At 66.9% G+C, this 56,841-nt stretch carries 50 protein-coding genes and 1 other annotated feature (2 of these 51 running past the window's edge); of the genes, 27 read left to right on the forward strand and 23 right to left on the reverse strand.

What is annotated here, in order from left to right:
* Positions 1-435: the 5' end (the start) of a 2-isopropylmalate synthase gene (locus tag RVY76_RS00235; protein WP_317374986.1), read on the reverse strand. 1,149 nt of this gene lie to the left of the window's left edge; the window shows 435 of its 1,584 coding nt (coding positions 1-435); the start codon lies at positions 433-435; its stop codon lies off the left edge, out of view.
* A 229-nt stretch (positions 436-664) separates the two neighbouring features.
* Here RVY76_RS00235 and RVY76_RS00240 point away from each other — a divergent pair, with 229 nt between their 5' ends.
* From RVY76_RS00240 to RVY76_RS00250, 3 genes are read left to right on the forward strand one after another with little or no spacing between them, the layout of a single operon-like run.
* On the forward strand, positions 665-1,378 hold the full coding sequence (locus RVY76_RS00240; protein ID WP_317374987.1) for an SDR family oxidoreductase: 714 nt from the start codon (positions 665-667) through the stop codon (positions 1,376-1,378).
* A gap of 4 nt (positions 1,379-1,382) precedes the next feature.
* Positions 1,383-2,045: an SDR family NAD(P)-dependent oxidoreductase gene (locus RVY76_RS00245; RefSeq protein ID WP_317374988.1), complete on the forward strand. Its 663-nt coding sequence runs from the start codon at positions 1,383-1,385 to the stop codon at positions 2,043-2,045.
* A complete protein-coding gene (locus RVY76_RS00250; protein ID WP_317374989.1) occupies positions 2,039-3,565 on the forward strand; it encodes a cryptochrome/photolyase family protein in 1,527 nt (508 codons plus the stop codon). The genes RVY76_RS00245 and RVY76_RS00250 overlap by 7 nt, the downstream gene beginning before the upstream one ends.
* A 3-nt stretch (positions 3,566-3,568) precedes the next feature.
* Here the strand turns inward: RVY76_RS00250 and RVY76_RS00255 are convergent, their stop codons facing one another.
* The 4 genes from RVY76_RS00255 to RVY76_RS00270 all read right to left on the reverse strand — a co-directional run bounded on the left by RVY76_RS00255 (position 3,569) and on the right by RVY76_RS00270 (position 7,517).
* Positions 3,569-4,564 carry an LLM class flavin-dependent oxidoreductase gene (locus tag RVY76_RS00255; RefSeq protein WP_317374991.1) on the reverse strand — a complete coding sequence of 332 codons (996 nt, stop codon included), beginning with the start codon at positions 4,562-4,564 and terminating at the stop codon, positions 3,569-3,571.
* A gap of 220 nt (positions 4,565-4,784) precedes the next feature.
* Positions 4,785-6,248, reverse strand: a complete 1,464-nt coding sequence (locus tag RVY76_RS00260) for a 2-isopropylmalate synthase (RefSeq protein WP_317374993.1) — start codon at positions 6,246-6,248, stop codon at positions 4,785-4,787.
* Positions 6,249-6,443: 195 nt separating this feature from the next.
* Complete coding sequence (locus RVY76_RS00265; RefSeq protein WP_317374994.1) at positions 6,444-7,187, reverse strand: Bax inhibitor-1/YccA family protein; 744 nt, start codon at positions 7,185-7,187, stop codon at positions 6,444-6,446.
* Positions 7,188-7,253: 66 nt separating this feature from the next.
* On the reverse strand, positions 7,254-7,517 hold the full coding sequence (locus tag RVY76_RS00270; protein ID WP_317374995.1) for a DUF1127 domain-containing protein: 264 nt from the start codon (positions 7,515-7,517) through the stop codon (positions 7,254-7,256).
* 114 nt (positions 7,518-7,631) lie between these two features.
* On the opposite strand from RVY76_RS00270, the gene RVY76_RS00275 reads away from it, so the two are divergent.
* On the forward strand, positions 7,632-8,513 hold the full coding sequence (locus tag RVY76_RS00275; RefSeq protein ID WP_317374996.1) for a LysR family transcriptional regulator: 882 nt from the start codon (positions 7,632-7,634) through the stop codon (positions 8,511-8,513).
* A gap of 3 nt (positions 8,514-8,516) precedes the next feature.
* Here RVY76_RS00275 and RVY76_RS00280 read toward each other — a convergent pair whose 3' ends face one another.
* Complete coding sequence (locus tag RVY76_RS00280; RefSeq protein ID WP_317376683.1) at positions 8,517-9,479, reverse strand: NADPH:quinone oxidoreductase family protein; 963 nt, start codon at positions 9,477-9,479, stop codon at positions 8,517-8,519.
* A gap of 172 nt (positions 9,480-9,651) precedes the next feature.
* On the opposite strand from RVY76_RS00280, the gene RVY76_RS00285 reads away from it, so the two are divergent.
* The 7 genes from RVY76_RS00285 (at position 9,652) to modC (ending at position 15,454) form a co-directional block, all read left to right on the forward strand.
* Positions 9,652-10,026, forward strand: coding sequence for a helix-turn-helix transcriptional regulator (locus RVY76_RS00285; protein ID WP_317374997.1), 375 nt, complete (start codon positions 9,652-9,654; stop codon positions 10,024-10,026).
* Between the two features lie 63 nt (positions 10,027-10,089).
* Positions 10,090-10,890: an inositol monophosphatase family protein gene (locus RVY76_RS00290; protein WP_317374999.1), complete on the forward strand. Its 801-nt coding sequence runs from the start codon at positions 10,090-10,092 to the stop codon at positions 10,888-10,890.
* The gene (locus RVY76_RS00295; RefSeq protein WP_317375001.1) at positions 10,887-12,230 is read left to right on the forward strand and encodes an 8-oxoguanine deaminase; all 1,344 of its coding nucleotides are present in this window, start codon (positions 10,887-10,889) and stop codon (positions 12,228-12,230) included. The genes RVY76_RS00290 and RVY76_RS00295 overlap by 4 nt, the downstream gene beginning before the upstream one ends.
* A gap of 83 nt (positions 12,231-12,313) precedes the next feature.
* The gene (locus RVY76_RS00300) at positions 12,314-12,781 is read left to right on the forward strand and encodes a CAP domain-containing protein (protein ID WP_317375003.1); all 468 of its coding nucleotides are present in this window, start codon (positions 12,314-12,316) and stop codon (positions 12,779-12,781) included.
* A 108-nt stretch (positions 12,782-12,889) separates the two neighbouring features.
* The gene (gene modA / locus RVY76_RS00305; RefSeq protein ID WP_317375004.1) at positions 12,890-13,663 is read left to right on the forward strand and encodes a molybdate ABC transporter substrate-binding protein; all 774 of its coding nucleotides are present in this window, start codon (positions 12,890-12,892) and stop codon (positions 13,661-13,663) included.
* Positions 13,664-13,667: 4 nt separating this feature from the next.
* Positions 13,668-14,363, forward strand: a complete 696-nt coding sequence (gene modB / locus RVY76_RS00310; protein WP_317375006.1) for a molybdate ABC transporter permease subunit — start codon at positions 13,668-13,670, stop codon at positions 14,361-14,363.
* Positions 14,363-15,454 carry a molybdenum ABC transporter ATP-binding protein gene (modC, locus tag RVY76_RS00315; protein ID WP_317375008.1) on the forward strand — a complete coding sequence of 364 codons (1,092 nt, stop codon included), beginning with the start codon at positions 14,363-14,365 and terminating at the stop codon, positions 15,452-15,454. Before modB ends, modC begins: the two co-directional genes overlap by 1 nt.
* A 6-nt stretch (positions 15,455-15,460) precedes the next feature.
* On the opposite strand, the gene RVY76_RS00320 is transcribed toward modC, so the two are convergent.
* The 10 genes from RVY76_RS00320 to RVY76_RS00365 form a co-directional block, all read right to left on the reverse strand.
* The gene (locus RVY76_RS00320; protein ID WP_317375010.1) at positions 15,461-16,249 is read right to left on the reverse strand and encodes an ABC transporter permease subunit; all 789 of its coding nucleotides are present in this window, start codon (positions 16,247-16,249) and stop codon (positions 15,461-15,463) included.
* The gene (locus tag RVY76_RS00325) at positions 16,246-17,109 is read right to left on the reverse strand and encodes an ABC transporter permease subunit (RefSeq protein WP_317375012.1); all 864 of its coding nucleotides are present in this window, start codon (positions 17,107-17,109) and stop codon (positions 16,246-16,248) included. Before RVY76_RS00325 ends, RVY76_RS00320 begins: the two co-directional genes overlap by 4 nt.
* Positions 17,106-18,206 (reverse strand): ABC transporter ATP-binding protein, encoded by a 1,101-nt coding sequence (locus RVY76_RS00330; protein ID WP_317375013.1) that lies wholly within the window; start codon positions 18,204-18,206, stop codon positions 17,106-17,108. Before RVY76_RS00330 ends, RVY76_RS00325 begins: the two co-directional genes overlap by 4 nt.
* Positions 18,207-18,213: 7 nt before the next feature.
* Complete coding sequence (locus RVY76_RS00335; protein ID WP_317375014.1) at positions 18,214-19,296, reverse strand: polyamine ABC transporter substrate-binding protein; 1,083 nt, start codon at positions 19,294-19,296, stop codon at positions 18,214-18,216.
* Between the two features lie 25 nt (positions 19,297-19,321).
* Positions 19,322-20,644 (reverse strand): FAD-binding oxidoreductase, encoded by a 1,323-nt coding sequence (locus RVY76_RS00340; RefSeq protein ID WP_317375017.1) that lies wholly within the window; start codon positions 20,642-20,644, stop codon positions 19,322-19,324.
* Complete coding sequence (locus RVY76_RS00345) at positions 20,644-21,996, reverse strand: glutamine synthetase family protein (protein ID WP_317375019.1); 1,353 nt, start codon at positions 21,994-21,996, stop codon at positions 20,644-20,646. The genes RVY76_RS00340 and RVY76_RS00345 overlap by 1 nt, the downstream gene beginning before the upstream one ends.
* A 148-nt stretch (positions 21,997-22,144) precedes the next feature.
* Positions 22,145-22,540, reverse strand: coding sequence for a cupin domain-containing protein (locus RVY76_RS00350; protein WP_317375020.1), 396 nt, complete (start codon positions 22,538-22,540; stop codon positions 22,145-22,147).
* Positions 22,541-22,555: 15 nt separating this feature from the next.
* Positions 22,556-22,849, reverse strand: coding sequence for a hypothetical protein (locus RVY76_RS00355; protein WP_317375021.1), 294 nt, complete (start codon positions 22,847-22,849; stop codon positions 22,556-22,558).
* 68 nt (positions 22,850-22,917) lie between these two features.
* The gene (locus tag RVY76_RS00360; protein ID WP_317375023.1) at positions 22,918-23,922 is read right to left on the reverse strand and encodes a transketolase family protein; all 1,005 of its coding nucleotides are present in this window, start codon (positions 23,920-23,922) and stop codon (positions 22,918-22,920) included.
* Positions 23,923-23,934: 12 nt separating this feature from the next.
* Positions 23,935-24,861: a thiamine pyrophosphate-dependent enzyme gene (locus RVY76_RS00365; RefSeq protein WP_317375026.1), complete on the reverse strand. Its 927-nt coding sequence runs from the start codon at positions 24,859-24,861 to the stop codon at positions 23,935-23,937.
* A 104-nt stretch (positions 24,862-24,965) separates the two neighbouring features.
* Here RVY76_RS00365 and RVY76_RS00370 point away from each other — a divergent pair, with 104 nt between their 5' ends.
* Entirely contained in the window at positions 24,966-26,027 is a 1,062-nt protein-coding gene (locus tag RVY76_RS00370) for a zinc-binding dehydrogenase (protein ID WP_317375027.1), read from the forward strand.
* A gap of 4 nt (positions 26,028-26,031) precedes the next feature.
* Positions 26,032-28,287, forward strand: a complete 2,256-nt coding sequence (locus RVY76_RS00375) for a molybdopterin-dependent oxidoreductase (protein ID WP_317375029.1) — start codon at positions 26,032-26,034, stop codon at positions 28,285-28,287.
* Here RVY76_RS00375 and RVY76_RS00380 read toward each other — a convergent pair.
* From RVY76_RS00380 to RVY76_RS00395, 4 genes are read right to left on the reverse strand one after another with little or no spacing between them, the layout of a single operon-like run.
* A complete protein-coding gene (locus RVY76_RS00380) occupies positions 28,284-29,240 on the reverse strand; it encodes an ABC transporter permease (RefSeq protein ID WP_317375031.1) in 957 nt (318 codons plus the stop codon). The two genes, RVY76_RS00375 and RVY76_RS00380, sit on opposite strands and share 4 nt — an antisense overlap.
* Positions 29,241-29,242: 2 nt before the next feature.
* On the reverse strand, positions 29,243-30,220 hold the full coding sequence (locus RVY76_RS00385) for an ABC transporter permease (protein ID WP_317375033.1): 978 nt from the start codon (positions 30,218-30,220) through the stop codon (positions 29,243-29,245).
* The gene (locus tag RVY76_RS00390; RefSeq protein ID WP_317375034.1) at positions 30,213-31,727 is read right to left on the reverse strand and encodes a sugar ABC transporter ATP-binding protein; all 1,515 of its coding nucleotides are present in this window, start codon (positions 31,725-31,727) and stop codon (positions 30,213-30,215) included. The genes RVY76_RS00385 and RVY76_RS00390 overlap by 8 nt, the downstream gene beginning before the upstream one ends.
* 51 nt (positions 31,728-31,778) lie before the next feature.
* A complete protein-coding gene (locus RVY76_RS00395) occupies positions 31,779-32,759 on the reverse strand; it encodes a sugar ABC transporter substrate-binding protein (RefSeq protein WP_317375035.1) in 981 nt (326 codons plus the stop codon).
* A 102-nt stretch (positions 32,760-32,861) separates the two neighbouring features.
* On the opposite strand from RVY76_RS00395, the gene RVY76_RS00400 reads away from it, so the two are divergent.
* The 5 genes from RVY76_RS00400 (at position 32,862) to uxuA (ending at position 38,382) form a co-directional block, all read left to right on the forward strand.
* Entirely contained in the window at positions 32,862-34,397 is a 1,536-nt protein-coding gene (locus RVY76_RS00400; protein WP_317375037.1) for an FGGY-family carbohydrate kinase, read from the forward strand.
* Positions 34,394-35,446: a zinc-binding dehydrogenase gene (locus RVY76_RS00405; RefSeq protein ID WP_317375039.1), complete on the forward strand. Its 1,053-nt coding sequence runs from the start codon at positions 34,394-34,396 to the stop codon at positions 35,444-35,446. Before RVY76_RS00400 ends, RVY76_RS00405 begins: the two co-directional genes overlap by 4 nt.
* Positions 35,446-36,111 (forward strand): class II aldolase/adducin family protein, encoded by a 666-nt coding sequence (locus RVY76_RS00410; protein WP_317375040.1) that lies wholly within the window; start codon positions 35,446-35,448, stop codon positions 36,109-36,111. The genes RVY76_RS00405 and RVY76_RS00410 overlap by 1 nt, the downstream gene beginning before the upstream one ends.
* A gap of 1 nt (position 36,112) precedes the next feature.
* Complete coding sequence (locus tag RVY76_RS00415) at positions 36,113-37,087, forward strand: sugar-binding transcriptional regulator (RefSeq protein WP_317375041.1); 975 nt, start codon at positions 36,113-36,115, stop codon at positions 37,085-37,087.
* An 80-nt stretch (positions 37,088-37,167) separates the two neighbouring features.
* A complete protein-coding gene (gene uxuA / locus RVY76_RS00420; protein WP_317375043.1) occupies positions 37,168-38,382 on the forward strand; it encodes a mannonate dehydratase in 1,215 nt (404 codons plus the stop codon).
* A gap of 51 nt (positions 38,383-38,433) precedes the next feature.
* Here uxuA and RVY76_RS00425 read toward each other — a convergent pair whose 3' ends face one another.
* The 3 genes from RVY76_RS00425 to RVY76_RS00435 all read right to left on the reverse strand — a co-directional run bounded on the left by RVY76_RS00425 (position 38,434) and on the right by RVY76_RS00435 (position 43,271).
* Positions 38,434-38,949: a hypothetical protein gene (locus RVY76_RS00425; RefSeq protein ID WP_317375045.1), complete on the reverse strand. Its 516-nt coding sequence runs from the start codon at positions 38,947-38,949 to the stop codon at positions 38,434-38,436.
* A gap of 66 nt (positions 38,950-39,015) precedes the next feature.
* On the reverse strand, positions 39,016-41,976 hold the full coding sequence (locus RVY76_RS00430; protein ID WP_317375047.1) for an ExeM/NucH family extracellular endonuclease: 2,961 nt from the start codon (positions 41,974-41,976) through the stop codon (positions 39,016-39,018).
* A gap of 584 nt (positions 41,977-42,560) precedes the next feature.
* Positions 42,561-43,271, reverse strand: coding sequence for a hypothetical protein (locus tag RVY76_RS00435; RefSeq protein WP_317375049.1), 711 nt, complete (start codon positions 43,269-43,271; stop codon positions 42,561-42,563).
* A gap of 216 nt (positions 43,272-43,487) precedes the next feature.
* Here RVY76_RS00435 and RVY76_RS00440 point away from each other — a divergent pair, with 216 nt between their 5' ends.
* From RVY76_RS00440 to phnC, 9 genes are all read left to right on the forward strand, one after another.
* Positions 43,488-44,939 carry an exopolysaccharide biosynthesis polyprenyl glycosylphosphotransferase gene (locus tag RVY76_RS00440; RefSeq protein ID WP_317375050.1) on the forward strand — a complete coding sequence of 484 codons (1,452 nt, stop codon included), beginning with the start codon at positions 43,488-43,490 and terminating at the stop codon, positions 44,937-44,939.
* A gap of 90 nt (positions 44,940-45,029) precedes the next feature.
* Positions 45,030-45,087, forward strand: a sequence feature (sul1 is cis-regulatory element that is thought to sense ions involved in sulfur or methionine metabolism; They are found in Alphaproteobacteria).
* A 72-nt stretch (positions 45,088-45,159) separates the two neighbouring features.
* Positions 45,160-46,641 (forward strand): SulP family inorganic anion transporter, encoded by a 1,482-nt coding sequence (locus RVY76_RS00445; protein ID WP_410795998.1) that lies wholly within the window; start codon positions 45,160-45,162, stop codon positions 46,639-46,641.
* Positions 46,642-46,654: 13 nt separating this feature from the next.
* Entirely contained in the window at positions 46,655-47,509 is an 855-nt protein-coding gene (locus RVY76_RS00450) for a universal stress protein (protein WP_317375052.1), read from the forward strand.
* 170 nt (positions 47,510-47,679) lie between these two features.
* Positions 47,680-49,884: an ATP-binding protein gene (locus RVY76_RS00455; RefSeq protein WP_317375054.1), complete on the forward strand. Its 2,205-nt coding sequence runs from the start codon at positions 47,680-47,682 to the stop codon at positions 49,882-49,884.
* 124 nt (positions 49,885-50,008) lie between these two features.
* Positions 50,009-51,052, forward strand: a complete 1,044-nt coding sequence (locus RVY76_RS00460; RefSeq protein WP_317375056.1) for an efflux RND transporter periplasmic adaptor subunit — start codon at positions 50,009-50,011, stop codon at positions 51,050-51,052.
* Between the two features lie 4 nt (positions 51,053-51,056).
* Positions 51,057-54,110: an efflux RND transporter permease subunit gene (locus RVY76_RS00465; RefSeq protein WP_317375057.1), complete on the forward strand. Its 3,054-nt coding sequence runs from the start codon at positions 51,057-51,059 to the stop codon at positions 54,108-54,110.
* A gap of 76 nt (positions 54,111-54,186) precedes the next feature.
* On the forward strand, positions 54,187-55,068 hold the full coding sequence (locus RVY76_RS00470) for a shikimate dehydrogenase (RefSeq protein ID WP_317375059.1): 882 nt from the start codon (positions 54,187-54,189) through the stop codon (positions 55,066-55,068).
* A 77-nt stretch (positions 55,069-55,145) separates the two neighbouring features.
* A complete protein-coding gene (phnD, locus tag RVY76_RS00475) occupies positions 55,146-56,099 on the forward strand; it encodes a phosphate/phosphite/phosphonate ABC transporter substrate-binding protein (RefSeq protein WP_317375060.1) in 954 nt (317 codons plus the stop codon).
* Positions 56,100-56,184: 85 nt separating this feature from the next.
* Positions 56,185-56,841, forward strand: partial view of a phosphonate ABC transporter ATP-binding protein gene (gene phnC / locus RVY76_RS00480; RefSeq protein WP_317375062.1) — the 5' portion only. The gene runs 162 nt beyond the window's last position; the window shows 657 of its 819 coding nt (coding positions 1-657); it begins with the start codon at positions 56,185-56,187; its stop codon lies beyond the right edge, outside the window.

A 56,841-nucleotide genomic window follows, 5' to 3' on the forward strand; every position in this document is an offset into this window, starting at 1 on the left:
TTGCACGTTGTCGCAGAGGTTGCGCGCATGGGTCACTGTCTCGTGGATGCGCTCGGCCATCTGGTCCTGGTCGAGATTCGGGATCGCACGGTGCAGCGGCGAGGTGCCGATGAAGGTGTGGATGCGCGGGGATGCCGCGGGTTTCACGGCCTCCCAGGCGCGGTCGATATCCTTGATATTGGCTCGCGCGAGGCCGCAGATCGTGGCCCGCTTCGTCCGCTCGGCAATGGCCTTCACCGCGGCGAAATCGCCTTCGGAGGCGATCGGAAAGCCCGCTTCGATGATGTCGACGCCCATTTCGTCGAGCATTTCGGCCAGTTCGAGCTTTTCGCGGTGGCTCATCGTGGCACCGGGCGATTGCTCTCCGTCGCGCAGCGTCGTGTCGAAGATCAATACCCGGCCGTCATCGGCCTTCTGCAGATCCTGATTGGTCATGGCGTGGGGTCTTTCCTGTCTGTTGCTTGTCCTTCGATCCTTCGGCGCTGGTCCACCCCTGAGCGGTCGCGCCGAGAAGGCACGCTCAGAGGCGCGTAAGGAGAAGAAGCATCAGACCGCGCGGGTCGTTATGGAGGATGCGCGTTTTCATGGCACCGACAATAGCCGCGATTCGGCAAATGAAAACCCCTCGTTTGACGCGACGTGCAGCGCAGCTAGCTTAAATCGCATGGCTGATGAAAAACGACAGGCGCTGGTCACGGGCGGCGCGAACGGGATCGGGCGGGGCATCGTGGATCACCTGCTCGCCACAGGGTGGCGCGTCGCCGCGCTCGACCGGGATCGAAGTGCGCTTTCCGAACTCGAGGACCGGGCGGATCTGACGACCATCGCCGCCGATGTGAGCGCCGAGGACGAGGTGCGCGAAGCGGTTGGCGGGCTCGACCGGCTCGATCTCCTCGTGTGCAATGCGGGCATCGCCAGCCCCGTGAACGGCGCGATCGAGGATCTCGACCTGTCGGATTGGAACGCCTGGATCGGCACGAACCTGACCGGCACGTTCCTGATGTCGAAATATGCCATTCCGCTCCTGCGCGCGTCGCAGGGAAGCATCGTGACGATGTCGTCGACCCGTGCCTTCATGTCGGAACCCGAAACCGAGGCCTATGCCGCCACCAAGGGCGGCATCGTGGCGCTGACCCATGCGATGGCGATCTCGCTCGGGCCCGAGATCCGCGTGAACGGCATCGCACCCGGCTGGATCGTCACCGGCGATCCCGACGCGCTCGACCCCGACGACCACGCCCAGCATCCGGCGGGCCGTGCGGGCATGCCGCAGGACATCGCCGAGGCCGTCAGCTACCTTGCCGATGCCGGTTTCGTGACGGGTCAGATCCTGACTCTCGACGGCGGCATGACGCGAAAGATGATCTATCGGGAATGACCGGATGAAGAAGGCGCTTGTGATCGGTGCATCGGGTGGCATCGGCCGCGCCGTCGCGGAGGAGCTGAGGGGCCGCGATGTCGAGGTCGTGACGCTGTCGCGGGCCGAGGACGGGTTCGACATCACCGACGAGGCGTCGATCGAGGCCGCTCTGAAACCGCTCGACGACGATTTCGACCTCGTCTTCGTGGCCACGGGCGCGCTGACCTCGACGCGGGACGCGCCCGAGAAGTCGCTTTCCGATCTGGGGGCCGATGAGATCCTGGCGCAGGTCTCGCTCAATGCCATCGGGCCCGCCCTGGTTCTCAAGCACTGGAAGCGCCGCATCCCGCGCAAGGGGCGCTTCGTGTTTGCGGCCTTGTCCGCACGTGTGGGGTCGATCGGGGATAACGGGCTCGGCGGCTGGTATTCCTACCGGACGTCCAAGGCCGCGCTCAACGCGCTGATGCACGGTGCCGCGGTCGAGATCGGCCGCAGCCGCAGGGAGGCGATCGTCGCGTGCCTGCATCCCGGCACCGTCGCGACCGAATTCACCGAAGATTACCCCGATCACGACAAGGTTACGCCACTCGAGGCCGCCGCGCGCCTGATCGACGTGATCGAGGGACTATCGCCCGCGCAGTCGGGTGGTTTCTTCGACTATGCCGCGAAGGAGATCCCATGGTGAGCCGTCTGATCCTCGTCCTCGGCGACCAGCTGAGTGAAGACCTTTCCGCGCTGCGGGAGGCCGGACAGGACGATGTCGTCGTCATGGCCGAAGTCGGCGACGAGGCAAGCTACGTCCCCCATCATCCCAAGAAGATCGCGTTCCTCTTCGCCGCGATGCGCAAGTTCGCGGCCCGCCTGCGCGAGGATGGCCGGAACGTCGCCTATACCTCGCTCGACGACGAGGAGAATACCGGGTCGATCACCGGAGAGCTTCTGCGCCGCGCCGAAGAGCACGGTGCGTCCGAAGTCATCGCGACCGAGCCCGGCGAATGGCGTTTGATCGAGGCGCTGAACGATTGCCCGCTGAAGGTCACGCAACTTTCCGACGACCGTTTCATCGCCTCCCATTCCGAATTCGACACGTGGGCCGACGGGCGCAAGGAGTTGCGAATGGAGTGGTTCTATCGTGACATGCGGCGCAAGACCGGCCTTCTGATGGATGGCGAAGAGCCCGCGGGCGGCAAGTGGAACTTCGATCACGACAACCGCAAACCCGCCCCCGACGCGGTCGAGTTCGGCGGCCCGATGCAGTTCACCCCCGACGAGGTCGTGGGAGAGGTGCTCGACCTCGTCGAGCGGCGCTTCGGCAACAATTTCGGCGATCTGCGGCCCTTCTGGTTCGCGACCGACCAGGGGCAGGCGCGCCGCGCCCTCGCCCATTTCATCAGGGGCGCGTTGCCGAAATTCGGCGATTATCAGGATGCGATGCTGGCGAAAGACAGCTTTCTCTATCACGGGGTCCTGTCGCTCTATCTCAACGCGGGGCTGCTCTCGCCCATGGAGATCTGCCGCGCGGCCGAGGAAGCCTACGAGAAGGGCGATGCCCCCATCAACGCGGTCGAGGGGTTCATCCGCCAGATCATCGGCTGGCGCGAATACATGCGCGGCATCTATTTCCGCGAGGGGCCGGACTATGCCGACCGCAACGAACTCGGCCATACCCGTTCGCTTCCGGGCTTCTACTGGGGCGACGAGACGCGAATGGCCTGCATCTCTCATACCGTCGCGCAGACGAAATCCGAGGCCTATGCCCATCACATCCAGCGGTTGATGGTGACGGGCAACTTCGCGCTTCTCGCAGGCATCTCGCCGCAGGAGGTGCAGCACTGGTACATGAGCGTCTATGCCGACGCCTACGAATGGGTGATGAGCGCCAACGTCATCGGCATGAGCCAGTTCGCCGATGGCGGGGTCGTGGGGTCCAAGCCCTATGTCTCGTCCGGCAACTACATCGACAAGATGTCGGATTACTGCGGTGACTGCGCCTATTCGGTAAAGACCAAGGTGGGCGAGGGGGCCTGTCCCTTCAACCTGCTCTACTGGGCCTTCATGGAGCGGCACCGCGAGCGGTTCGAGGGCAATCCGCGCATGGCGCAGATGTACGCGACCTGGGACCGGATGGACGAGGACAAGCGCGCCCGGATCCTCGACGAGGCCGAGACATTCCTCAATCGCATGGCCCAGGGCGCGCCCGTCTGAGGGTCAGGCCGCCTGTCGCCGCGACAGGTCCGACATGACCTCGGCCGCGATCTCGAACGAGCGTTCGCGCGCGACCGGATCGTGGATCTGGCCGGTCAGGATCATCTCGTCCGGCGCGTGCTCGGCGATCATGGCCGAAAGCTGCGCGCGCACCTGCGCCGGGTCGCCCACCGCCGTCACCCGCAGGGCGTGATCGACGCCGCGCCGGATCTCGGGACCGATGGCTGCGTCGATATCGTCGACCGGGCGCGGCAACTTGCCCGGCTGGCCCGTCCTGAGCCGCGCGAAGGCCTGCTGCATCGAGGTCCTGAGGCGCAGCGCCTCGCGCTCCTCTTCGGCGGCGAAGACGTTGGCCGCGAGCATGAAGTATGGCTTCTCGAGCGTCTCTGACGGCTGGAACCGCGTGCGGTAGATGTCACGCGCCTGGTCGAGCGCGTCGGGCGCGAAATGCGACGCGAAGGCATAGGGCAGGCCCAGATGCGCGGCAAGCTGCGCACCGTAGAGCGACGAGCCGAGGATCCAGATCGGGACATGCGTGCCTTCACCCGGCACGGCGCGGACCTGTGCGGCGGGGTTCGCGTCTCCGAAATAGGCCTGCAGCGCCATCACGTCGCGCGGGAAATCCTCGCTTCCGTCGCGGCGGAAGGCCCGCATCACCGCCATGTCGCCGCCCGGTGCGCGCCCGAGGCCCAGATCGATCCGGTCGCCGTGGATCGTGGCGAGCGTTCCGAACTGCTCGGCGATGGCGAGCGGCGCGTGGTTCGGCAGCATGATGCCGCCCGCACCTACCCGGATGCGCGAAGTGGCGCTTGCGATATGGCCGATCAGCACGCTCGTCGCGGCGCTCGCGATGCCTTCCATGTTGTGATGCTCGGCCAGCCAGAAGCGGTGATACCCCCAGCTTTCGGCCTTCCGGGCGAGGGCCACGGAATTGGCGATCGCGGCACGCGCATCCGATCCTTCGGGAACGGGAGAGAGATCGAGGATGGAATGGCGCATGAGGAAGCCTCCGGTTGCGGGCGAGGGACCGGCGATGCGCGCCCCCCGTCTTGATCTGTCCAAGGATGCTCACCAGAATGACGTAGAAATTTGGCGGCATCCTTCCCATCTGGGCGCTGGGTCGGCGTCTGGAAACCCCCTCACGTCGGTTTCGGGGCGATGCGCCGCGGCGGCACCGATCAGACCGGCCCGATCGGCCCGGTGCATTCGTTGATCGAGGCTATTGCGCCGGGCTTTCATCCCCGTCCGGATCGTCGGAGGCCGGTGCCTCCTCCTGGCCCGGGCCAGCCTGAGAGATCAACGCGCCGGCCTGCCATTCGCCCGAGCGTTCCTCACCCCCCGCGGTGCTGAGCGTTCCCTCGCCCTCGCGGCGGCCGCCGGCGAACCCACCTTCGTAGACGTCGCCGTTGGCATAGGTCAGGACACCCTGTCCCTCGATCTCGCCCTCGGACCATTCACCCACATACGTGCTGCCGTCGGGATAGACGATGCGGCCGCTGCCGTCGGGCTCTCCGTCCGAAAACGTGCCAGTATAGACCGTTCCGTCGGGATAGGTCGCCGTGCCCTCGCCGTCGCGTCGTCCTTCGCTCCAGGCTCCTTCGTAGGTCATGCCGCCCGGAAAGGTCATCGTACCCTGACCCTCGTTTCGGGCATCGACGAAGCTTCCCTCGTAGACGGCCCCGTTGGCATAGGTGGCGATGCCTTCGCCTTCGATCACGCCATTCGACCATTCGCCTTCGTATGTATTGCCGTCGGGATAGGTTATGCGACCCTGACCATCGGGCAGGTCGTTGCGGAACTGTCCTTCGTAGACGGCCCCATCGGGATAGGTGACGGTGCCCTGTCCCTCGATGCGGCCCGCGACCCATCCGCCGTCGTAACGATAGCCGTCGGGCCGTGTGAAGGTGCCTTGCCCCTCGCGCTGGTCGGCCTGGAACGCGCCTTCGTAGACGTCGCCGTTCGCGTATTCCTTTCGGCCCTCGCCCTGACGCTCTCCCGAGACGAAGTCACCGCGATAGACATCTCCGTCGGGGTGGGTGAGCGTTCCCTCGCCGGTGATCTCTCCGCCGCTCCACGCGCCTTCGTAGACGAGGCCGTCGGCCATGCGCAGCGTACCGGTGCCTTCGCGCAGGTCGCCCGCCATCTGGCCCTCGTAGACCGCGCCGCCGGGATAGGTGATCGTGCCGTCGCCCTCCTTCTCGCCGTCGACCCAGTCCCCGTCATAGACGTAACCCGAACTCGTCTCCATCCGGCCGATGCCGTGATGGCGCGCGTTGCGGAACCCGCCCTCGTATCGGGTGCCGTTGGCATAGACCGCCACGCCCTGGCCGTTGATCGTGCCATCGGTCCAGTCGCCCTCGTAGGTGCCGCCATCGGCGAGGGTGATGCGCCCCTGGCCGTCCGGCTTGCCTTCGGCGAACTCGCCCTCGTAGACGGATCCGTTCGGGAACCGGGCGACGCCCTGTCCCACGACCTCTCCATCGGACCATTCGCCGGAATATTCGTATCCGTTGGGAAGGGTGTAGGTGCCGGTGCCGTGCTGGCGACCGTTCACGAACGTGCCCTCGTAGACGCCGCCATCCTCGTATTGCTTGGTCTCCACGCGGCCATCCGACTGGGCGAGAATTACCCCCGGCAGGGCGAGCGAGACGAGACCGGCGAGGAGGAGGGGGGTCGGGCGCATGAAGATCTCCTGTCGTGCGGGAGCGTCGCGTCCGGTGCGCGCGGTCCCGCCGTTTCGGATGAGGGGAAAATCTAGCGGTCCGCCAATGTCCCCGCAACGCCTTTCGGGCCTTCGCATCGGTGCGCTTCGGACAAAGAAAAACCGCCAGACCCGTAGGATCTGGCGGTCGGATGACGCGTCACGCCGTGGCGTGGATCACTCGCGCTGGCCCATGAAGCTCAGCAGGAACATAAAGAGGTTGATGAAGTCGAGATAGAGACGCAGCGCGCCCATGATGCCCGACTTCTCCAGCCATTCGCGATCGGCGGTACGCGCGTGCTGGATGTACTCGTTCTTGATCTGCTGCGTGTCGTAGGCGGTGAGCGCGGCGAAGAGCAGGACGCCGATCGCCGAGATCGCGAACATGACGGCCGGGGAGGCCAAGAAGATGTTCACGATCGACGCCACGACAAGGCCGATCACGCCCATGATGAGGAAGCTGCCCCACCCGGAGATGTCCTTCTTGGTCGTGTAGCCCCAGAGCGACAGGCCTGCGAAGGCGATCGCCGTCACGAGGAAGGTCTGGACGATCGAGAACCCGGTATAGACGAGGAAGATCGAGCTCAGCGAAAGGCCCATCAGGGCGGCGAACGTGTAGAAGAAGAGCTGCGCGCCAGCCGCGGAGATGCGGTTGATCATCGCCGAGAAGGCAAAGACCATGATGAGCGGAGCGAACATGATCAGCCACTTCAGGGGCGATCCGTAGATCGCCTGCCCGAGCTGCGTGGCGTTGCCGGCATCGTCGACGGCGAGCCCGGAAATGGCCCAGGCTGCGAGCGCGGTGATCACCATGCCACTGGCCATCAGGCCGTAGACCTTGTTCATGTGGGCGCGCAAGCCCTCGTCGATCGTACCCGACCTTACACCAGCGCCGGTGCGGATCGTCTGTTGTTCAGCCATCAAATGCCTCCAAACGGTCATTGCATCGGCCGGGAACACGGCCGTTCTGGGGCATAATATTTGCGGTCATCCACCGCAGTTCAAGGACTTTCGGACCTGCTGACGCGATTGTTGGTTGGGACGGTGCCAATGCGCGGGCGCATCCCACGGGACGCGCGCGGCCTCTGCCGCTGCCTCGGGGCGCGCAAGGCCGACATCGTCGAGAAGATGGTCGTCGAGCCGCGCGAGGTCGTGGCGCTGTCGAGCGAGTGCACGCATCTCTTCAAACCGGCGGAGCAGGGACGGTCCGATGCGGTGAAGGTGCAGGAGGCGCAACAGATGCGACGACATCTTTCAATTCCTTTTACGATGGATGGGCGGCAAACAATCACGCTTGCGAATATCTCCCAGCTCTCATAATTTCGAAAACGAATATTTCTGACGTTTGGCATAAGGATCGGTGATATGGCGCGAAATCTCGACCTGACCGCGCTCCGTTCCCTCGTGACGGTGGCCGAGGTGGGTGGCGTCACGCGGGCGGCGGGTCATCTGAACCTGACGCAATCGGCCGTCTCGATGCAGCTCAAGCGTCTGGAAGAGACACTGGGCCTGTCGCTGATCGATCGGTCCGCGCGCAGCGTGCAGCTTACCCCAACGGGCGAACAGCTTCTCTCCTATGCGCGGCGGATGCTGGTCCTGAACGACGAGGCCATCGCCCGCCTGACCGATGACGGCTACGAGGGCGAGATCGTACTCGGCGCGCCCCATGACATCCTTTATCCAGCGATCCCGCCCGTGCTTGCGGGGTTCGCTCAACTCTATCCCCGGCTGAGGGTCAGGCTCCTGTCGCTGCCGACGCGGACACTCAAGCAGATGTTCGCCAACGGCGAATGCGACGCGATCCTGACCACCGAGGACGCGCTGGGCGAGGGGGGCGAAACTCTGCTGACGCTTCCGCTCGTCTGGGCGGGGGCGATCGGCGGGGTCGCGCACCGGCTGAGGCCGCTGCCGTTCGCCTTCTGCCGCAACTGCATCTTCAGCCCGGTCGCGCGCAGCGTGCTCGACGCGGCGGGGATCGAATGGGTCTCGATGGTCGATTCGGCCTCGGACCGCGCGTCGGAGGTATCGGTGATGGCCGATCTCGCGGTCTACGTCATTCTCGACCAGACCCTGCCTGCGGGCGTCTCGCGCGTTCCGGCCGGGGCAGGGTTGCCATCCCTTCCTGACCAGAACATCAATCTCTACCGCTCGGGTGCGCTTCGGCCCGAAGTGTCGGACGCACTGGCGGGGCTCCTGCGCGACAGCTATGCGCGGCTCGGCGCGCCGGTGCGCATGGCCGCGGAATAGCTGTCAGCCCATCGTGATGACGATCTTGCCCGTCGATCCGCGCCCCGCCATGAGGTCGAGCCCCTCGGCCACCCGGTCGAGCGGCAGCCGGTGGCCGATATGCGGGTGCAGACGCCCCTCCGCATACCAGGCCAGCAGCGCGTCGAGCGATGCCGCAACCTGCGCGGGCGCGAAGGCCATGTATCCGCCCCAGTAGACGCCCAGCACGCTCACGTTCTTGACGAGCAGGTGATTGGCGGCAAGGTTCGGAACATCGCCGCTGGCAAAGCCTACGAGGACCACCCGCGCTTCGGGTCTCAGCGCGCGCATCGCGGTCTCGGAGGCGCTTCCGCCGACCGGATCCAAGAGAACGTCCGCCCCGCCGAGCGCCTTGAGTGCGCCGCGCAGATCCGGGTCGCGCCCGTCGATCAGGTGATCGGCACCGGCAGCCTTCGCAACGGCGAGCCTGTCCGATCCACGGGCCACGGCCACGACCTCCGCCCCCATCAGCTTGCCGATCTCGACCGCGGCGAGGCCGACGCCGCCCGCGGCACCCAGCACGACGAGCCGCTCGCCCGCCGCGAGACGCGCCCGGTGCGACAGGGCCAGATGGGCGGTGCCGTGGGCGATCTGGATCGCGGCGGCATCCTCGAACGGCATCGTTTCGGGCAGGATCCGCGCCCGGGCCGCGTCGAACACGCCCCATTCGGCCAATCCGCCATGCCCGGCAAAGACCGCCACGCGTGCGCCCTGTGCCAGATCCCCCACACCGGATCCGACCGCGTCGATCGTCCCGGCGACCTCCATCCCGGGCGAGAAGGGCAGGGGTGGCGTATCCTGATACGTCCCCTTCAGCATCAGCAGATCCGCGAAATTAAGCGCGCAGGCCGCGATCCGAACGCGCACCTGACTCGGCCCGGGTTCGGGTCTGGGAACGTCCTCGACCGACGGCATCTGCGAGAAATCGGTGATTCTGAATGCTCTCATCATTGCCACTCTCCTTAAGGTTACGAGATGGTTAACGACTCGGCGAAAAAAAGATGCATAATATCAGCCAGATGATACGGCGATGCCCAAAACCTGTCCAATTGGTCAGGTTGCGCGGTGGGTTGTTTCCGCTGCATCACCTTCAACCATAGTGAGATAGGTGGTAGTGAAGATGAAGCATCCAGTAGATGTCCATGTCGGTAAGAGAATTCGTCAACGTCGCTGGATGTTGGGCATGACGCAGCAGCAGCTTGCGGAACGTGTCGGCATCAAGTTCCAGCAGATCCAGAAATACGAGACCGGGATGAACCGTGTCAGCGCCTCCCGCCTCTGGGATATCGCCGACGCGCTCGAGGTTTCGGTCGCATTCTTCTTCGAGGGTCTGTCCGAGGACGACGCCGATGCCGAGCAAGGTGGACGGGACCGCAACACCGACATTCTCTCCGACAAGGAAGCGCTCGAGCTCGTTCGGTCCTATTACGCGATCCCAGAGAACCAGCGTCGCCGCCTCTTCGAGCTTGCGCGCGTTCTGAGCGACGTCGCCTGAAAGCCTTGACCGGGCGGGGCGCAGGAGGATAGCCGGTCGGGCGACGTTTCGAACGGAGCCCACATGCCGATGCATTCCGCCGCCCTCCTCGACGATCTCCGCGAGACGGCGCTCGCGCTCGCGGATGCGGCGCGGCCCGAGACGCTGAGATATTTCCGTCAGCCTGCGCTTGCGGCCGAGAACAAGGCCGCCGGCGGTTTCGATCCGGTTACAGAAGGTGACCGTGCAGCCGAGCGCGCGATGCGCGAGGTCCTCGCGCGGCGGCGGCCCGACGACGGCATCATGGGCGAGGAATACGGCAATGTGCACGGCCGGAGCGGCCTGACCTGGGTGCTCGACCCGATCGACGGAACCCGGGCCTACATCTCCGGGACGCCGAGCTGGGGGGTCCTCGTCGCGGTTCGCGATGACGACGGTCCGATCATGGGTCTCGTCGACCAGCCCTATACGGGCGAGCGGTTCTTCGGCGGGCCGGGAGAGGCCTGGCTCGACAGCCCCGCGGGCCGGAGCATTCTCGCCACGCGCGGGACCGAGACGCTCGACCGCGCGATCCTCTTCACCACCTTCCCCGAGATCGGCACCGAGACGGAGCGCCACGCCTTCGAGGCCGTGCGCGACCGCGTGATGCTCACCCGCTACGGTCTCGATTGCTATGCCTACGGGCTTCTGGCACTGGGCCAGATCGACCTCGTGATCGAGGCGGGACTGAACGCCTACGACATCCAGGGGCCGATGGCCGTGGTCCAGGCAGCGGGCGGCGTCGTCACCGATTGGCACGGCGGCCCGGCCCATGACGGCGGCACCGTGCTGGCCGCTGCGAACACGGCGATCCACCGTGCCGCGCTGGAGGTATTGGTCCGATGACGGACCGGCATGTCTTGATTCGCGGGGCCGACCTCGTCCTGACGATGGACGACGACGGGTCCGAGCTTGCCGGTGCGGATCTCCGCCTTCGCGACGGAGTCGTGGCCGAGATCGGGCAGGACCTGACACCCGACGGGGCCGAGGCGCTCGACGCGCGGGGATGCCTCGTGACGCCCGGCCTCGTGAACACGCATCACCATCTCTTCCAGACGATGACGCGCGCGGTGCCCGGCGCGCAGGATGCGGCGCTCTTCGGGTGGCTCCAGACGCTCTATCCGATCTGGTCGCGGATGGGCCCCGAGCATATGCGCGTCTCGGCGCTGGCTGGGCTCGCCGAACTGGCGCTTTCGGGCTGCACGACCAGTTCCGACCACCTCTACCTGTTCCCGAACGGCGCGCGGCTCGACGACACGATCGAGGCGGCGACCGAGATCGGTCTGCGCTTCCATCCCACCCGCGGCGCGATGAGCATCGGAGAAAGCGCAGGCGGCCTGCCGCCCGATGCCCTTGTCGAGCGCGAGCAGGACATCCTCGAGGATTGCCTTCGCGTGATCGACGCCCATCACGATCCCGCTCCGGGTGCGATGGTCCGCGTGGGCGTGGCCCCCTGTTCGCCCTTCTCCGTCAGCCGCGAACTGATGCGCGACGCTGCGATCCTCGCGCGCGACAAGGGGGTGCGCCTCCATACCCATCTGGCCGAAAACGACGAGGACGTGGCCTACAGCCTCGAGCGGTTCGGCTGCCGCCCCGGACAATATGCCGAGGATCTGGGTTGGACCGGGCCGGATGTCTGGCACGCGCATTGCGTCAAGCTCGACCCGGACGAGATCGACCTCTTCGCGCGGTCGCTGACGGGCGTCGCGCATTGTCCCTGTTCGAACTGCCGTCTCGCCTCGGGGATCGCGCCGGTCCGCGCGATGCGCGAGGCAGGCGTGCGCGTGGGGCTCGGCGTCGACGGTTCCGCCAGCAGCGATCTCGGCAATCTCGTGGCCGAGGCGCGTCAGGCCATGCTGCTGCAGCGGGTGGCATCGGGCCCTGATGCCATGTCCGCGCGTGCGGCCTTGCGTCTTGCCACGCGTGGCGGCGCGGAGGTCCTGGGGCGTGACGATTGCGGATACCTCGCGCGGGGAATGCGCGCCGACATCGCGATCTGGGACATGCGCGGGGTCGAGGCCGCCGGATCGTGGGATCCGGCCGCGCTGCTGCTTGCCGGGCCGTCGCGGGTGCGCGACCTCTTCGTCGAAGGGCGTCGCATCGTCGATGACGGCCGGATCGCGACGCTCGATCTCGGTGCCGTGCTGGCGCGTCAGCGAAATCTCGCGCGATCTCTCGCCGGTTAAGGACGTCTTCATACCGGATGTGACAGAAGGGCGGTGACGGGCCGCGTTCCGGATCGCGGCCGACTTGCCAAGGATGCCGCCGGATGACGCACCGCATCGCCCTCGTCGTCATGCTTCTCGCGCTTGCGGGATGCGTCGTTGCCCCGGCCCACGTCCAGCTCGATCGTGCCAAGGTGGTGACGAGGGGCGCGATTCCGAAGGGAGGGCTGGATGTGAACGCCTATCGCCGGCAAGCCGGTCTTTCCCCGATCGCGCGATCCTCGCGTCTCGACGCAGCGGCGCGTCGGCATGCCAGCGACATGGCGCGGCGGGGGTTCTTTGCGCATCACGGCAGCGACGGATCGACCCATACGCTCAGGATCCGCGCGCAGGGCTGCGGCGGCGGGGCCGAGAACATCGCCGAAGGCCCCTACGATGCGCGGTCGGTCATGTCCGCCTGGATGGGCTCGGCGGGTCATCGCCGCAACATCCTCCTGCCCGCCGTGACGCATTACGGCCTCGCCAATGTCGGCGACAAATGGGTGATGACGCTGTCGCGCGATTGCCCCTGAAGGGCGGTCCTCCGCACCGGCGCGACGTGTCGCGCGAAGACGGCGCTTGATCCCGAAGGCCTGCCTCGCGATACCTCCGGCGGAAGTCCCCAGTCCGGAGAGCACCGCATGCCCGTCAGCCGTCCCCGCGTTGCCGCGATCGCCTGTATCTGCGCCGCGCTGGGAATCTCGGCGGCCTTGGCCGACGAAGTGACGGTCTTCGCCGCGGCAAGCCTGACCAACGCGATGGAAGAGATCGAGCCCCGGTTCGAGGAGGCGACCGGCCACGATCTCGTCGTTTCGCTTGCCGGATCGTCGGCGCTGGCGCGTCAGATCCTCGCGGGCGCACCGGCTGACGTGTTCATCTCGGCAAATGCGCTCTGGATGGACGAAGTGGAGAAGGCGGGACTGGTGGCGGAAGGAACGCGCACGGACCTCCTCGGCAATTCCATCGTCCTCGTCGCGCATGGCGAGGGGGCATCGAAGGTCGATCTCGGTCCCGGAACGGATCTCGCCGGTCTTCTCGGCGACGGGTATCTCGCCATGGCGCTCGTCGATGCGGTGCCCGCAGGCATCTACGGCCGTGCCGCGCTCGAGGATCTCGGGCTCTGGGACGATGTCGAGACGCGCGTCGCCCAATCCGACAACGTCCGCACGGCGCTGCGTCTCGTCGCGACCGGAGAGGCCCCCTTCGGTATCGTCTATGCCACAGATGCGGCGGCCGAGAACGGCGTGAGCGTCGTGGGCACCTTCCCCGAGGGCACGCATCCGCCGATCCTCTATCCCGTCGCCGGGATCGCCGGTCGCGAAAGCGCGGCCGCGACGGGCTTCCTCGATTTCCTGTCCGGTCCCGAGGCCCGCGCGGCCTTCGAGCGGCAGGGCTTCGTCGTCCTCGGGGAATGACGGCATGACCGACTGGCTCGGCCCCGAGGAATGGCGCGCGGTCGCGCTGTCGCTGAAGGTGGCGTTCTGGGCGACGCTGGGGAGCCTGCCGTTCGGCATCCTCACGGCCTATGCACTGGCGCGGTGGAGCTTTCCGGGCAAGCAGCTGCTGAACGGGCTGGTCCATCTGCCGCTGGTGCTGCCGCCCGTGGTGACGGGCTATCTGCTGCTTCTGACCTTCGGTCGGACCGGATGGCTGGGCGGGTGGCTGGCCGAGATCGGCATCGTCTTTGCCTTCCGCTGGACGGGCGCGGCACTCGCCGCCGCGATCATGGCGTTCCCGCTCATGGTGCGGGCCATCCGCTTGTCGATCGAGGCGGTGGACGCCAAGCTCGAACAGGCGGGCGCGACGCTCGGGGCGTCGCCCGCCTGGGTCTTCGCGACGCTGACGCTGCCTCTCGTCCTGCCGGGGATCGTGGCGGGCGCGATCCTGGCATTCGCCAAGGCCATGGGCGAATTTGGCGCGACGATCACCTTCGTGTCGAACATCCCCGGCGAGACGCGCACCATCCCGACCGCGATCTATGCCTTCCTGCAGGTACCGGGCGGCGAGGGGTCTGCCCTGCGGCTGGTGGTCGTGTCGGTCGTCGTGGCGATGGGCGCACTCTTTCTCTCCGAGCTCGTCGGCCGGCGCATAGCAGACCGGATCGGCGGGCGCTGATGCTCGAGATCCGCCTGCGCCACGCCTTTTCGGACTTCACGCTCGACGTCGATTTCGCATCCGGCCCCGGCGTCACCGTGCTCTTCGGGCGGTCGGGGTCGGGCAAGACGACGATCGCGCAGGCGCTCGCGGGGCTTCTGACACCGGACGAGGGGCGGATCGCCATCGGCGGCGAGACGTTGCTCGATACCGCGAAGGGGATTCGCCTGGCCCCCCATCGCCGCAGGATCGGCTATGTCTTTCAGGAGGCGCGCCTTTTCCCGCACCTGACCGTCTCGCAGAACCTGCGCTTCGGCGCGTGGTTCGCCCCGAAGAACGCACCCCGCGAGGAAATGGGCCGCGTGGTCGAGATGCTCGGGATCGGGCATCTGCTGACCCGGCGGCCGGGCGCGCTGTCGGGCGGCGAGAAGAGCCGAGTCTCCCTCGGGCGGGCGCTCCTCTCGGCACCGCGCGTCATTCTCGCGGACGAGCCGCTCGCCGCCCTCGACGACGCCCGCAAGGCCGAGATCCTGCCCTATTTCGAGCGTCTTCGCGACGAGGCGCGCGTGCCGATCCTCTATGTCAGCCATTCCGCCTCCGAGGTCGCGCGGCTCGCCACGACGGTGGTGGCGCTGCGGGACGGCCGCGTGATCGAACACGGAACGCCGGGCGAGGTCCTGTCCAATCCTGGCGTGCTGCCGAATGGCCCGCGCGAGGTCGGATCCATCGTCAGGGCACGGATCGTCGCCCATCATGACGATGGCCTGACCGAGCTCGACGCCTCGGGCATCGCGCTTTTCCTGCCGCGTGTCGACCACCCGACGGGCACATGGCTGCGCGTCCGCATCGCCGCGCATGACGTCATCCTGTCGCGCCATCGCCTGAGCGGGATCTCGGCGCTCAACGTGTTCGAGGGCCGGGTGGAGGAGATCCGGATCGGCGACGGGCCCGGCGCGCTCGTCGTGCTCGTAACGGCGGCGGGGCGGATCCTCGCCCGGATCACCCAACGCTCTGTGCGGGCGCTGGACCTCGCCCCCGGCATCGTCGCCCATGCCGCGGTCAAGAGCGTCGCGGTCGCCTCGGCCGATATCGGGTTCGACGGGCGGGGCTGACGAACCTTACCGCTTGGCGCTCTGCCAGGCGGCGATGCCCACCGCGACCGAGACGATCAGGATGACGATCGTGGCGAGGGCATTGACCTCGGGGCTGACGCCGAGCCGCACTTTCGAAAAGATGACCATCGGCAGGGTCGAGGCCCCGGGGCCCGACACGAAGCTCGCGATCACGACGTCGTCGAGCGACAGCGTGAAGGCCAGAAGCCATGCCGAGATCAGCGCGGGCGCGAGGCCCGGCAGCGTCACGTCGAGGAAGACCCTGAGCGGCCGCGCCCCGAGATCGGCCGCCGCCTCCTCCTGCGCGCGGTCGAGCGTGCCCATCCGCGCCTGGATCACCACAGTCGCGAAGGCCGCGCCGAACGTGGCATGTGCGATGACGATGGTGGTAAAGCCGCGTCCCGCCGGCCAGCCGACGAGGTTCTCCATCCCCACGAAAAGCAGCAGCAGAGACAGCCCAATGATGACTTCCGGCATGACGAGCGGCGCGGTCGCCATGCCGCCGAGTAGGAACCGCCCACGGAACCGCCCGTGCCGCGTCAGCGCGAAAGAGGCGAGCAGCCCCACGATCGTCGCGATGGTCGCCGCCGCGACCCCCAGCTGAAGCGAGATCCACGCCGCATCGAGGATCTGCGGATCCTCGAGCAGCGCGCCGTACCAGCGGGTCGAGAAGCCGCTCCAGACCGTGACGAGCCGGCTTTCGTTGAAGCTGTAGATCACGAGGCTCAGGATCGGCGCATAGAGGAACAGAAAGCCGAGCGTCGTGATCGCGAGAAGGACGGGAGAGCGTTTCATTCGACCTCGCGCGCCTGCGTCCTGCGCAGGATCGCGATGGGCAGGGCGAGGACGACCACCATGACGATCGCGACCGAAGCGGCGACCGGCCAGTCGCGGTTGAGGAAGAATTCGTTCCAGAGGACAGAGCCGATCATCAGCGTGTCGGGTCCGCCAAGAAGCGCCGGGATCACGTATTCGCCGAGCGCGGGGATGAAGACCAGCATGCATCCCGCGACGATCCCCGGAAGCGAGAGCGGTAGCGTCACGGTGAGAAAGGAGGTGAAGGGCCGCGCGCCCAGATCGGCCGAGGCCTCGAGCAGCGCCGTGTCGAGCCGCGAGAGCGAGGCATAGAGCGGCAAGATCATGAAGGGCAGATAGGTATAGACGATCCCGAGATAGACCGCGAAATCCGTGGGGATCAGGACGAGCGGCGCGTCGATCAGCCCGGTCCAGAGCAGGAAGCCGTTGAGCGTGCCGTTGCCCTTGAGAAGGCCGATCCACGCATAGACGCGCAATAGGAACGACGTCCAGAACGGCAGGATGACGAGCGTCAGCAGAAGGTTTCGCCGCGAAACCGGCGCGCGCGCGATGACGTAGGCCATCGGATAGCCGACGAGCAGCGTGATGAGCGTCGAGATGCCCGCGATTCTGGCCGAGCTGAGATAGGAGAGCAGGTAGAGCGGATCCTCCCACAGGAAGATGTAATTCCCGAGGTTGAGCGTCGCCGTGAGGATGCCGTCGGCCCAGTCGAAAAGCGGCAGATAGGGCGGCTGCGCGATTGCGGGTTCCGAGACCGAGATCTTCACCAGAACGAGCAACGGCACGAGAAAGAAGAGGCCGAGCCAAACCAGCGGAATCGCCGCGACGAGCCGCCTCATGCCGGGACGACCACGTTCGCCGACCCGCTCCAGCCCATTGCGACGGGATCGCCGACCGAAAGCGCATCGGTTTCGCGGCGAAACCTGTTGGCGCGAGTCACGCGGATGCGTTTGCCCGATGGAAGTGCCACGTGAAAGATCGACAGGTTGCCGTTATAGACGATCTCCTCGATCCGGCCCGTGACACCGTTGTCGTGATCGTCGGCCAGCACGCGCGCGATCTCGATCTTTTCCGGGCGGATCGCGACCGCGACGGATTGCCCGAGGGAGCCGGTGATCGCGTGGCTCACGCGGATGTCGCCGCCCATCTCGGGGCAGGCGATGCGGGCATGGGTCGCCGCATCCTCGACGATGGTGCCCTCGAAGATGTTCACGGTTCCGATGAAGCCCGCGACGAAGCGGCTTCGCGGGTATTCGTAGATTTCGTGCGGGGTGCCGACCTGCACGATGCGTCCGTCGCGCATCACGCCAAGGCGGTCGCCGAGGGTCATCGCCTCTTCCTGGTCGTGGGTGACGACGACGAAGGTGATGCCGAGGCTCTCGCGGATGCGCACGAGTTCGAGCTGCGTCTCCTCCCTCAGCTTGCGGTCCAGCGCGCCCAGGGGCTCGTCGAGCAGCAGGAGCTTCGGGCGACGGGCGAGGGCGCGCGCGAGCGCCACCCGCTGACGCTGGCCGCCAGAAAGCTGGTCGGGCTTGCGGTGGCCCAGATGCGAAAGCTGCACGAGGTCCAGCATCTCGGCGACGCGCGCCTTCACCTCGCTGCGCGGCAGCCCCGCGCGGTTGAGGCCGTAGGCCACGTTCCGCTCCACGCTCATATGCGGGAAAAGCGCGTAGGACTGGAACATCATGTTGGTGTCGCGGGCATGGGGTGGCACGTCCGCCATGTCCCGGCCATCGATCTCGATCCTGCCCGCGCTCGGCCGTTCGAACCCCGCGAGCATCCGCAGGAGGGTCGACTTGCCGCTGCCGGATCCGCCCAGAAGGCAGAAGAGTTCGCCGCCGCGGATGTCGAGCGAGACATCCTCGACGGCGCCGACGGTGCCGAAGCGCTTGCTCACCCCCGCGATGCGGAGGAGCGGCGGCGTGCTTTCGGCCATCGCGGCTTCAGCGACCGGTCTTGAGGCTGGTCCAGGCGCGGGTCAGCGACCGGTCGTAGCGCGCCGATTTCGGAACGGCCGAGAACATCTTCTGGAGCGTCGCCTCGGGCGGATAGATGCCGGGATCCTCGCGCACCTCGTCCGAGACGAGCGGCGTCGCCTCGCGGTTGGCATTGGCGTAATAGACCGCGTCCGAGATCGCGGCGGTCACCTGCGGCTGGAGGAAATAATCGATGAAGGCATAGGCCGCATCGGGGTTCGGCGCATCGGCGGGGATCACCATCATGTCGAAGCCCAGCTGACCGCCCTCGGCGGGGATGACATATCGGATATCGACGCCGTTACCGGCCTCGGACGCGCGATCCTTGGCCTGAAGGATGTCGCCGGAATACCCGACGGCGAGGCAGATGTCGCCATTGGCCAGATCATTGATATATTGGGAGGAATGGAAGTACCGGATATGCGGGCGGATGCCTTGCAGAAGCTCCATCGCCCGGTCCAGATCGGCGGTATCCTCGGAATTGGGATCGAGTTCGAGGTAGTTGAGCGCGGCCCCCACGATCTCCGACGGGCTGTCGAGGAGCGCAATCCCGCAATCCTCGAGCGCGGCGGCATTCTCGGGGTCGAAGATCAGCGACCAGCTGTCGAGATCCGCATCGGGCAGACGTTCGGTCACCATGTCGACGTTGTAGCCGGGACCGACCGAATACATCATGTAGGGGATGCCGTAGGTGTTGTCGGGGTCGTTGCCCGACACGATGCGCAGGATCTCGGGATCGAGATTGCCGTAATTCCCGATGCGCTCCTTGTCGATCTCCTGAAAGACGCCGGCCTGTGCCTGTCGCGCCATGAATTCGAGCGAGGGCACCACGAGGTCGTAGCCCGTATTGCCGGTCAGCATCCGCGCCTCGACGACCTCGTTGGAATCGAAGACGTCGTAATTGACGTCGATCCCGGTCTCGGATTCGAAGTTCGGGATCGTGTCCTCGGCGATGTAGTCCGACCAGTTGTAGAAGTTGAGCGTATCCTGAGCATGGGCCGCGAGCGGAGCTGCGAGAACCAGTAGGGCCGTGGAGATCGTCCGGGTCATTGGGGATGTCCTTGCGTGAAGAATACTATGCACCGAGGCGGTCGCGAAGGGCGTACCACCAGGATCCGAGGACGGAATAGGGAACGCGGAAGCCCTGCCCGCCGGGAAAGGGCAGCCAGGGCAGGCCCGCGAACGTGTCGAAGCGGCCCAGATCGCCATGGATCGCCTCCGAGAGGATCCGGCCGAAGAGATGCGATCCCGAGACGCCGTGGCCGGAATAGCCATGCGCGAAATAGGTGTTCGAGCCGATCCGCCCGAGTTGCGGCACGCGCGTGAAGCTGAGCGCGAAGTTGCCCGACCAGGCATGGTCGATCCGCGTGTTCCTGAGCTGCGGAAAGACCCGGTCCATCGAGCGGACGAGCTTGCGCTTGATGTCCTTCGGGTCGGTGCCGCCATAGACCGTGCCGCCGCCGAAGAGCAGCCGGTGATCGGCCGACATGCGGTAATAGTCGAGGATATAGCGCACGTCCTCGACGCAGGTGCCTGCGGGCATCAGGGCTCTGGCCTGCGCCTCGCCCAGCGGTTCGGTCGCCATCACCTGGGTCGAGACCGGCATGATCCGTTTGGCCAGTCCGGGGACGAGGTTGCCGAGATAGGCATTGCCGCAGAGCACCAGCGTGCGGGCCGTCACGACGCCGCCGGGGGTGCGGATGACGGGCCGCGCGCCCCCGGTCTCGACCGAGATCGCGGGCGTGCTCTCGTGGATCGTGCCGCCCAGACGCTCGATCGCGGCGGCCTCGCCCAGGGCGAGGTTCAGCGGGTGAAGGTGGCCGCCGCGATGGTCGATCATCCCCCCGCAATAGAGATCGGTCGCCGCATGGTCGCGCATCCGTGCGCGGTCGAGCATTTCGAGGTTGTCGAGCCCGTATTCCGCCCAGAGATCGCGCTTGGCCCGCAGATCGTCGAGGTGCCGGGTGTTGAGCGCGGCGAAGACGTTGCCGTGCCTGAGGTCGCATTCGATGTCGTAGCGCGCCACGCGGTCGCGGATGATGTCGCCCCCTTCGAGGAGCAGGTCCGCGACGAAGCGCGCCACGTCCTCTCCGAAGCGGCGGCGAAAGACATGCAGGCCCGCGTTGAGACCGTTGACGATCTGACCGCCGTTCCGGCCCGACGCGCCCCAGCCCACCCGCGCGCCTTCGAGCACTGTGACGCGATGGCCCTTTTCAGCCAGATGCAGAGCGGTCGAAAGCCCGGAATATCCTGCGCCGACGACGCAGATATCGACCTCCGTCTCGCCATCGAGGGCCGGGCGATCCGGCGCGGGATTGGCCGTCGCGGCGTAGTAGCTCGGCGCATGATCGGTGCCGCCGGAGAGGGGACGGGCGAGCGATGCGGTGCCGCCATCCATCACACGGTCTCCAGGTAGCTGTGATATTCGAAATCGGTCACGTGGCGCGTGAAGCGCCGAAGCTCCTGCCGTTTGCCCTGTTCGAACATGCGAATGAGGCGACCGGCATAGATCTCGGGCACGTGCCGACCGGCCGAGAAGGCGTCGATTGCGCTGGCCCAGTCGGGCGGAAGCCTGTCGAGGCGCATGGAATAGGCATCGCCCTCGACGGGGTCGGGGGGCTCCCACTCGTTCTCCATGCCCAGAAGTGCCGCCCCGAGCATGGACGCCAGAACGAGATAGGGGTTGGCGTCTGCGCCTGCCACGCGATGCTCGATCCTGCGGGCCTTGGGTGATCCGCCGGGGATGCGGATCGCGACGGTGCGGTTCTCGTATCCCCAGGCGACGGCGGCGGGCGCATGCGCGCCGGGCAGGAGGCGGCGATAGGAATTCTCGTGCGGGGCGAAGACGAGGGCATTCTCCTGCATCGTCCTCAGCATCCCCGCGACGGCATGACGCAAGAGGGGCGTGCCCTGATCGCCGCCATCGTCGAAGGCGTTCCGCCCCTCGCCATCGACGAGCGACATGTGGACATGCATCCCAGACCCCGCGCGGTCGCCATAGGGCTTGGCCATGAAGGTCGCCGCGAAGCCGTGCTTGCGCGCCACGCCACGGACCAGACGCTTGAAGAGGACCGCGTCGTCCGCGGCCTTGAGCGGATCGGCCACGTGGTTGAAGTTGATCTCGAACTGGCCCGCGCCGTTCTCGGAGATCGCGGCATCGGCCGGGATGTCCTGTGCGCGGCAGCCGTCGTAGATCTCGTTCAGCATGCCGTCGAAATGCTGCAGCTCGTCCAGCGACAGGGCGCTGTCGGAGTCGAGCCGCTTGCCGGTCACGGGCGACCGGGGCGGCTGCGGCATGTCCGCGCTCGGATCGACGATGTAGAATTCGAGCTCGGTCGCGACGACCGGGGTGAGGCCCAGCTCCGCGAAGCGATCGACCACGGCGGCGAGCGCGCGGCGCGGATCGCCCATGAAGGGGCGGCCATCCTCCTGCCGGACCCAGAGCTGCGCGAGCGCGGTCGGACGCGCCGTCCAGTTGACGAGGCTGAGCGCGCGGCCCGTATGCTCGCAGATGCCGTCGGCATCGCCGGTGTCGAAGACGAGGTCGCTGCCCTCGACATCCTCGCCCCAGACGTCGAGCCCGAGAAGCGACAACGGCATCCTCAGCCCGCCGGCACGGATCTTGCCGATCTGATCCACGGGCAGGCGCTTGCCGCGCATCACGCCGTTGAGATCGCAGATGCAGGCAAAGATCGCATCCACCTCGGGGTGGTCGGCCTCGAGCCGATCGATGGGGGTCATATCGGCCATCGGCCGCTCCGGTCAGGTCATTTCTCGCGCCCATCTTTGAGGGGCCGAAGTGAACCGCACAAGAGGCTCGATGCACATAATCGCGACAATGCCCAAGGATCGGGCAGGGCGGGCATGCGGATGCCGGAACCGCACGCCCGGAGGAAGCTCAGACGCCGTAATCCTCGTCCGTTACCTTTTCCAGCCACGTGACGTGCGAGCCGTCGATGGCCTCCTGAATGGCGATATGGCTCATCGCCGTGTCGGGGGCGGCACCGTGCCAGTGCTTCTCGCCGGCGGGAAACCACACGATGTCGCCCTGCGAGATCTCCTCGATTTCGCCACCCTCGCGGGCGACGCGGCCCCGGCCGAACGTCACGATCAGCGTCTGTCCCGCCGGATGCGTGTGCCATGCCGTGCGCGCCCCGGGCTCGAAGGTCACGTGGGTGCCTGCGACACGCCCGGGATCCTCGGCCTTGAACATCGGGTCGAGCCTGACGGTACCGGTGAAATAGTCCTCCGGCCCGGGGGCGGAGGGGGTCGTGCCTGCTCTGGTGATCTTCATGGGGGCGGTCCTATCTCAAGGGGAAGGCGAAGGGGTCGATCCGCGGGATCCGCCGGGCGCGCAGAAGTCCTCGCCCATCGGGCCGCGCAGCCGTTCGGAATGGGGCGCGCCGCCCGGACCGGTCGCGGTGTAGGTCGCGCAACCGTCGCCGTCGGCCCCCATTTCCGTGTCCGGATAGCCGAGCTTCGCATCGACTTCGTCGAATGCCGCGATCTCCGGACCCGGCTCCGTGGAGGGTTCGGGTGTGCCGGTCGTCTGGCAGGCCGCAAGCGTGAGCATCGCAGCGAGTGCGATCGGGATCGTCTTCATGTCGCGCCTCCCATCGGGTGACGCGAAAGAAGCTGATCCGCCCCCGGCAAAGGCCAAGCGGCGGGGCGTCAGAGCGCCTCCGCCTTGACGAGCGAATGGACGTCGTCGACCCGCGCCGTTTCCAGATCGTCCTCGGTGATGCCGTAGCTCGCGCCGGTCAGATCTTCGATTCCGCGCACGAGGGCGGAGGCGTCGAGGCCGTAATACTTCATCAGGTAGCCGCGCGATCCGCCATGGGCGTAGGTGTCCTTGAGCCCCAGCCGCACCAGCCGCTTGCCGACACCCGCATCGGCCATCGTCTCGGCCACGAGAGACCCCACGCCGCCCTCGGTCACATGATTCTCGAGCGTGACGACCCCGTGCTTGACCGAGCCGACATGATCGAGGAGCTGGCCCGCATCGAAGGGCTTGATCGTGTGAAGGTGCAGGTGGCGGATCGACAGACCCGCGCGCGACAGCGCCGAGCGGGCGCGCAGCGCCTCCTCGGTGGTGATGCCGGAAGTGACGACGAGGACGTCGGTGCCTTCGCTCAGGACCCGCATCTCGCCCACCTTGATGGGTGTGTCGAAGAGGCGTGGCACCGATCCGCGCAGGACGCGGCACCAGACGGGGCCGTCGATGCTGTCGGCGGCTTCGCAGATGCTCTCGACCTCGGTGGCGTCTCCCGTCTCGAGGATCGACATGTTGGGGATCGACCGCATGACCGAGATGTCCTCGATCGACTGATGCGTCATTCCGCCCGGCGTCGTCACGCCCGGAAGGAAGCCCATGAGCCGCACCTTGCGCCGGGGATAGGCGATGGACGCCATGAGCTGATCGTAAGGGCGGCGGTACATGAAGACGCCGAAGGTGTGGATGAAGGGGCGATACCCCGCGAGGCCCAGACCCCCCGCGAAACTCATCATGTTCTGCTCGGCCATGCCGAGCGAGACGAACTGTTCGGGGTGGCGGTCGCGGAAGCCGTCGATCTCGCAGGACGAGGTCAGGTCCGCCGAGAGGCAGAGGATGTCGGGATTGCCTGCGGCGAAATTCTCGAACGCGGTGGCGTAGGGGCGGGAGACCATCTCAACCATGTCGCGGCTCCTTCAATGGGCGTAGTCGATCGGATCGACACCGAGATCGGCGGCGATCGACGTGTTGAAACGGGCACGCTCGTCCTCGGACTTGAAGCGCACGTAATGAAGGCGCGGGAACCGCTCCTCGAGGATCGACATCGTGTGGAACGGGTTGGTGCGCGCGAGGATGATGAGCGGCCGGCCCTCGTGCGGTTCGGCGGCGGCCTCGCGGATCGCGGACAGGTCGTGGCCGTCCACCTCGACGCAATGGGCGCCGAACTCGATGAACTTCCGGCGGATGTCGCCGACTTCCATCACGCTCGACATGGCCCCGTCGCATTGCTGGTCGTTGACGTCCATGATGGCGTAGAGGTTGTCGATGCCGTGGAATTTCGCGGCCTGCACGGCCTCCCACGTCTGGCCCTCCTGCACCTCGCCGTCGGACATGAAGACCCAGGTGCGGCCCGTGTCGCCCCGCCGCCTGCGGCCATAGGCGAGGCCCGCCGCCGTCGACAGCCCGATGCCGAGCGTGCCGTTATGCACCTCCATGCCGGGCGAATGCTCCGCGCCGATCATCTCGACCGAGGAGCCGTCCTGGTTGAACATGTCGAGCCCCTCGGGGGCCATGCGGCCCGTCTCGATCAGCGTCGCGTAGGCCACGAGCGCGTAATGCGCGGGCGCGATGAAGAGGCGGTCGTATTCCGGCGAGGCGGGGCCGTTATAGCCCGCGCCGGTGTGATACGCGTCGTTGCCGGGGGCCGGTACGCCCTTGAAGGGCTCGGGCACCATCGGCAGAGTCGGCGCGCCCAGATCGAGTTCCTCATGATACAGCCATGCGAGCTGCTCGGCGGCCGAACAGGCTTGGCTCAGATACCCGCCATTGTTGCGCATCGCATGCTCGAATACGCGGCGGCGGATGCCGAGGGCGACGTCTTCGGTGGTCCGGTCGTTCTTCATCTCGGAGATCCCCCTTCGTTTGACAAAAGTCATAAACAGGGATCATTTGTAAACGCAAGCGCGGTGCGGTTTTCGCGCCGCCCGATGTGCCGGAGGAGGGGGACATGGGCGACAGGACCATGCGCGCGGTCAGGTGCGAGGGGTTCGGCGGGCGTCACAGGCTGGTGACCGACCAGCCGGTGCCCGAACCCGGACCCGGAGAGCTGCTCATGCGGGTGAACCTTGCCGGGATCTGCGCGGCCGACCGGGCGATGTACGACGGAAGCGGTCCGTGGGATCTGAGCTTTCCCTTCACGCCGGGCCACGAATTCACCGCGACCGTCGCCGCGCTGGGCGAGGGGGCGGCAGAGCGTCACGGGCTGGCCGAGGGCGACCGGGCCGTGGCCGAGCTGAATGTCACGGGGGCGGAGGATTTCTACACGCGCCGCGGGCTCTATCACCTCGCCGACCGGATGGAGGTGATCGGGGCCACGCGCGACGGGGCCTGGGCCGAATACATGATCTATCCGGCCGACGCGGTCGTCCACCGTGTGCCCGACAACCTGTCGGATGCGGCCGCCTGCTACGCCGAGCCGCTCGCTAATGCGATCCACGGGGTCGAGCGGGCGGGGATCGAGTTCGAGGATGTCGTCGTCGTGGCGGGAGCCGGACCCATCGGCATGGGGATGGTGCAGGCCGCGCGGCTCAAGACGCCGCGCAAGCTGATCCTCGTCAATCCTGGCGCGGCCAAGCGCGAGGCGGGCCTGCGCCTCGGGGCCGATCTGGCCTTCCATCCCGACGATCCTGCATTGCGCGAGGCGCTGGGCGACCTGACGGGCGGCCGCGGCGCGGATGTCTATCTCGAGGCGTCGGGCCGTGCCGATGCCTTCCGCCTGGGGATGGATCTCGTGCGCAAGCGCGGCCGCATCGTCGTCTTCGGCGTCTACAAGGCCCCGGTCACCGTCGATCTCAACGTCTTCGGCGAGTTCAAGGAGCTCGACATCCGCGGCGGGCATCTCGCGCCCTTCACATATGCGACCGCGCTCGACCTGATGGCGCGGGGGCTCGTCGACGGCGATGCCTGCGTGACTCATACCTTTCCGCTCGCAGAGTTCGAGGCGGGCTTGACCAGGGTGGCCGATCCGGACGAATTGCAGATCAAGGTGGTGCTCGATCCGAAAGGCTGATCCCATGAAATATACCGCGTCGCACTGGGGTGCCTACCGGATCGAGGGCGAAAGCCTCGCCCCGGTCGAGGGCGATCCGGCCCCGTCGCGAATCGGGCGCGGCTGGGTTTCGGCCGCGCGCGACAGTGGCAGCCGCATCCTGCGTCCGGCGATCCGTGCCGGATGGCTCGAGGGCGATGGCGGCACCGCGCGGGGCGACGACCGCTATGTCGAGGTCACGTGGGACCGCGCGATCGAGGCTGCCGCGGGCGAGATCGACCGCGTGCGGCAGGCCCATGGCAACGGCGCGATCTATGCGGGCTCCTACGGCTGGGCCTCGGCGGGCCGGTTCCACCACGCACAGAGCCAGCTCCGGCGGTTCCTGAACCTCGTCGGCGGCGCGGTCAGCTCGCGCGAGACCTATTCGCACGCCGCGGCCGAGGTGATCCTGCCGCATGTCGTCGGCATGACGAACCGCGTCTTTCAGGACGAGATGACGAGCTGGCCGCTCGTCGCCGAGCATTGCGAGCTTCTGGTGGCTTTCGGGGGGATCTCACCGCGCACGGCGCAGATCACCTCGGCCGGCACGTCGCGTCACGAGGTCGGCGACTGGCTCGACCGGCTCGGGGCGCGGATCGTCAACGTCTCGCCCCGCCGAAGCGATCTGCCGCAGGCGGAATGGATGTCGGTGCGGCCCAATACCGACGTGGCGCTGATGCTCGCGCTTGCCCATACGCTGTCGGTCGAGGGGCTTTACGACGAGGCGTTTCTCGCGCGCTGCACGAGCGGCTGGCCCGCCTTCCGCGCCTATCTTCTGGGCGAGAACGACGGGCAGGCCAAGGATGCCGACTGGGCCGGACCGCTCTGCGATCTGGAGCCCGAACGCATCCGCGCGCTCGCCCGCGAGATGGCCGCCAAGCGCACGATGATCTCGGTCACGTGGGGATTGCAGCGTGCCGATCACGGCGAGCAGGCGGTCTGGGCCGGGCTCGCGCTTGCTGCCATGCTGGGGCAGATCGGCCAGCCCGGCACCGGCACCGGCTTCGGCTTCGGGTACGGATCGACCACGCCCGTGGGTCGGCCGTCAAAGCTCTATCCGTGGCCATCGGTCCCGCAGGGGCGCAATCCGGTCGCGGATTTCATTCCCGTGGCGCGGATCGCCGACATGCTCGAGCGGCCCGGAGAAAGCTACGACTACGATCTCGGAACGCGGACCTATCCCGATATCCGCCTCGTCTGGTGGGCGGGCGGCAACCCGTTTCACCACCATCAGGATCTCGACCGGCTGGCGCGGGCCTGGACCCGCCCCGAAACGGTGATCGTGAACGAGCATTCCTGGACCGCGACGGCGCGCCGGGCCGATATCGTCCTGCCCTCGACCACGCCGCTCGAACGCGATGACCTGATGCTGAGCCGACGCGATCCGACACTGATCTACATGTCGGCGATGTTCCCCCCGATGGGTGAGGCGCTCGACGATCACGAAATCCTCCGCCGACTGGCCGCCCGCCTCGGCGTCGAGGACGCCTTTACCGAAGGGCGCGACGTCGAGGGCTGGCTGCGCCATCTCTGGGCGGGGACGCGCGCGGTCGCCGCGGATTACGGGGCCGACCTTCCAGAGTTCGACGCGTTCCGCGAGGTCGGGCGCTTCGACATGCCGGACGCGGACGAGACGCGCGTCCAGCTCGGGGCCTTCGTGGCCGATCCCGAGGCTGCGCCGCTCGCCACCGAAAGCGGTCGCATCACGCTGTTCAACGAGGCCATCGCGGCGGCGAAGCTGCCCGATTGTCCGGGTCATCCGGCCTGGATGGAACCCGTCGAATCGCTGCTCGACGCGCCCGAGGGGGCACTGCACCTGATTTCGGGCCAGCCCGATACGCGGCTCCATGCGCAGAACGACCGCGGTTCGGAGGCGCAGTCTGACAAGATCGAGGGGCGCGAGCCCTGTTATCTGCACCCCGAAACGGCCGCCGCAAACGGTCTGTCGGAGGGGCAGATCCTGAGGCTTCACAATTCGCGCGGTGCGACGCTCGCGGGATTGCGGCTCGATGAGGGGATGCGGCGCGACTGCATCTCGCTCGCCACGGGGGCGTGGTACGACCCGGCGATCGTCGACGGGGCGCGGCTCGAGCTCGGGGGGAACCCGAACGCGGTGACGCTCGATCGCGGGTGCTCGCGGCTGAGCCAGGGCAACATGGCGCATACGGCGCTCGTCTTCGTCGAAGCCTGGGAAGGCCCGCTGCCGCCCCTTACCGTCGACCGACCGCCGCCGCTGGTCTAGCGCATCCGCCGCTGCGCCACGGCGAGCGCGAGAGCCGAGACCAGGATGATGCCCGACAGCGCGTCCTTCGTGTTGAAGTTGAGCCCCATCAGGTTCAGCCCGTTCACCACCATTCCGAGGAACAGCACACCCGCGATCGTGCCGGGCACGTTCGGCCGTCCGCGCGGATGCAGCGCCGCACCGATGAAGACGGCGGCAATCGCGTCGAGCAGGTAGGCGAAGCCTGAAAGCGGCGTGAACATGCGGATCGACGCGCCCGCGATCAGCCCGCCCACGGCGCAGGTCGCCGCCGCCGCGACGTAGCAGACGATCAGGATGCGGTTCACCCGGATGCCCGCCACGGTCGCGGCCGATCGCTGCATTCCCATCGCGTGGATGCGCCGCCCCCAGACCGAGCGTTCGAGCACGACGAAGTAGATCACGGCCAGGATCGCGGCGATGACGACCTCCATCGGCACGCCTCCGACATTCCCCATGGCGAGGTTGCGGAACCCGTCGGGCATCTGCCTGAACGAGATCGGGCCGCCACCGTTCGTGAAGATCCGCTGCACCGAGGAGCCGATGAAGAAGGTCCCGAGCGTCGCCATGAAGGGGCTGACCCTGAGCCCCACGACGAGGGCCGCGTTGAGCAGCCCGACCAGCGATCCGCCGATCACGCCGGCCGCGCAGGCCGTTACCCAATCGGCTCCGTAGCTCTGCATCGCGACGATCGAGAAGGCCGCCCCGAAATCGAGCGCGATCCCCACCGACAGGTCGATCCCCCCTGTCGCCACGATCAGCGTCATCCCGAGCGCCACGATGAGCAGGATCGCCGAGCCTTCCGCGATGTTCATGAGGTTGCCGCCGGTCGCGAAGACCGGGTTCACCACCGCGAAGAACAGTGCGAAGGCCGCGAAGACCAGAAGGAACCCGAACCGGATGAAGATGCCCCTGAGGCCGATCGTCCCCACCATTCCTAGCGTCCCCTCTGCGCGACGGAGCCGAAGGCCACGACGATCAGGATGAGCGACCCCTTGATGAGCCCCGTCCAGAAGACGTCGACGCCCATCGATTTGAACCCGATCGAGATCGCGGCGACGAGGATCGCGCCCAGCACCGCCCCCCATAGCGTCACGACCCGGCGCGGCGAGAATGCCGCCCCGAGGAAGGTGGCCAGCACCATCTCGAGCAGGAGGTTGTCCTCGGTCCCCGGTGAGCTGCCCGATCCGCGAGCGAGCAGGAAGAACGACGCGGCGAAGCCCGCCAGCGCGGCCAGCACGAAGGACAGCGCCTGGAGCTTGCGCGTGTCGAGGCCCGAGATCTCGGCCGCGTCGCGGCTGCCGCCGGTCGCCTGCATGTGCAGCCCCAGCCGCGTGCGATGCGCCAGGTGATAGAGCGCGAGCGCCACCAGCAGTGCGATCGGGATCGAGACCGGCCAGCCCAGCACATCCGCATCGCGCAGCCACAGGATCGCCGGATGATCGACGCCGATCCGGCGGCTCTGCGTCACGACGTTGTTGATGCCGACGACCGCCACGAACATCGACAGCGTGGTGAGAAGGGGCGTCACCCCGATCCGGGTGACGAGCGCGGCATTGACGAGGCCCACGGCCAGCGCGGCCAGCAGCGCCATGACAGTCGCGAGGCCAAGACCGCCATCACCCGAAAGCCATTGCGCCACGATCCCCGCGCAAAGCACCGCTGTGGCGGGGATCGACAGGTCGATCCCGCCCGAGACGACGTCGTCGCCGCCGGTCATCACGACGAGCGACAGGCCGGAACAGACGATCACCACCGGCAGGCTCTGCACGAGGATCAGCTCGAGCGTGAAGAGGCTCAGGAAATTCGGCGCGTTGAGGCCGATATAGACGAGCATCGCGGCAAAGAGGATCAGCGGGGCCGACCCCAGGGCGCGGGCCCCGAAGCTCGGGGGGGCGATGCGGGCGTCAGACATGGGCGGTTCCCTTGGTGCGCGCACCGGTCGTGACGGCCACGAGGCGGTCGATGTCGAGCCCCTTCGCGTCGAGGATGTCGACGATGCGGCCGCGCATCATCACGGCGATCCGGTCGCAGATCCCGATGAGCTCGGACGGATCGGAGGAGGAGACGATGACGCCCCGCCCCTCGCGCGCGAGACGGTCGACGAGGCCGTAGATCTCGGACCGCGCGCCCACGTCGACACCGACCGTCGGCTCGTCGAGCAGCAGGATGCGGCAATCCTTGGCGAGCCAGCGGCCGAGCACGACCTTCTGCTGGTTTCCGCCCGACAGAAGCCGCACGACGCTTTCGGGACGGGGCGGGCGGATGTCGAGGGCGCGGATCTGCTCCTCGGCACGGGACCGGGCCTTGGCGCGGTTCTCGATCCCCGCGCGCGAGACGCGGTCGAGCGTCGCGAGGTTGATGTTCTCGGAGACGGTCATCGGCAGGACGAGGCCGTCGTGCCGCCGGTCGCGTGGCACGAGGACGATCCCGCGTTCGAGCGCATCGGCGGGCGAATGGGCGCGGAACCTCTCTCCCGCCAGTTCCATCGCGCCGCCGGAAGGCCGTGCGAGACCGTAGAGCGTGTCGATGAGTTCCTCGCGACCCGACCCGATGAGGCCCGCGATGCCGAGGATCTCGCCCTCGTGGAGGGTCAGCGACACGTCCTCGAAGCCCGGCCCGGCAAGCCCGTCGATCTTGAGGAGCGGCCCCTTCGGGGCGGGAACGCGCTGCGGATAGAGATCCGAAAGCTCGCGTCCCACCATGGACGCGACAAGCTCGGGACCGCTCTCGTCGGTCACGGTGTCGAAGACGGCGACGTTGCGCCCGTTGCGCAGAACAGTGACGCGGTCACAGATATCGGTGATCTCGCTCAGGTAATGCGAGACGTAGAGCACGGCGATGCCACGGGACTTCAGCCGAGCGATCGCACCCATCAGCGTATCGACCTCGTCGCTGGCGAGCGGCGCGGTCGGCTCGTCGAAGACCACGACGCGGGCCGCATCGTCGATGAGCGCGCGGGCGATCTGGACGAGCTTGCGCTCGGCCGTGCCGAGGTCGCGGACAAGTCGGTTGCCCGCGATCTCGACGGCCATCACGTCGCGCAGGAAGGCTTCCGCGCGTCGCCGCATCTCGCCCCGCCTGAGGCCGAGAGGTCCGCCGATCTCCTGACCCATGAAGACCGATTCCGCGACGGTGAAATGAGGCACCAGGTGCAGTTCCTGGTGGATGAAGCGGATGCCGGCCTCGTGCACCGCCTCGGGCGTGATCGGCGCGACGCGCTTTCCCGCGATCTCAAGGCGGCCCTCGTCGGGCGCATAGATCCCGGCGAGGACCTTGATGATGGTCGATTTGCCGGCACCGTTCTCGCCGACGAGGCCGTGAACCTCGCCCGCGCGGATCTCGAGCCGCACGTCATCGAGCGCGCGCACCCCCGGGAACGTCTTGACGATGCCGTCGAGCAGCAGGGCGGTCTCGGCCATGGCTCTCCCTTGCGCGAAAGGAGCGGATGGCGGTGCGGGACCGCCCCGCGATCAGTTCAGCGTGCCGTATCCGAGCTCTTCGTAGGCCTCGACGGCACCTTCGCGGCCATCGACCGGAACGACGTCGACATAGGTCTGCGGCAGAAGCTCCTCGTCGGCGAAGTAGCGCGCCACGTTCTCGGCCGAGATCTGGCCGATCAGGTTGGGCTGCTGGGCCACGTTGGCAACGAAGGGGCTGCCCTCCTCGGCCATGATCTCGAGCGTGTCTGGCCCGCCGTCGAGCGCGGTGACGAGCACGTCGTCGTCGCGTCCCGTCTCCTCGAGCGCCTGCACAACGCCGATCGCGGGCTGGTCCCAGCATCCGACATGGATCGCGTCGAGCTCTCCCTCGGGATACTGGCTCAGCAGGTCAAGCGTCTGACGGCGGGCATCCTCGGGGGCGTTGGCATAGGCCTCGGCGAGCTCGGGTTCCAGGATTTCGATATTGGGGTAGTCCTGAAGCACGTATTTCCAGAGCTGCGTCCGGATCGCGCAGATCCTGAGCGAGTTCTCGAACGCGTTGAAGAGCGCGATCCGCCCCTCGCCCTCGAGCGCATCGGCGGTCAGACGGCCGATGGTCGTCCCCATGTAGTAGTTGTCGGAGGTCGTGTTGTTGACCGAATGCTCGCTCGGGTGGTCGACGGTGAAGACGGGGATCCCGGCTTCGCGCATCGCCGCGAATTTCGGCTCGACCGCGCCGTCGCCGAGGATCGAGATCACCGCATCGACGCCCGCGTTCAGCAGGATGTCGTGATTGTCGGCATGGACCTGATTGTCGCGCCCGCCATCGACGGCCATGACCTCGCCGCCGAGCTCTTCCACGCGGGAACTCGCGCCGTTGAAAGCTTCGCGGTCCCAGAAATGCTGGGTGCCGACGACGGCGATGCCGATCCGCTTGCCATCCAGGCTCAGCTCCGCATCATCCTGCGCTAGGGCGGGTAGGGCGAGCGACAGGGCGGTCGCACCCGCCAGCATCGAAGCGATCGTCTTCATGAAATCCTCCCTGGATGCGTCACGAAATCGCCGAGGATGAGAGCACGCCGATTTACAATTGTCAAAATTTTTGTCAATTGTCCCAGAATTGGAGGATCCCTGATGACGAAGCTGAGACTGGCGCTCGACATCGGCACGACGGCCATCAAGGCTGCAGCCTTTACGCCCGACGGGGCCTGCATGGCAACCATGCAGCGGGCATCGGCGACGATCACGGCACCCGGCGGCCGGTCCGAGCAGGACATGGAGGGCGTCTGGCGAACCGTCTGCGCCGTGTTGCAGGGACTCGCCCGGCAACTCGACCCGTCCGAGATCGGCTCGCTCGGGATCTGCGCGCAGGGCGACGGGTTCTGGGCGGTCGACGCCGATGGCCAGCCGCTCGGCAACGCGATCCTCTGGAACGACACGCGGGCGGCCGCGGACGTCACGGCGCTCGAACGGTCGGGCGCATCCGACGCGGTGGGCCGCGCAAGCCACACGTCGCTCTGGCCCGGAACGTCCGGCGCGCTCTGGCGCTGGCTGCGCCGGGCGGAGCCCGAGCGCGCGGCGCGGGTCGCGCATGTCTTCACCTGCGGCGACTGGATCGGCTACCGGTTGACGGGCGTCGCGGCGACGGATCGCGCCAACGGCTCCATCCCGTTCCTCGACCTTTCGACCGGGCGATACAGCCGCGAGGCTCTGGCCGCGCTCGATTGCGAGGATCTGGGCGAGCTGTTGTCGCGACCCCAGCCCGCCGATACCCGCTTGGGCACGATCCTTCCCGGGATGGCCGAGGCGACAGGTCTGCCCGCGGGGCTGCCGGTGGCGACGCCGACGCTCGACCTCGCGGCGATGATCCTCGGCATGGGGATGGAGCGTCCGGGCGAGACCATGATGATCATGGGCACCACGGCCGTCGTCAACATCCTGACCGACAGCGTCGTGCCGGAGAGCCAGCCCGCGGGGGCGAGCGCGCTTCACCCGACATCGGACGCGATCATCCGCATCCTCGCCCCCTCGACCGGGGCATCGGCCTTCGACTGGTTCGCGGGGCTCCATCCGACGAGCCTCGGAGGAGAGGATGCGGGCGCCATCGCCGCGAAGCTCGACACGCTCGTCACCGACGTGCCGCCCGGGGCGAACGGCGTCACCTTCCTGCCCTATCTCTCGGGCGAGCGGGCCCCGTTCGTCTCGCCCGATATCGCGGCGGCCTTCCACGGCCTCACCGGACGCAGTTCCAAGGCCGACATGGCCCGCGCCGTGATGGAGGGCACCGCGATGAGCCTGCGGCACTGCTTCGTGTCCGAGGGTGGATTGCCCGACAAGCCGGTCCAGCTCACGGGCGGGGGTGCGCGCAACGGAACCTGGTGCCAGATCATCGCCGATATCCTCGGCGTGCCGGTCGTCACCTCCGAAGGATTCGACCAGGGGCTCTGGGGGGCGGCGACGCTCGGCGCGGCGGCGGCGGGCGAGGGGCGCGCCATCGACCTCGTCATGCGCGAGGACCGGACACGTCAATTCGATCCCGACCCAGCGCGGCACGAGGCCTACGACCGTGTCTTCGACCGCTACGCCATCCTGTCGAACGCCGCGCGCCGCACCGCCGAAGAGCTCCGCGCGCTCACGGCCGACGACCATTCTTCCGAGGACAAGACATGACGAAGACGATGAAAGCCGCGGTCTACCACGCGCTCGACGACATCCGCCTCGAGGAGCGTCCCGTGCCCGGGATCGGGCCGGGAGAGGTCCTGCTCAAGACGCTGGCCTGCGGGCTCTGCGGCGGCGAGACGATGGCATGGTACAAGAAGTCCGAGCCGAAGGTCCTCGGGCACGAGCCCATCGGCGAGGTGGTCGAGATCGGCGCGGGCGTCACCGATTTCGCCGTCGGCGACCGGCTCTTCGTCAATCACCATGTCGGCCGGGTGAACAGCCACCTGTCGCGCCGCGGTCACTTCACCCGCGACCCGTTCTACAGCCGGATGAAGCTCGATCCGGGCGGGGTCTGCGAATATTACCGCGTCACGGCGCAGCACCTCGCGATGGACGCCCACAAGCTGCCCGACACCATCTCGACCGAGGCCGCCGTCACGATCGAGCCGTGGTCCTGCGTGCTGTCGGGCCTCAAGCAATGCAACATCCAGCCCGGCGACACCGTGGCCGTGGTGGGCGCGGGGTTCATGGGTCAGGGCTTCGTCCATCTCGCCCCGCTCTTCGGCGCGGGCAAGGTCGTGGCGCTCGACTTTTCGGACTGGCGGCTCGACCGCGCGCGCGAGTTCGGCGCGACCCACACGATCAATCCCCGATCCGAGAATGCGGTCGAGGCGATGCGCGCGCTCAACAACGGCCGCCTCGCCGATACGGTGATCGTCATCGCCCCCGTCGCATCGGCCTGGGATCAGGCCATGTCGCTGGTCGAGGTCGGCGGCTGCCTGCATCTGGGCGCGCCGCTGCCGCCCGATACCGATTGGGTGCGCGACGGCAACGCCGCCTATTTCGACCAGATCACCGTTACGTCGCGCTATTCGTCGGATCATACCGACACCTACAGCTATATCCGCCTTCTCGAGGCGGGGCGCATCGACGCCGACCGCGCCATTTCACACCGCTTCGCGATCGAGGATTCCGCCGAGGCGTTCAGGCTCCTCGTCGAGGCCGAGAAATCGCTCAAGATCGTCGTCTATCCCCACGGCCTGCCGGAGACCGCCTGATGCTCGAAACCCTCAAGGAAGAAGTCTGCGAACAGAATCTCGAACTGCCGCGCAACCGTCTGGTCGTGGGATCGGGCGGCAACGTCTCGGGCCGCGACGCGCAGACCGGGCATGTGGTCATCAAGCCCTCGGGCGTGAAGTTCTCCAAGCTCAAGCCCGAGCACATGGTCGTTCTCGACATCGACGGGACCGTGATCGAGGGCGAGATGAAGCCGTCGGTCGATGCGGGCATCCATCTCTATCTCTATCGCCATCGCGACGATCTGGGCGGGATCGCGCATACCCACTCGCCCTATGCGACGAGCTTTGCGGCGCGGGGCGAGGCCATTCCGGCGGTCCTTACCCCGATCACCCACATCCTCGGGCGCGACGTGCCGTGCTCGCGCTACGCGACACCGGGCGAGGTCGATACCGGCGAGGCGATCCTCGAGGCGGCGGAGGGCGGCATGGCCGTCCTCGTCAAGGCGCATGGCGTCTTCACGATGGGCAAGTCCGCGACCGAGGCCGCGACCATCGCCGCCTATCTAGAGGAGGCCGCGATGACCACGCATCTCGCCATGCTGCGCGGCCCGGTGGAGGCGCTGCCCGACGAGGAGATCGCGCGCTGCTATGCGTGGTTCCGGCAGAATTACGGCCAGACCGGCCGCGACTCTCCGTCGTCGTGAGATGTCGAGAGGCGGTCGTTCCGGCACCGAGAAGCGCGCGGCGCTCGCCAATGTCGCGCTTCTCTACTATGGCGAGCAGCTGACGCAGGGCGAGATCGCGACGCGCATCGGAGTGTCGCGCGCCACGATTCTCAACATGCTCCGCGAGGCGCGCGACCTCGGCATCGTCGACATCCGTGTCGACGGGTCGAGTGTCGCGTCCTCGGATCTCGGCGCGCGTCTCGCCGCGCGGTTCGGCCTCGAAAGCGTCTATGTCGCGAGGGGGGCGGCCGATGGCATCGCCATCTCGCGCGACGAGATGCTGCGCCTTCTGGGGCGGGTCGGGGCCATCGCGCTCACGGATCTCGTCCGGCCCGGCGACCGCGTGGGCGTCGCCTGGGGCGAGACGATCCGCGCAGTCTCCTCCTCGATGCCGGCGCATCCGGTCGCGGATGTGCGGGTCTTCCAGATGATCGGCTCGATGATCTCCGATCGCGTGCCCGCCTCGGAACTCTGCGCGATCGAGATCGCGAACGCGCTCGACGCGCTTTGCTACACGCTCCACGCCCCGGCACTGGCCTCGAGCCGCGAGATCGCCGATCTCTTCCGCGCCGAGCCCACGATCGCCGCGCAGCTCGAGGCGCTCTCCTCGCTCGACCTCGTGACCTTCTCGGTCGGCAATGTCGGCCCCGAAACGCATGTCGTCCAGAGCGGGATGGTCAGCCCCGCCGAGCTTGCCGCGGCGCGCGGGGCAGGGGCGCGCGGCATCCTCTGTTCCCGCTTCATCGACGCGGCCGGCGGGGCGCTGGACTTGCCGCCGGCCGGCCGCGTGATTTCGGCGATGCCGCGGGATTTCCTGCGCGCGCCGCGCCGGTTGATGGTCGTGGGGGGCGAGGACCGGCTCGAGGCGGCGACGGCCGCGCTCGGCGGGGGATACGCCACGCATCTCTGCGTCGATCACGAACTCGCCCTGCGGCTTGACGCGCCCGACGCCTGAGCCACCTCGCACGATCGCGACTTCTTGTCCCCGGTTGCGCTATCCTCTATCGACACCGAAAAATTTTACGCGGAGTTGACATGCGACAGACCTGGCGATGGTTCGGGCCCAAGGATGGCGTCGGTATCGACGAGATGCTGCAGGCAGGAGTCGAGGGCGTCGTCTCGGCGCTCCATCATGTTCCCACGGGGGCGGTCTGGACACCGGACGAGATCGCCAAACGGCAGCAGGAGATCGCGACGCGCCGCGACGGCACGCCTTCGGGCCTCGCCTGGGAAGTGGTCGAAAGCCTTCCGGTCTCGGAGGACATCAAGAAGCAGTCGGGCGAATGGCGCGCCCATCTCGACACCTACCGCGAGAGCCTCGGTCACTTGGCACGGGCCGGGATCGAGGTCGTCTGCTACAACTTCATGCCGGTTCTCGACTGGACGCGCACGGATCTCGCGTGGCGCGCGCAGCACGGCGGCACCGCGATGCGGTTCGACCTCGTCGATTTCGCCGCCTTCGACCTCCACGTGCTCGAGCGTGACGGCGCGGCCGAAGCCTTCCCCGAGGCAGTGGTCGAAGAGGCCGCCCGCCGTTTCGCCGACATGTCCGATGCCCGCCGCGCCGAGCTTGCCGACAACCTCGTCTGCGGCCTGCCGGGCGCGGCCGAGCATTTCAGCCTCGACGACGTGCGCGCCCATCTCGCTCAATATGCGCGTATGTCGGCCGAGACGCTGCGCGCGCATCAGGTCGATTTCCTGTCGGAGGTCGTGCCGGAGGCCAAGCGGCTGGGGATCAGGCTCTGCTGTCACCCCGACGATCCGCCGTTCCCGCTGCTCGGGCTGCCGCGCGTGATGTCGACCGAGTCCGATTACCGCAAGCTCCTCGATGCGGTGCCGAGCGATGCGAACGGCGTCACGCTCTGCTCCGGATCGCTCGGCGCGCGCGCCGACAACGATCTGCCTGGCATGATGGAACGCCTGGGCGACCGCGTGCACTTCCTGCATCTCAGGAACGTCAAGCGCGAGAACGACGCGACGCCCTGCTCGTTCTACGAGGCCGAACATCTGGGCGGCGATACCGATATGGTGGCGCTGGTCGCCGCTGTCCTCGCCGAGGAAGCCCGGCGCAGGAAGGCCGGTCGCAGCGACGCGTCGATCCCGTTCCGCCCCGATCACGGGCAGGACATCCTCGACGACCTCACCCGCAAGGCGCAGCCGGGCTATCCGGCGATCGGCCGTCTCAAGGGTCTCGCGGAGCTGCGCGGCGTGATCGCCGGCCTTTCGCACGGAATGGCGAAGGCCGGCTGACCCTCCGGGCATCCCGGCCCCCGGCGATCTTCGCCGGGGGTCGGATCGCGTTCAGCCCGCGATGCGCCTGCGCAGGCGCAGCAGGGCAAGCCCCGACAGCAGCAGTACGCCGCCCGCCGGAAGCGGGATCACGGCGGGAGCGCTCACCCGGCTGATCTCGATCTCGGCGGCGGTGAAGAAGTCCGAGGATGCGAAGCTTTCGCCGCTTCCGAATTCCCCCGTCAGAACGGCAAGCGACAGCGCTCCGCCATCGTCGAAGAGAAGCTCCAGACGGTCGGTCCCCTCTCCGACCTCGAATCCGAAATCGTCGATCTCGAGGAAATCCGGGAACGCAATGAACCCGATCTCCTGATCGGCCTCGGGCATGAGGGCAAAGGTGGCTGTGACGTCGATCCCCGACGCCGACGTTCCGAAGAACGAAAGATCGCCGCCGGCGAAATAACCGGCACTGCCCGATGCCATGAGGAACGGCGCATCGAGCTGATACCCCAGCGTCGCGGCATGGGCGCCCCCTCCCGATGCGGCGAGTCCCGCTGCGACGACGAGGCTGGTGGCGAACTGTCTCATGTTTGTCTCTCCCTGATGATGTGAATCTGCGCGCGCGACCCGCCCCGGGCCGCGCGGCTTTCGAGGTCAGAGCAGCGGTGCGCTGTCCTCGGTGAAGACCAGCTCCTCGAAGGTCGCATCGCGGATGATCAGCGTGTCGCCGTCATTCTCGAGCTGCAGGAACGTATTCCGGCCGAGCTCCCGGATATCGGCGATCCCCGTGCCGCCGAGATCGATCATGTCGCCCTCTGCCGCGTCGTAATCGATGACCTGGGCATTGTTGCGCATGCCGATCTCGTCGGTGAACTCGAAAACGTCCGCGCCCGCGCCGCCGGTCAGCAGGTCCATCCTGCCGCCGCCCGAGACGATCCGCTCATTCGCATCGGTGCCGATCAGCCTGTCGTTGCCGCTCGTGCCCAGAACCAGTTCGAACTCAGGCTCGGAGGAAAGGTCGAGCCCCACCACGATCGGATCGTGGTCCGAGGCGCGCGCGGGACTGTCCCCGTCGAAGAGGCCCTGATCTTGCGGACGCAGCTGCCCGGTGAACGTCCCCTCGAGATTGTAGTCGAAGAAGACGGGTTCCTCGTCGTTGATGTCCCAGATCGTGGCACCGGTGACCTGATCCCTCAACGCGTCGCTGGCAAGCGCATAGTCGAGCGTGCCGACCTGTCCCGAAAAGCGATAGGAGGTGCTCTCGAAACCCTCGTATTGCGCCACGAGGTTGGTGAATCCCGCGGCTTCGAGGATCTTCAGCGGGTCTTCCTGCGCGTAGGAGTTGAGATCGCCGAGGATCAGCTTGTCGGGATCGTCGGACCCGGTCGGATTGCTGGCGAGCCAGGCATCGACCGCCTCGGCCGCCTGGGAGCGCGCCTCGTTGTTGGCCCCCGCCCCGTCGCCGTTATCGCGGTTGTCGCCGAACGGGCTGACCGATCCCTTGGACTTGAAGTGGTTCGCGACGGCGGTGAAGCGCTCGCCGCTCGCCAGTTCCTCGAAGGTCACGGCCATCGGCACGCGGTTGCTGCCCGGCCCCTCGAAGAGCGCATGGCCCGGATCGACGCCGAGATCCGCAAGCTGATCGTCGGTCAGCGTCGCGACGCTGGTGCCCTCGGCGATGCGCGTCGTGGAGGAATTATAGAGGAAACCGACCGAGATCGCATCGCCGCCCACGAATTCCTGACCCGGATCGACGAAGGCCCAGGGGGCGTCGTCGAGCCCTTCGTTCAGCCGCTCGACCAGCGTCTTGATCGCGAATTCGCCGCCCGCGAAGTCGTTCTCGATCTCGTTGAGCGAGATGACATCCGTATCCATGCCCTGGATGATCGTGACGAGCTTCTCGGTCTGGCGTTCGAACGCGGCCTCGCTCTCGGCACCGCGGGGGCTCGCGCCGATATCGGTCCGACCGTCAAGCGTGGTGAAGTAGTTCAGCACGTTGAGCGATCCGACCTTGTAGTCGCTCCCCACATCCGCAGGCGTTTCGGGACGGTCGCTGTCGCCCACCGGCTCGAATTCCGCATCATCGGGCAGACGCAGGCGCCATTCGCCGAAATCGTAATCCATGATCGCGGTGAGGTCGTAATCCTGGCCCATCCGGACGCCGTCCGCGACCGAGAAGAGATCGCCGTCGGGCTCGGGGATCGGGTCGAAATCGCCGCGGCGCGCATTGGTGCCGTCGTCGATCGCGATGGTGCGGTCGGCCACTTCCTCGAGATAGGCCTCGTTGCCCGCGCGATCCGGGTCGTTCAGCTGCGTGTACTGATAGACCGGTCCGCCCGCGGCCATCGTGCCGATGTTGAAGGCTTCGTAGTCGAAGGTCTCGGTAAAGGTCAGCGGCTCGCTGAAATCGATCAGCATGCTCTCGACGGCCTCCCGGTCCTCGATCGCGGGAAGCGCCATCTCGAGGGCGAGCGACAGGACGTCCGGCTCGACCGCCTTGCCCTCGATGCGGATCTCGCTCACCTCGATGGTGGTCTTGTCGAAGCGTTCGATCACCGTTCCCAGAACGCGCACGCGGTCGCCCTGCGCGACATCCACGTCGGTCATCGCCCCCTCGAAGGCGAAGATCCCTTCGGAGGTCATGTCGTCATCGTCGAAATCCTCGCGCTCCTCCATCAGGAAGAAGCCGCCGAGGTCGCGGAACGTGTCTCCGTCGCCGGTCTGGAAATCGCCGGTCACGATCGCCTCGACGACGACATTCTGCCCGACCATCCCGCTTGCGGAACCGGTGCCCTGGATCGCGCTGATGAGCGTCGGTTCGTCGTCGATCGTGACGTCGCCTCCGCCCTCGCCACCGTCACCGCCGCCGACGCTCGTGCCGGCGGTGGGCGTGTTCGGGGGGCTGTCGTTGTTGAAGGACAGGATCTCGAAATCCGAGGCGTTGTCGGTATCGACGCCGTCGTCGACGCGGCCCACGCCCGCGGGCAGGAAGCTGCCGTCGGGACCGATCACGGGCGCGTCGAAGGCGAAGAATTCCGGCCCCTCGCCATCGCTCACGCCGACCGCGTCGAGCACGATCTCGGAGCCCGACACGATGCCGTCCCCAAGGCTCGCCGTCTCGACCAGCGCGATCGTGTAGGACGAGTTCTCGATCGAGTTGTCGCCGATCTCGACATTTGGGGTCACGTTGTAGGTCGCGGCCGCGATGCCGTTCGCGGCGAGGAAGAAACCGTTCTCGCCGATCGCGTCACCGGCTCCGAAATCGAGCCGGAAGTCGATATCCCCGTTCGCCGCCTGATCGTCGCTTTCGACCACGATGATGCTGAGGCCGTCGAGCGATGTTCCGGGCGTGCCGAAAAGCTCGATATATTCGCTGTCGGCTCCCGTGGTCGATCCCAGCACCTCGTTGATGACGAGTGTCTGCGACGTGGCAGAGGCCGTGACCGTGTCGTCGCCCAGATCCTGCGCCCCCAGCGCGTCCAGCATGGCCGAGAGATTCCGCGCACCTGCGCTCGCGGCGGAAGCGGCGACCTGATCGGCGAAATCCAGCAGTTTGAGCGCGTCGTCGCCGGGCCCGGCCGCAATGTTCGAGGGAATCCCTGAGGGTTGAGCCATGATCGTCGTCCTTCCGGAAGGGTATGGTAATGGGATGGCCCGGTTTCCCCGAGCGTCGGCTCCCTACTCTAGGCGGATTGTAACACGCATATTAAGGTTAACCGGAATTCGGATCGGATGCGTGGCCGCGGTGAGACAGTTTTTGACGCAGTGCGTAACGGCTCGCGTCGAATGCCCAACAGGGACGCGCCGAGCGAACGGAACGGGGCCGAGGTGAAGGCAGACCATCGCCCCGAGCCGGCCGGAACAGCACTCGAAAAGGCTGGCGGACGGAGAGCGAATGCGACTTTGCCGAGGAACGCGCCCTCGACCAGTTCCGGGCAGGCGCACCCCCGCGTCGTCGGATTTCGAGGTCGAGGTCAGGATGCTCACGGCTGGGGTCACGAGATCACCGCCGAACGCGCGGCGGGTTATCGCGCAGTATGGGGGGCTTTGCGACTCAGTCCCAACGCATCCTGCCGTTGCATAGCTGGACCGGACGCGCCGATCGATATGCGGGTTCAGACCGTTTGGGGCGTGTGGCTTTGCACGACGGCATTCGGCCGATCGTCAGCGTGCCGGTGATGCAGGGACGGAATCCTGCGTTACCGAGGGAATGACCGCGGAACGGTCGCGACCTTCAGGAAAAGCGCCAGCAGGAAAAGCGCGGGAATCCCGAGTTCGAGGAATTCCTCAAGGATGCCCGCGTTGCGATCGACCGGCGCGGACACGTCGATCCCCCAGGGCGAGAGCTTGCGCGCAAGGCCGTCGATCGCCTTGCTGAAGACGACCACGGCCATGCCCCCCGCGAATGCGAGCGCCCAAGGCGCGCCGCCGCGCAATGCCCGCACAAGGTCGGGGCCGCGATGCCGGATCAGCGAGACGATCGTCCAGACCAGAACCGCCCAGATCGCCAGTGCCAGGATCTTTTCCCGGACGGGCGTGTCGTAGAACAGGATCTTGGTGCTCAGGATGCCTTCGGACGTGAACCTCTTGTCGGCGTCGAATTCCCGCGCCGCCATGAAGAGAAGGACCATCGGCACCGCCCAGAAGGAATGCCGCCCCATGATCCGCAGATAGGCCCCGATCACGACCAGATAGCCGACCATCGACATCGTCTCGACGGATCCACCCTCGCGCGTGAGTTTCTCGCCCGGAGCGAGCGCTCCCGCGTCGAGCGCGATGACAAGCGCCGAGACGAGCGCGAAGATCATCACCCACACGATTCCCTCGGCCAGCCGCGCCGGACGTTCCACGCGGTCCGAGAGAGATCCCGAGGTCGCGCTACGGTCGGTCGCTTCGTGATGTCGGTACACTGCCGCAGCTCTCCTCGAATCGTCCCGTTCGCCGCCCGATGCGTGGGGAGGCCGCATCCAATCACGACGGATGTGGACCTTCAAGCCAAGGCACCCCGCGACATCGCGTCAGGAATGTCATCCGGATGCGATCCCGGGCCTGGCTGTGTTAGAACGCGGTTAACGCCCATGCGTCATGATTGCCACCGAACACCACCGCGGAGATATTTCGGACCGATGAAAGACCTGACCGAGATGCCGAAAGCCGATCTCGGCGCCGCAGCCGAACACGTGCTGAACGACCTGCGCTGGCCGTCGCTCCCGCCGATCTGGATCTCCTGCGCGGCGATCCTCGTGGACCTGCCTATACTGGCCGTGGCGTTCTGGTTCGCCCAATACGCCGCCACGCCCGCGCATCTCTTCGCCTCCGGCGAGGCCGCGATGACCGGCATCGCGGCGGCGCTTGCGACCTGTGCGATGATGATGGGGGTCGCGGGCTACGGTCCGCGTCTGCTGCGCTCGGCCCCGCGCGCTCTGTCCCGATGCGTTCTGGCCCTCGTCCTGCCGGTCGCGATCATGACCTTTTCGCCCCCTGTCGAGCCCGCAAGCTTCGTATCAGCCGCGATCATCGCCGCCGCGGCGGCACTGGTGCCGCTCAGGCTCGGATGGGCGGCGATCATGGCGTGGGTCTTCGGTATGCGGCTCCTCGACAGGCGCGCGGTGGTGGCCGGCGGCGGAGAACACGCGCTCGCGCTGATCCAGGGGCTCGCGCGGATGCCCGAGAACGACATCCGCATCTGCGGCATCTTCGACGACCGCGACGATCTGCGCTCGCCCGTGCAGGTCTCGGGCGTGCCGAAGCTCGGCGGTTACGACGATCTCATCGTCTTCGCCCGCCGCTCGGAAATCGAGATGGTGATCGTGGCCCTCCCGCTGGAGGCGGAGCGGCGGATCTCGTGGCTCCTCTCCTCGCTGCGGGTCCTGCCGCTCGAAGTGCGGCTCTCGGCCTTCAGCGACGGATTCACCTTCGCGAGGGCGGGGCGCTATCCGCTCATCTCCAAGATGCGGCACGATTTCGGACCGGAATGCCGCCTGACGAAGCGCGTCTTCGACGTCGTCTTCGCCGCGCTCGCGATCGTGCCCTTCGCGCCCATCATGCTGATCGCGGCGCTCGCGATCCGGCTCGAGAGCCGCGGCCCCATCTTCTTCCGCCAGCGGCGCCATGGCTACAACGACCGCATCATCGAGGTGCTGAAGTTCCGTTCGATGTATCACGATCAGGCCGATCCGGAGGCGCGCAGCGTCGTGACGCGGGGCGATCCGCGGGTGACGCGGGTCGGGCGCTTCCTCCGCAAGAGCTCCATCGACGAGCTTCCGCAGCTCTTCAACGTGCTCAAGGGGGACCTCTCGCTCGTCGGGCCGCGGCCCCATGCGGTCGACGCGATGTCGAGCCGCAGGCAGAGGTTCGAGCGCATCGTCGACGGCTATTCCGCGCGTCACCGCCTGCCGCCCGGCATCACCGGCTGGGCGCAGATCCACGGCTGGCGAGGCGAGATCGACGACCCCGTCAAACTGCAGGCCCGCTTCGAGCACGACCTGCATTATATCGAGAACTGGTCGCTCTGGCTCGACCTCAAGATCCTGATGCTGACGCCCTTGCGGCTCTTCGATACCCGTTCCGCCTATTGAGAACGGGGCGGGCGGGGCACGGCCAGGGCCAAGGTCGTCCGCCCCTCCGGTTGCAAAAGAAGGGCCGCTCGCTTAATGGCTCGGCCATCGCAGGGACTCGGGTGAAATTCCCGGGTGGCTCTCCCGGCCGCCGATCCGCCGGGTAAACCAGAAAATCATTTTCAGTGATTCCCCGGCGGGGCGATCGCCCGCGCCGGGCAGGAACGGGACAATCGAAATCATGGATTTCTCCGCATACCGGAACCAGTGGTTCGGGAACGTGCGCGGCGATCTCTTGTCCGGGATCGTCGTGGCGCTCGCCCTCATTCCCGAGGCCATCGCCTTTTCAATCATCGCGGGGGTCGACCCCAAGATCGGCCTCTACGCGTCATTTTCCATCGCGGTCGTGACCGCGATCGCGGGGGGGCGTCCGGGGATGATCTCGGCCGCGACGGCCGCGACGGCCGTGCTGATGGTCACTCTCGTGGCCGATCACGGGCTGCAATACCTTCTCGCGACCACCGTGCTGGCGGGGCTGCTGCAGATCGCGGCGGGTGCCGCCCGGCTGGGGCAGCTGATGCGGTTCGTCTCGCGTTCGGTGATGACAGGATTCGTTAACGCACTCGCCATTCTCATCTTCATGGCGCAAATTCCCGAACTCGTGGGCGTTCCGGCGCTGACCTATCCGCTGGTGGCCGCGGGCCTCGCGATCATCTACCTCTTTCCCTACGTGACGAAGGCCGTGCCATCGCCCCTCGTGACGATCGTCGTGCTGACGATCGTCGTCCTCGTCATGGGATGGGACGTGCGGAACGTGGGCGATATGGGCGAGTTGCCCGACACGCTGCCGATCTTCCTCATTCCCGACATCCCCCTGACGTTCGAGACGCTCGCGATCATCTTTCCCTACGCGGCCGCCGTGGCCGTCGTGGGGCTGCTCGAAAGCCTGATGACCGCGAATATCGTGGACGATCTGACCGACACGCCCTCGAACCGGAACCAGGAATGCGTGGGACAGGGCCTCGCCAACACGGCGACGGGCTTCATCGGCGGAATGGCTGGCTGCGCCATGATCGGCCAGTCGATCATCAACATCAAATCGGGCGGTCGCGGACGCCTCTCGTGTTTCGTGGCGGGGGTGTTCCTGCTGATCCTCGTCGTGGCGCTGGGCGACATCGTGGCGCGGATCCCGATGGCGGCGCTCGTCGCGATCATGATCATGGTCTCGATCGGGACGTTCTCGTGGTCGTCGATCAAGGATCTCAGGACCCACCCGCGATCCTCTTCCGTGGTGATGCTCGCGACGGTGGCGGTCGTGGTCTATACCCACAACCTCGCCATCGGCGTGCTGGTCGGCGTCCTGCTGTCGGGGATCTTCTTCGCAGCCAAGATCGCGCAGCTCTTCCATGTCCGCTCGAGCCTGTCGGACGACGGCAAGGTCAGGACCTATCACGTCGAGGGGCAGCTCTTCTTCGCGTCGGCCGAGGATTTCATGGCGGCGTTCGACTTCCGCGAGGCGACCGAACGGGTCGTCATCGACGTGAGCCGCGCGCATATCTGGGACATTTCCTCTGTTGCGGCGCTCGACATGGCCGTGCTCAAGTTCCGCAGGGACGGCTCCGAAGTCGAGATCAGGGGCCTGAACGAGGCGTCGGAGACCATCGTCGACAGGCTCGGCGTGCATGACAAGCCGGACGCGCTCGAAAAGCTCAGCGCGCATTGAGGGAGGAGACGTCATGACCAACAAGATCATCGCCCTGGTGGATGGCTCCACCTATTCAAAGAGCGTTTGCGACCATGCCGCCTGGATCGCCGGACGCGGCGACACCCCGGTCGAGATCCTGCACGTGCTCGGCCGCCGCGAGAGCGGGGGATCGGGGTCGGACCTGTCGGGTGCGATCGCGCTCGGCGCGCGGAGCAGTCTGCTCGAACAGCTCTCCGGCCTCGACGAGCAGCGCGCGAAGCTGTCGGTCCATCGCGGTCGCGCGATCCTCGAGGATGCGAAGGCGATCCTCGAGGAGGCGGGCGTGCACGCCACCGAGCATCTGCGTCACGGCGACCTCATCGAGGCCATCGCCGACAAGCAGGACGATGCCGAAATGATCCTGATCGGCAAGCGCGGCGAGGCTGCCGATTTTGCCAAGGAGCATCTCGGCTCGAACCTCGAACGGGTGATGCGCGCCATCGAGAAGCCACTTTTCGTGGTCTCGCGCGCCTTCCGTCCGATCGAGCGCATCCTCGTCGCCTATGACGGCAGCGCGAGCGCCATGCGCGCGATCGAGTATCTGTCACGCAGTCCGATCACCAAGGGGCTGTCGGTCAGGATCGTGACCGTCGGGCATTCCGACGACCAGACACGCAAGCGGCTTGCCGATGCGCGCAGCAAGCTCGAACGTGCCGGGATGCAGGTCGATACCGACATCGTGTCCGGCCAACCCGAGACGGCGATCGGCACGGTCGTCGAGGAGGACAGGTTCGATCTGCTGGTGCTGGGCGCGTCGGGCCATTCGCGGCTGCGCGCCCTCTTCGTGGGGTCTACCAGTCTCGAACTCATCCGCACCTGCAAGGTGCCGATCCTGCTCCTGCGCTAGGCAGGCGACCTGCCGAGGGCCGAGTGTGCCGGTTCGGAATGGAGGGGGGGAGGTTTCGCCGCGAAACCTCCCCCCTTCTGTTCGGTGACGGTCGGCTCGGATGTCGAAGGCTCGTGAAGGATCTTTTTACGCTCTCCTGACAATGTGGCGCGGTCAGGGATTTAGTTTGCATGATTCATTCTCCGAGTGCCGAGCTCTCGATTTTCGAGGAGCGCTACAGCGAGGCTGGATTGTTCCGGCGCTATGCGCGCGGCCGCATACGCAATTTCTGGAACAGGCAATTGTTCGTCGCGATGGCGGCGTTCAGCCTGTCGCTGGTCGTCACGCCGGTCTTCGCGTTCGTGGCCCTTCCGGTCATCGCCGTCACCGATGCGCTCGACTGCATCTTCCTGAGACGGTTGCTGCGTCTCTATCCCAGCGGTCCGATCTCGCACAGCGCTTCGCGCGAGATGGAGCTGATGGCGGGGCTGTCGTCCTTCTGCGTGAGCGTCGCGGTCATGCTGGCGATCGCCAGCTTCCTGACCCCGGACGTGGTCATCGTCATGATCGCGCTGTCCGCGGGTGGGGTGCTGAACGCCTTGCTGACCTATTCCTATGCGCCGCGAATCGCCGTCCTGCGCGCGGGTGGCGTGGTCTGCGGGATGATCGTACTGCTGATTTACCTTTTCGAGATCGCGGGGTTCGGCACGACCGCCGTGGTCCTGAATACCGGCGCGTCGGTCATGGCGCTGTTCCTGGTGGTGGTCGCGGCATGCGATCTGCATCGCGGCTTCGTGCGGCGCGTGAAATGGCAGCGCAACATGCTCAGGCGCGGGGTCGAGCTGGAGGCCGCGCACAGGTCGCTGAAGACCCAGACCGAGCTTGCCACCCGGTTGTCGAAGGCCACGCAATCGGTAAATGACCTGATCCTGATCGCGGATGCCGACGGCCGGATCGAATTCGTGAACGATGCCTTCGTCCGGATGACGGGGTGGAGGGAAGAGGATCTGACAGGAGAGACCTGCCGGGACTTCTTTGCCGACGTGGCCCCGGCATTGCGGCTGGAGATCTCGCGGGCGATCAACCAGCACGAGATGCTCCGGACCGAGCTGTGCCTTAAGGATGGCGACGGCGACATGCGGTGGTTCGAGGCGGAGATCGCACCGCTCGTCGATCGCGATCGTCTGACCGGCCACATCAACGTGATGCGGGATGTCACCGACAAGAAACAGAAGGAGCGCGAGCTCGAGGCCGCGCGGCTCGAGGCGGAGGAGAGCCTGAGGGTGAAGGGCAATTTCCTCGCCATGATGAGCCACGAGATCCGCACGCCGTTGCACGGGATCCTCGCGACCACCGACCTGCTGGAGCGGACCGGGATCGACGAGACGCAGCGCACCTATATCGAGACGCTGAAATGCTCGGGCTCGGCGCTTCTCGACATCATCAACATGGTGCTCGACGTCACGGCTCTCGAACGGGGACGGATGGTTCTCGCGCGTGATCCGTTCGATCCCGCGGCCTGCCTCAGGGAGGTGGTGGGCCTCATGCGGGCGCTGGCGGAACAGAAGGGAATCGATCTGGTCCTGACGCTCGACGACGGGCTGCCGGCCGGCATGCTGGGCGATGCGGGCCGCCTGCGCCAGATCCTGCTGAACCTCGTCGGAAACGCGTTGAAGTTCACGCAGGAGGGGCAGATCCGCGTCCGGGCACGCCGGAAGGGGGAGGAAATGATCCTGTCGGTCGAGGACACCGGCATCGGGATCTCTCCCGACCGGCTCGAGAAGATCTTCGACAGTTTCGCGCAGGAGGACGAGGATCGCGGCCGCCGGTTCGGTGGAACGGGGCTCGGCCTGTCGATCTCGCTGCAGCTGATCCAGCGGATGGGCGGCGACATCAGGGTCGAGAGCCGGTTGACGGAAGGATCGACCTTCACGGTCACGCTGCCCATCGCCGAGGCGGAGCTGCCCGCCGCCGAAACGGCAGTAGCCGAGCCCGCGGCGGGAGCCTTCGAGGGGATCCGCATGCTGGTGGCCGAAGACAACAAGACGAACCGGTTCCTCCTCGAACGGCTGCTGAAGGGCACGGATATCGAGCTGCATTTCGCGACCGACGGGTTCGAGGCGGTCGAGCTTGCCCGGACACTTTCGCCGCAGCTCATCCTGATGGACGTGTCGATGCCGGGCATGGACGGATGCGAGGCGACGCGGACGATCCGATGCGGCGAGCGTGCCGACCGGCCGCGCGTGCCGATCATCGCCCTGACCGCCAACGCCTTCGAAAGCGACCGGCAGGCATGTCTCGAAGCGGGGATGGACGACATCCTGCACAAGCCCATCGACCGCAAGACGCTTCTCGCCGCGATCGCGAATATCGGAATGAACCGCGCTGCGGCCTGATGCCGCACGGCGCGCCCGTGTGATTTGACAAATATCGCCGATCGGCCGATGGGGCGCGGTCAGAGCGGTAGCGGCAACACGCGAACCGCGTGCGCCCGACCTTCAGCGAGGATACGTGACCGCAATGACCGCATTCCATCGCCTTCTCCTGATCGCGTTTCTCGTGCCGTCGCTTGCCGCGGCGCAGGAGCAGATCCTGCGTCCCGTCAAGCTGATGGAACTCGCGGCGGGCGACGGGATCGTCGAACGTCAGTTCTTCGGACGGGTGCGCGCGCGCGATACGGTGGACCTGGCCTTTCAGGTGGGCGGTCAGATCGTCGAGTTTCCCGTGGCCGAGGGGGCGCCGCTTCCGGCCGGAACGCTGGTCGCGCAGCTGAACTCCGAGCCCTTCGAGAGGGGATTGCGCCGGGCGGAGGTGAACCTCGCCAAGGCCGAGCGCGATCTTGCCCGCCTGCGCGAGTTGTCGGGATCAAGTGTCTCGGACGTGCAGATCCGCGACGCCGAGACGACGCGCGACCTGGCCGAGATTGCGGCCGAGGAGGCGCGCGACGCGCTCGAGGACGCGACGCTCAGGACGACGTTCGACGCGCTGGTCGCGCGGCGCGAGGTGGCGAACCAGACGACGATCTCGGCCGGTCAGCCGGTCGTGCGGTTGCACGACATGTCGGAGCTTCGGGTCGATATCGACGTGCCCGAGGTGCTCTTCCGCGAGGCCGACGGCACCAGCATCACGTTCGAGGCGAGCTTTCCGGGATCTTCCGAGAGCTACGATCTGGTACTGCGGGAATTCGAGGCGGAGACGACCGACATCACGCAGACCTTCACGATCACGCTCGCCTTCGACGAGGAGGTGCCGTCCTGGGTCCTGCCCGGCGCGACCGCGACCGTGACCGCGCGGCTGGAGGACGAGGCCGACGACCTGATCGTCCCCGAGGGCGCGATCGTGTTCGATGCGGCCCGCGATCCGGGCGTCATGGTGTTCGAGCCATCGCAGGACGATCCCGATCTGGGCGTCGTCAATCGTGTCCCGGTCGCCATCTCGGTCAACGACGATGCCGGGATCGTGCTGACCGAAGGCCCGGAACCGGGTGCCTTCATCGTGAGCTCGGGGGCGAGCCAGCTCGAGGACGGACAGCGCGTCCGCCGCTATACCGGGCTCGGGAACTGAGGCGATGGGCATAGCGCGCGCGGCGATCGACCGGTCGCTCATTACCTGGATCCTGATGCTCGCCTGCGTGCTGGGCGGGCTCTGGGGCTTCGCGACGCTGGGCCGCCTCGAGGATCCGGCCTTCACCATCAAGAACGCGATCATCCTGACGCAATATCCCGGCGCCTCGGCCGAGGAGGTCGCGCGCGAGGTTTCCGAGCCGCTCGAATCGGCGATCCAGCAGATGTCCGAGGTCGACACGATCACCTCGTCGAACAAGCCGGGGCTCAGCCGCATCTCGGTCGAGATCAGCGACACGTTCGACGGCACCCAGTTGCCGCAGATCTGGGACAAGCTGAGGGCCCGGGTAGGAGATGCGCGCCGATCGCTTCCCTCGGACGCGGCAGCGCCCATCGTCAACGACAGTTTCGGCGACGTCTACGGGATCTTCTACGCCGTCACGGCTCCGGGCTTCAGCGATTCCGAGATCCACGATATCGGCGATTTCATGCGCCGCGAGATCCTCGCCGTCGAGGGCGTGGCCGACGTATCGGTATCGGGGCTGCCCGAGGAGGCGATCTTCGTCGAGCCCAACAACGCGATCATCAGCAATCTCGGGATACCGCCGAACGCGATCGCGCAGGCGATCGAGACGTCGAACGCCGTCGTGCCGGCCGGATCGGTGCGACGCGCGGGGCAGGAGATCAGGCTGCAGGCCCCCGAGGGTTCGGGCACGGTGGAGGCGATCCGCGAACTGACCATCGGGATCGGCGGGCAGATCGTCGACATGACCGATTTCGCGACCGTCTCGCGGGGGCGGGTCGAGGACCCGTCGATGATCATCCGGCATGACGGCGTCGAGGCGTTCACGATCGGCGTGTCGGGGCAGGACGGGCTCAATATCGTCGATGTGGGCGAACGGGTGGATGCGCGGCTCGACATGCTGAGGGCCGACATTCCGGTGGGCGTCGACCTGCACCCGATCTACCAGCAGCACGAGGTGGTTCACGAGGCGTCGAACGCGTTCCTCGTCAACCTCGCCCTGTCGGTGGTGATCGTGGCAGCGGTGCTCGCGCTTTTCATGGGATGGCGCGCGGCGGTCGTGGTGGGCACGACCCTGTTCCTGACGGTGGTGGGGACCATCGCCTTCATGGCCGTCTTCGGGATCGAGATGGAGCGGATCTCGCTCGGGGCGCTGATCATCGCGATGGGGATGCTGGTCGACAACGCCATCGTGGTGGCCGAGGGCATGCAGAGCGACATGTCCGCCGGAAAGCCCTCGCGCGAGGCGGCGGAGGATGTGGCGGGCAAGACGCAGATCCCGCTGCTGGGCGCGACCGTGATCGGCATCATGGCCTTTTCGGGGATCGGACTGTCGCCGGATGCGACGGGCGAGTTCCTGTTCTCGCTCTTCGCGGTGATCGGGATCTCGCTGCTCTTGTCGTGGCTGCTGGCCATCACGGCGACGCCGCTTCTGGCGCATTACGTGTTCCGGCGCGGCACGGGCGAGGTCGGAAGCTATGACGGTCCGGTCTTCCGCAGCTATGCGGCCGTGCTGCGGCTGGCGCTGAGGCTGCGCTGGCTGGTGGTCGCCGGACTGATCGGGATCACCGCCGCCTGTTACGTCGGCTTCGGCATGGTGGCCCAGCAATTCTTTCCCGACAGCAACACCCCCATCTTCTACGTGCATTACAAGCTGCCGCAGGGCGGCGACATCCGCGCGACGGCCGAGGACATGAGGGCGGTCGAGGACTGGCTGATGGAGCGCGACGAGGTCGTCGCGGCCACCACCTTCGTGGGCGGAGGGGCCACACGGTTCATGCTGACCTACGCCCCCGAGGAAGGGTTGAAGACCTACGGCCATATCATCATCCGGACGCGCAGCCTGGAGGACATCCCGCCGCTGCGCGCCGATCTGGAGGCGTTCGGGCGCGCGGCGTTGCCCGAAGGGGAATTCCGGACCGAGCGGCTGGCCTTCGGGCCGGGCACCGGCGCGCCCATCGCGGTGCGCTTTTCCGGACCGGACCCGGTCGTCCTGCGCGGGCTTGCCGACGAGGCCGCGACGCGGATGCGCGAGGGATCGGACAGGTTGCAGGATCTGCGCACCGACTGGCGCGAGCGCGAGCTCACGCTCAGGCCTCTTTACGACGAGGGACGCGCGCAGACGGCGGGCGTCGCGCGCAACGACGTGGCCGACGCGCTCGCCATCGCGACCGAGGGCGTGACGGTCGGCACCTATCGCGAGAGCAGCCGCCTCATCCCGATCGTCGTGCGTTCGCCCGGTGCGGCGACCGAAGGGGGCAGCCACCTGTTCGATCAGCCGGTCTATTCGCAGGCTTCCGAAAGCTATGTGCCGCTCGCGCAGCTTCTCGACGGTTTCGGCTACGAGGCGCAGGACACGCTGATCCGCCGGCGCAACCGGGTGCCGACGATCAGCGTCCAGGCCGGCGTGCCGGCGGGGGTCAACGCCGATTCGGTCTTTCGGGAGATCCGCCCGACGATCGAGGAGATGCAGATCCCCGAAGGCTACGTCATGGAATGGGGGGGCGAGTTCGAGAGCTCCAGCGACGCGCAGGAAAGCCTCGGCAGGCAGCTGCCGCTGTCGCTTCTGGCGATGGTGCTCATCTCGGTCCTGCTCTTCGGACGGCTGCGCCAACCGCTCGTCATCTGGCTGCTGGTGCCGATGGCGGTCAACGGGGTGGCGATCGGGCTGCTCGTCTCGGGGCTTCCCTTCTCGTTCACGGCGCTGCTGGGCCTCCTGAGCCTGTCGGGCATGCTCATCAAGAACGGCATCGTCCTTGTCGAGGAGATCGACCTCACCCGCGCCGAGGGCGTGCCCTTCACGCAGGCGGTGATCGAGGCATCGACATCGCGTCTCCGGCCCGTGGTGCTGGCCGCGGTCACGACGATCCTCGGGATGCTGCCGCTGCTCTGGGATGCGTTCTTCGCCTCGATGGCGGTAACGATCATGGGCGGGCTGGCCTTCGCGACCGTCCTGACGCTGATTGCGGCACCGGTTTTCTACTATCTCTTCTTCCCGAAAGCCCGCCGGGAGGAGCAGGAAGCGGCCGCGGCCTGAGCGACGGCCATCGCCGCTTCACGCCACCGCGCCGCATGTCTATCCTCGCGCGACTGATCATTGCGCGGGGAAAGACATGGATTTGCGACTGGGCCTTATCGGCGATCACATCACACGGTCGCGCGCGCCGCGCCTGCACAGGCTGGCCGGGGGGCAGAGCGGTATCGATGTCCGGTACGACAGCCTGATCCCCGCCGATCTGGGGCAGGGGTTCGACGAGATCCTCGATGCATGCGGGAAGGGCGGCTATCGCGGGGTCAACGTGACCTATCCCTACAAGGAACGCGCCGCCGCGCTGGTGCCGGTCGAGGATCCGCTGGTCCAGGCGATGGGCGCGATCAATACCGTGATCTTCGGCGAGGATGGCCCGGTCGGGTACAACACCGACCATACGGGCTTCATCGCGGCCTATGAGCGGACGCGCGGCAAGGCCGAACCGGGGGTCTGCCTGATGATCGGAGCTGGGGGAGCCGGACGCGCGGTGGCCTTCGCGCTGGCCGCGCTGGGATTGCGGGAATTGCGGCTCGTCGATCTCGATATCGGCCGTGCCGAACGTCTTGCCCTCGACCTGCAGGAGGCACGTCCGGAAGTGATCGTCCGCATCGGTCCCGATCCGGTCTCCATGGCCGAGGGGGCGCATGGCATCCTCAATTGCACGCCGCTCGGGATGGACGACAATCAGGATGCGGCGCTCGGGGCCGAGGCGATGGAGGGCGCGGAATGGGTCTTCGACGCGGTCTATACGCCGCGCGACACGCCGTTCCTGAAGGGGGCCGCGACGGCCGGTTGCCAGATCGTCCCGGGATGGGAGCTGTTCTTCTATCAGGGGGTGCATGCCTGGACGCTTTTCGCGGATCGTCAGCTCGACGAGGATCGGCTGCGACGCGACCTGTTGGCCGAGGAGGAGGCCGGGTCGGCACCGGGCGCACCGGGCGCGCCGGGTGCGGATAATTCGTGACGGAACGGCCTCGGCCTGTCACGCTGGCGTTACATACATCTTTCATTAACCCGGCAACCAAACCGGAGAGGACCGAGATGATTTCGAAATATTCCGCATTGATCGGTGTCGTTGCGCTGGGCCTTGGCGTTCCCGCCCATGCGCAGTTCCAGCTCAGCGACCGCTACAGCGACGAAGACGGCGATCTCATGGCCGATGTCCCGAGCGACGAAAGCGACCTGATCGACCCGTCGACGCTGATCTTCTCCTATACGCCCGTCGAGGATCCGGCGGTCTACGAAGGGGTCTGGGAGGGTTTTCTCGATCACCTGTCCGAGGTGACGGGCAAGGACGTCCAGTTCTTCCCGGTGCAGAACAACGCGGCCCAGATCGAGGCGATGCGCGCCGGCCGCCTGCACGTGGCGGGCGTGAACACGGGCGGCACGCCGCTTGCCGTGGCTTGCGCGGGCTTTCGGCCCTTTGCGATGATGGCGGCCAATGACGGGTCGTTCGGCTACGAGATGGAGATCATCACCTATCCCGATTCCGGCATCGAGAGCGTCGAGGACATCGCAGGCAAGACGATGACCTTCACCTCCGAGACGTCGAATTCGGGCAACAAGGCCCCTTCGGCGATCCTCGAGACGGAGTTCGGCCTGACCGCCGGAGAGGATTTCGACGTGAGCTATTCGGGCGCGCACGATTCGTCGGTCCTGGGTGTCGTCAATCAGGACTACGAGGCCGCGGCGGTCGCGAATTCGGTCCTGAACCGGATGCTGGAACGGGACGTGGTGAGCCGGGACCAGATCGAGACGATCTATACCTCCGAGACCTTCCCGACGACCGCCTACGGCACGGTCTACAACCTCACGCCCGAACTTCAGGACAGCATCCGCGAGGCATTCATGAGCTTCGATTGGGAAGGCACCGCGCTCGCCCAGGAATTCCTCCAGAGCGGCGAGGAGCAGTTCATCGAGATCTCGTTCAAGGACGACTGGGCCGTGATCCGCACGATCGACGAGGCGAACGGCGTGACCTACGAGTGCAACTGACGTTTTTCGGTGACAGAGCGCAGGTGGGCGGCCAAAGTGCCGCCCACCTGCACTTGATGCATACCTGCGACCGGAGATCCGCGCGATGCTGAAGCTCGAAGGGCTGTCGAAGACCTACGCCACCGGCGACACTGCGCTTGGCGATGTGAACCTCGAGGTCGAAAAGGGCCAGATCGTCGGCCTGATCGGGCCATCGGGTGCGGGCAAGTCGACGCTCATCCGCTGCATCAACCGCCTGGTCGAGCCGACCAAGGGCAAGGTGATTCTGGGCGAGGTGGATCTCGCCCGGCTCGGCAAGTCGGAACTGCGCCGGCAACGGCGGCGGATCGGCATGATCTTTCAGGAATACGCGCTGGTCGAGCGTCTGACGGTGATGGAGAACGTACTGTCGGGGCGGCTCGGCTACGTTCCGTTCTGGCGCAGCTTCCTTCGCCGCTATCCCGGCCGCGACGTGCAGAATGCCTATCGCCTGCTCGACCGGGTGGGGCTGATCGATCATGCCGACAAGCGGGCCGACGCGTTGTCGGGCGGCCAGAGGCAGCGCGTGGGTATCGCGCGCGCACTGGCGCAGGAGCCGGAACTGCTGCTGGTGGACGAGCCGACCGCCAGCCTCGATCCGAAGACGAGCCGCCAGATCATGCGCCTTCTGACCGAGATCTGCGACGAGAGGGGCTTGCCCGCGATCGTCAATATCCACGACGTGCCCCTCGCGCAGCAATTCGTGCAGCGCATCGTCGGGCTG

Origin of the sequence: Palleronia sp. LCG004 (assembly GCF_032931615.1) — a bacterium.
Classification (GTDB): Bacteria; Pseudomonadota; Alphaproteobacteria; order Rhodobacterales; family Rhodobacteraceae; genus Palleronia.

Excerpts from the sequence above, each read along its gene's own strand:
- RVY76_RS00240 (WP_317374987.1), top strand. The coding sequence starts at position 665 with ATGGCTGATGAAAAACGACAGGCGCTGGTCACGGGCGGCGCGAACGGG.
- RVY76_RS00245 (WP_317374988.1), top strand. The coding sequence starts at position 1,383 with ATGAAGAAGGCGCTTGTGATCGGTGCATCGGGTGGCATCGGCCGCGCC.
- RVY76_RS00250 (WP_317374989.1), top strand. The coding sequence starts at position 2,039 with ATGGTGAGCCGTCTGATCCTCGTCCTCGGCGACCAGCTGAGTGAAGAC.
- RVY76_RS00255 (WP_317374991.1), bottom strand. The coding sequence starts at position 4,564 with ATGCGCCATTCCATCCTCGATCTCTCTCCCGTTCCCGAAGGATCGGAT.
- RVY76_RS00260 (WP_317374993.1), bottom strand. The coding sequence starts at position 6,248 with ATGCGCCCGACCCCCCTCCTCCTCGCCGGTCTCGTCTCGCTCGCCCTG.
- RVY76_RS00265 (WP_317374994.1), bottom strand. The coding sequence starts at position 7,187 with ATGGCTGAACAACAGACGATCCGCACCGGCGCTGGTGTAAGGTCGGGT.
- RVY76_RS00270 (WP_317374995.1), bottom strand. The coding sequence starts at position 7,517 with ATGTCGTCGCATCTGTTGCGCCTCCTGCACCTTCACCGCATCGGACCG.
- RVY76_RS00275 (WP_317374996.1), top strand. The coding sequence starts at position 7,632 with ATGGCGCGAAATCTCGACCTGACCGCGCTCCGTTCCCTCGTGACGGTG.
- RVY76_RS00280 (WP_317376683.1), bottom strand. The coding sequence starts at position 9,479 with ATGAGAGCATTCAGAATCACCGATTTCTCGCAGATGCCGTCGGTCGAG.
- RVY76_RS00285 (WP_317374997.1), top strand. The coding sequence starts at position 9,652 with ATGAAGCATCCAGTAGATGTCCATGTCGGTAAGAGAATTCGTCAACGT.
- RVY76_RS00290 (WP_317374999.1), top strand. The coding sequence starts at position 10,090 with ATGCCGATGCATTCCGCCGCCCTCCTCGACGATCTCCGCGAGACGGCG.
- RVY76_RS00295 (WP_317375001.1), top strand. The coding sequence starts at position 10,887 with ATGACGGACCGGCATGTCTTGATTCGCGGGGCCGACCTCGTCCTGACG.
- RVY76_RS00300 (WP_317375003.1), top strand. The coding sequence starts at position 12,314 with ATGACGCACCGCATCGCCCTCGTCGTCATGCTTCTCGCGCTTGCGGGA.
- modA (WP_317375004.1), top strand. The coding sequence starts at position 12,890 with ATGCCCGTCAGCCGTCCCCGCGTTGCCGCGATCGCCTGTATCTGCGCC.
- modB (WP_317375006.1), top strand. The coding sequence starts at position 13,668 with ATGACCGACTGGCTCGGCCCCGAGGAATGGCGCGCGGTCGCGCTGTCG.
- modC (WP_317375008.1), top strand. The coding sequence starts at position 14,363 with ATGCTCGAGATCCGCCTGCGCCACGCCTTTTCGGACTTCACGCTCGAC.
- RVY76_RS00320 (WP_317375010.1), bottom strand. The coding sequence starts at position 16,249 with ATGAAACGCTCTCCCGTCCTTCTCGCGATCACGACGCTCGGCTTTCTG.
- RVY76_RS00325 (WP_317375012.1), bottom strand. The coding sequence starts at position 17,109 with ATGAGGCGGCTCGTCGCGGCGATTCCGCTGGTTTGGCTCGGCCTCTTC.
- RVY76_RS00330 (WP_317375013.1), bottom strand. The coding sequence starts at position 18,206 with ATGGCCGAAAGCACGCCGCCGCTCCTCCGCATCGCGGGGGTGAGCAAG.
- RVY76_RS00335 (WP_317375014.1), bottom strand. The coding sequence starts at position 19,296 with ATGACCCGGACGATCTCCACGGCCCTACTGGTTCTCGCAGCTCCGCTC.
- RVY76_RS00340 (WP_317375017.1), bottom strand. The coding sequence starts at position 20,644 with ATGGATGGCGGCACCGCATCGCTCGCCCGTCCCCTCTCCGGCGGCACC.
- RVY76_RS00345 (WP_317375019.1), bottom strand. The coding sequence starts at position 21,996 with ATGGCCGATATGACCCCCATCGATCGGCTCGAGGCCGACCACCCCGAG.
- RVY76_RS00350 (WP_317375020.1), bottom strand. The coding sequence starts at position 22,540 with ATGAAGATCACCAGAGCAGGCACGACCCCCTCCGCCCCCGGGCCGGAG.
- RVY76_RS00355 (WP_317375021.1), bottom strand. The coding sequence starts at position 22,849 with ATGAAGACGATCCCGATCGCACTCGCTGCGATGCTCACGCTTGCGGCC.
- RVY76_RS00360 (WP_317375023.1), bottom strand. The coding sequence starts at position 23,922 with ATGGTTGAGATGGTCTCCCGCCCCTACGCCACCGCGTTCGAGAATTTC.
- RVY76_RS00365 (WP_317375026.1), bottom strand. The coding sequence starts at position 24,861 with ATGAAGAACGACCGGACCACCGAAGACGTCGCCCTCGGCATCCGCCGC.
- RVY76_RS00370 (WP_317375027.1), top strand. The coding sequence starts at position 24,966 with ATGGGCGACAGGACCATGCGCGCGGTCAGGTGCGAGGGGTTCGGCGGG.
- RVY76_RS00375 (WP_317375029.1), top strand. The coding sequence starts at position 26,032 with ATGAAATATACCGCGTCGCACTGGGGTGCCTACCGGATCGAGGGCGAA.
- RVY76_RS00380 (WP_317375031.1), bottom strand. The coding sequence starts at position 29,240 with ATGGTGGGGACGATCGGCCTCAGGGGCATCTTCATCCGGTTCGGGTTC.
- RVY76_RS00385 (WP_317375033.1), bottom strand. The coding sequence starts at position 30,220 with ATGTCTGACGCCCGCATCGCCCCCCCGAGCTTCGGGGCCCGCGCCCTG.
- RVY76_RS00390 (WP_317375034.1), bottom strand. The coding sequence starts at position 31,727 with ATGGCCGAGACCGCCCTGCTGCTCGACGGCATCGTCAAGACGTTCCCG.
- RVY76_RS00395 (WP_317375035.1), bottom strand. The coding sequence starts at position 32,759 with ATGAAGACGATCGCTTCGATGCTGGCGGGTGCGACCGCCCTGTCGCTC.
- RVY76_RS00400 (WP_317375037.1), top strand. The coding sequence starts at position 32,862 with ATGACGAAGCTGAGACTGGCGCTCGACATCGGCACGACGGCCATCAAG.
- RVY76_RS00405 (WP_317375039.1), top strand. The coding sequence starts at position 34,394 with ATGACGAAGACGATGAAAGCCGCGGTCTACCACGCGCTCGACGACATC.
- RVY76_RS00410 (WP_317375040.1), top strand. The coding sequence starts at position 35,446 with ATGCTCGAAACCCTCAAGGAAGAAGTCTGCGAACAGAATCTCGAACTG.
- RVY76_RS00415 (WP_317375041.1), top strand. The coding sequence starts at position 36,113 with ATGTCGAGAGGCGGTCGTTCCGGCACCGAGAAGCGCGCGGCGCTCGCC.
- uxuA (WP_317375043.1), top strand. The coding sequence starts at position 37,168 with ATGCGACAGACCTGGCGATGGTTCGGGCCCAAGGATGGCGTCGGTATC.
- RVY76_RS00425 (WP_317375045.1), bottom strand. The coding sequence starts at position 38,949 with ATGAGACAGTTCGCCACCAGCCTCGTCGTCGCAGCGGGACTCGCCGCA.
- RVY76_RS00430 (WP_317375047.1), bottom strand. The coding sequence starts at position 41,976 with ATGGCTCAACCCTCAGGGATTCCCTCGAACATTGCGGCCGGGCCCGGC.
- RVY76_RS00440 (WP_317375050.1), top strand. The coding sequence starts at position 43,488 with ATGAAAGACCTGACCGAGATGCCGAAAGCCGATCTCGGCGCCGCAGCC.
- RVY76_RS00445 (WP_410795998.1), top strand. The coding sequence starts at position 45,160 with ATGGATTTCTCCGCATACCGGAACCAGTGGTTCGGGAACGTGCGCGGC.
- RVY76_RS00450 (WP_317375052.1), top strand. The coding sequence starts at position 46,655 with ATGACCAACAAGATCATCGCCCTGGTGGATGGCTCCACCTATTCAAAG.
- RVY76_RS00455 (WP_317375054.1), top strand. The coding sequence starts at position 47,680 with ATGATTCATTCTCCGAGTGCCGAGCTCTCGATTTTCGAGGAGCGCTAC.
- RVY76_RS00460 (WP_317375056.1), top strand. The coding sequence starts at position 50,009 with ATGACCGCATTCCATCGCCTTCTCCTGATCGCGTTTCTCGTGCCGTCG.
- RVY76_RS00465 (WP_317375057.1), top strand. The coding sequence starts at position 51,057 with ATGGGCATAGCGCGCGCGGCGATCGACCGGTCGCTCATTACCTGGATC.
- RVY76_RS00470 (WP_317375059.1), top strand. The coding sequence starts at position 54,187 with ATGGATTTGCGACTGGGCCTTATCGGCGATCACATCACACGGTCGCGC.
- phnD (WP_317375060.1), top strand. The coding sequence starts at position 55,146 with ATGATTTCGAAATATTCCGCATTGATCGGTGTCGTTGCGCTGGGCCTT.